General features: G+C 37.8%; 57 protein-coding genes. 51 read left to right on the top strand and 6 right to left on the bottom strand.

Going from position 1 to position 57,671, the window contains the following annotated elements:
- The first annotated feature begins 163 nt into the window (after positions 1–163).
- The 13 genes from BHF68_RS10015 to BHF68_RS09955 all read left to right on the top strand — a co-directional run bounded on the left by BHF68_RS10015 (position 164) and on the right by BHF68_RS09955 (position 12,549).
- Positions 164–658, top strand: a complete 495-nt coding sequence (locus BHF68_RS10015; protein WP_069643517.1) for a GNAT family N-acetyltransferase — start codon at positions 164–166, stop codon at positions 656–658.
- A complete protein-coding gene (cls, locus tag BHF68_RS10010) occupies positions 658–2,124 on the top strand; it encodes a cardiolipin synthase (protein WP_069643516.1) in 1,467 nt (488 codons plus the stop codon). The genes BHF68_RS10015 and cls overlap by 1 nt, the downstream gene beginning before the upstream one ends.
- A 100-nt stretch (positions 2,125–2,224) precedes the next feature.
- A complete protein-coding gene (locus BHF68_RS10005; protein WP_069643515.1) occupies positions 2,225–2,848 on the top strand; it encodes a class I SAM-dependent methyltransferase in 624 nt (207 codons plus the stop codon).
- 91 nt (positions 2,849–2,939) lie between these two features.
- Complete coding sequence (locus BHF68_RS10000; protein WP_069643514.1) at positions 2,940–3,692, top strand: polyphosphate kinase 2 family protein; 753 nt, start codon at positions 2,940–2,942, stop codon at positions 3,690–3,692.
- 4 nt (positions 3,693–3,696) lie between these two features.
- Positions 3,697–4,671: a signal peptide peptidase SppA gene (sppA, locus tag BHF68_RS09995; RefSeq protein ID WP_069643513.1), complete on the top strand. Its 975-nt coding sequence runs from the start codon at positions 3,697–3,699 to the stop codon at positions 4,669–4,671.
- Between the two features lie 6 nt (positions 4,672–4,677).
- Positions 4,678–5,229 (top strand): RDD family protein, encoded by a 552-nt coding sequence (locus tag BHF68_RS09990; RefSeq protein ID WP_245669663.1) that lies wholly within the window; start codon positions 4,678–4,680, stop codon positions 5,227–5,229.
- A gap of 30 nt (positions 5,230–5,259) precedes the next feature.
- Positions 5,260–5,907 (top strand): hypothetical protein, encoded by a 648-nt coding sequence (locus BHF68_RS09985; RefSeq protein WP_069643512.1) that lies wholly within the window; start codon positions 5,260–5,262, stop codon positions 5,905–5,907.
- A 75-nt stretch (positions 5,908–5,982) separates the two neighbouring features.
- Positions 5,983–7,347, top strand: coding sequence for a M14 family metallopeptidase (locus BHF68_RS09980; protein ID WP_084019362.1), 1,365 nt, complete (start codon positions 5,983–5,985; stop codon positions 7,345–7,347).
- 249 nt (positions 7,348–7,596) lie between these two features.
- Positions 7,597–9,177, top strand: a complete 1,581-nt coding sequence (locus BHF68_RS09975; RefSeq protein WP_069643511.1) for an FMN-binding glutamate synthase family protein — start codon at positions 7,597–7,599, stop codon at positions 9,175–9,177.
- Positions 9,178–9,393: 216 nt separating this feature from the next.
- Positions 9,394–9,813 (top strand): CBS domain-containing protein, encoded by a 420-nt coding sequence (locus BHF68_RS09970; protein ID WP_069643510.1) that lies wholly within the window; start codon positions 9,394–9,396, stop codon positions 9,811–9,813.
- A gap of 106 nt (positions 9,814–9,919) precedes the next feature.
- Positions 9,920–10,459: a rubrerythrin gene (gene rbr, locus BHF68_RS09965; RefSeq protein ID WP_069643509.1), complete on the top strand. Its 540-nt coding sequence runs from the start codon at positions 9,920–9,922 to the stop codon at positions 10,457–10,459.
- 161 nt (positions 10,460–10,620) lie between these two features.
- On the top strand, positions 10,621–11,619 hold the full coding sequence (locus tag BHF68_RS09960; RefSeq protein WP_069643508.1) for an aldo/keto reductase: 999 nt from the start codon (positions 10,621–10,623) through the stop codon (positions 11,617–11,619).
- A 141-nt stretch (positions 11,620–11,760) separates the two neighbouring features.
- Complete coding sequence (locus tag BHF68_RS09955) at positions 11,761–12,549, top strand: sulfite exporter TauE/SafE family protein (RefSeq protein ID WP_069643507.1); 789 nt, start codon at positions 11,761–11,763, stop codon at positions 12,547–12,549.
- On the opposite strand, the gene BHF68_RS09950 is transcribed toward BHF68_RS09955, so the two are convergent.
- On the bottom strand, positions 12,542–13,054 hold the full coding sequence (locus tag BHF68_RS09950) for a phosphatase PAP2 family protein (protein WP_084019361.1): 513 nt from the start codon (positions 13,052–13,054) through the stop codon (positions 12,542–12,544). The genes BHF68_RS09955 and BHF68_RS09950 overlap by 8 nt on opposite strands.
- Positions 13,055–13,519: 465 nt before the next feature.
- On the opposite strand from BHF68_RS09950, the gene BHF68_RS09945 reads away from it, so the two are divergent.
- The 5 genes from BHF68_RS09945 (at position 13,520) to BHF68_RS09925 (ending at position 19,116) form a co-directional block, all read left to right on the top strand.
- The gene (locus BHF68_RS09945) at positions 13,520–14,626 is read left to right on the top strand and encodes a hydrogenase small subunit (protein ID WP_069643505.1); all 1,107 of its coding nucleotides are present in this window, start codon (positions 13,520–13,522) and stop codon (positions 14,624–14,626) included.
- Complete coding sequence (locus tag BHF68_RS09940; RefSeq protein ID WP_069643504.1) at positions 14,626–16,359, top strand: nickel-dependent hydrogenase large subunit; 1,734 nt, start codon at positions 14,626–14,628, stop codon at positions 16,357–16,359. Before BHF68_RS09945 ends, BHF68_RS09940 begins: the two co-directional genes overlap by 1 nt.
- A gap of 10 nt (positions 16,360–16,369) precedes the next feature.
- Positions 16,370–17,083, top strand: coding sequence for a Ni/Fe-hydrogenase, b-type cytochrome subunit (gene cybH, locus BHF68_RS09935; RefSeq protein ID WP_069643503.1), 714 nt, complete (start codon positions 16,370–16,372; stop codon positions 17,081–17,083).
- Between the two features lie 47 nt (positions 17,084–17,130).
- Positions 17,131–17,646 carry a HyaD/HybD family hydrogenase maturation endopeptidase gene (locus tag BHF68_RS09930; RefSeq protein ID WP_084019360.1) on the top strand — a complete coding sequence of 172 codons (516 nt, stop codon included), beginning with the start codon at positions 17,131–17,133 and terminating at the stop codon, positions 17,644–17,646.
- A 234-nt stretch (positions 17,647–17,880) separates the two neighbouring features.
- A complete protein-coding gene (locus tag BHF68_RS09925) occupies positions 17,881–19,116 on the top strand; it encodes an LL-diaminopimelate aminotransferase (protein ID WP_069643651.1) in 1,236 nt (411 codons plus the stop codon).
- A gap of 76 nt (positions 19,117–19,192) precedes the next feature.
- Here the strand turns inward: BHF68_RS09925 and BHF68_RS09920 are convergent, their stop codons facing one another.
- Positions 19,193–19,903, bottom strand: a complete 711-nt coding sequence (locus BHF68_RS09920; RefSeq protein ID WP_069643501.1) for a DUF2225 domain-containing protein — start codon at positions 19,901–19,903, stop codon at positions 19,193–19,195.
- A 62-nt stretch (positions 19,904–19,965) separates the two neighbouring features.
- Between BHF68_RS09920 and lpdD the strand changes: the two genes are divergently transcribed.
- From lpdD to nth, 10 genes are all read left to right on the top strand, one after another.
- Positions 19,966–20,409: a prenylated flavin chaperone LpdD gene (lpdD, locus tag BHF68_RS09915; protein WP_069643500.1), complete on the top strand. Its 444-nt coding sequence runs from the start codon at positions 19,966–19,968 to the stop codon at positions 20,407–20,409.
- Between the two features lie 91 nt (positions 20,410–20,500).
- Entirely contained in the window at positions 20,501–20,788 is a 288-nt protein-coding gene (locus BHF68_RS09910; RefSeq protein WP_069643499.1) for an ACT domain-containing protein, read from the top strand.
- A gap of 15 nt (positions 20,789–20,803) precedes the next feature.
- Complete coding sequence (locus BHF68_RS09905; RefSeq protein ID WP_069643498.1) at positions 20,804–22,165, top strand: PFL family protein; 1,362 nt, start codon at positions 20,804–20,806, stop codon at positions 22,163–22,165.
- Between the two features lie 434 nt (positions 22,166–22,599).
- Complete coding sequence (locus BHF68_RS09900) at positions 22,600–25,113, top strand: molybdopterin-dependent oxidoreductase (RefSeq protein WP_069643497.1); 2,514 nt, start codon at positions 22,600–22,602, stop codon at positions 25,111–25,113.
- Positions 25,114–25,147: 34 nt separating this feature from the next.
- Positions 25,148–25,810, top strand: coding sequence for a 4Fe-4S dicluster domain-containing protein (locus BHF68_RS09895; RefSeq protein WP_069643496.1), 663 nt, complete (start codon positions 25,148–25,150; stop codon positions 25,808–25,810).
- A 188-nt stretch (positions 25,811–25,998) separates the two neighbouring features.
- Entirely contained in the window at positions 25,999–26,634 is a 636-nt protein-coding gene (locus BHF68_RS09890; protein ID WP_069643495.1) for a TorD/DmsD family molecular chaperone, read from the top strand.
- Between the two features lie 24 nt (positions 26,635–26,658).
- Positions 26,659–27,885, top strand: a complete 1,227-nt coding sequence (locus BHF68_RS09885; RefSeq protein ID WP_069643494.1) for a 4Fe-4S dicluster domain-containing protein — start codon at positions 26,659–26,661, stop codon at positions 27,883–27,885.
- A 107-nt stretch (positions 27,886–27,992) separates the two neighbouring features.
- Positions 27,993–30,254 carry a YcdB/YcdC domain-containing protein gene (locus BHF68_RS09880; protein ID WP_069643493.1) on the top strand — a complete coding sequence of 754 codons (2,262 nt, stop codon included), beginning with the start codon at positions 27,993–27,995 and terminating at the stop codon, positions 30,252–30,254.
- 367 nt (positions 30,255–30,621) lie between these two features.
- Positions 30,622–31,671: a glycosyltransferase family 4 protein gene (locus BHF68_RS09875; RefSeq protein WP_069643492.1), complete on the top strand. Its 1,050-nt coding sequence runs from the start codon at positions 30,622–30,624 to the stop codon at positions 31,669–31,671.
- Between the two features lie 5 nt (positions 31,672–31,676).
- A complete protein-coding gene (gene nth, locus BHF68_RS09870; protein WP_069643491.1) occupies positions 31,677–32,312 on the top strand; it encodes an endonuclease III in 636 nt (211 codons plus the stop codon).
- Here nth and BHF68_RS15380 read toward each other — a convergent pair.
- Entirely contained in the window at positions 32,304–32,450 is a 147-nt protein-coding gene (locus BHF68_RS15380) for a hypothetical protein (RefSeq protein ID WP_176719922.1), read from the bottom strand. The genes nth and BHF68_RS15380 overlap by 9 nt on opposite strands.
- A 104-nt stretch (positions 32,451–32,554) precedes the next feature.
- On the opposite strand from BHF68_RS15380, the gene BHF68_RS09865 reads away from it, so the two are divergent.
- The 3 genes from BHF68_RS09865 (at position 32,555) to BHF68_RS09855 (ending at position 38,126) form a co-directional block, all read left to right on the top strand.
- On the top strand, positions 32,555–34,084 hold the full coding sequence (locus BHF68_RS09865; protein ID WP_069643490.1) for a Ppx/GppA phosphatase family protein: 1,530 nt from the start codon (positions 32,555–32,557) through the stop codon (positions 34,082–34,084).
- Positions 34,085–34,145: 61 nt separating this feature from the next.
- Positions 34,146–36,266: an RNA degradosome polyphosphate kinase gene (locus tag BHF68_RS09860; protein ID WP_069643489.1), complete on the top strand. Its 2,121-nt coding sequence runs from the start codon at positions 34,146–34,148 to the stop codon at positions 36,264–36,266.
- A 117-nt stretch (positions 36,267–36,383) separates the two neighbouring features.
- Positions 36,384–38,126, top strand: coding sequence for a glycosyl hydrolase family 18 protein (locus tag BHF68_RS09855; protein WP_176719921.1), 1,743 nt, complete (start codon positions 36,384–36,386; stop codon positions 38,124–38,126).
- A 51-nt stretch (positions 38,127–38,177) separates the two neighbouring features.
- Here the strand turns inward: BHF68_RS09855 and BHF68_RS09850 are convergent, their stop codons facing one another.
- Entirely contained in the window at positions 38,178–38,525 is a 348-nt protein-coding gene (locus tag BHF68_RS09850) for a DUF2614 family zinc ribbon-containing protein (RefSeq protein ID WP_069643488.1), read from the bottom strand.
- 148 nt (positions 38,526–38,673) lie between these two features.
- Here BHF68_RS09850 and BHF68_RS09845 point away from each other — a divergent pair, with 148 nt between their 5' ends.
- Positions 38,674–39,288 carry a hypothetical protein gene (locus BHF68_RS09845; protein WP_069643487.1) on the top strand — a complete coding sequence of 205 codons (615 nt, stop codon included), beginning with the start codon at positions 38,674–38,676 and terminating at the stop codon, positions 39,286–39,288.
- Positions 39,289–39,449: 161 nt separating this feature from the next.
- On the opposite strand, the gene BHF68_RS15375 is transcribed toward BHF68_RS09845, so the two are convergent.
- Positions 39,450–39,614, bottom strand: coding sequence for a hypothetical protein (locus tag BHF68_RS15375; protein WP_176719920.1), 165 nt, complete (start codon positions 39,612–39,614; stop codon positions 39,450–39,452).
- A gap of 95 nt (positions 39,615–39,709) precedes the next feature.
- Here BHF68_RS15375 and BHF68_RS09840 point away from each other — a divergent pair, with 95 nt between their 5' ends.
- From BHF68_RS09840 to BHF68_RS09830, 3 genes are all read left to right on the top strand, one after another.
- Positions 39,710–39,970 (top strand): hypothetical protein, encoded by a 261-nt coding sequence (locus BHF68_RS09840; RefSeq protein ID WP_084019355.1) that lies wholly within the window; start codon positions 39,710–39,712, stop codon positions 39,968–39,970.
- A 127-nt stretch (positions 39,971–40,097) separates the two neighbouring features.
- Positions 40,098–41,207 carry a class I SAM-dependent methyltransferase gene (locus BHF68_RS09835; RefSeq protein ID WP_084019354.1) on the top strand — a complete coding sequence of 370 codons (1,110 nt, stop codon included), beginning with the start codon at positions 40,098–40,100 and terminating at the stop codon, positions 41,205–41,207.
- Positions 41,208–41,390: 183 nt separating this feature from the next.
- Complete coding sequence (locus BHF68_RS09830; RefSeq protein WP_069643485.1) at positions 41,391–42,323, top strand: cation diffusion facilitator family transporter; 933 nt, start codon at positions 41,391–41,393, stop codon at positions 42,321–42,323.
- A 2-nt stretch (positions 42,324–42,325) separates the two neighbouring features.
- Here BHF68_RS09830 and BHF68_RS09825 read toward each other — a convergent pair whose 3' ends face one another.
- Entirely contained in the window at positions 42,326–43,048 is a 723-nt protein-coding gene (locus BHF68_RS09825; RefSeq protein ID WP_069643484.1) for a helix-turn-helix transcriptional regulator, read from the bottom strand.
- A gap of 169 nt (positions 43,049–43,217) precedes the next feature.
- Here BHF68_RS09825 and BHF68_RS09820 point away from each other — a divergent pair, with 169 nt between their 5' ends.
- The 16 genes from BHF68_RS09820 (at position 43,218) to BHF68_RS09745 (ending at position 57,386) form a co-directional block, all read left to right on the top strand.
- Positions 43,218–43,595, top strand: a complete 378-nt coding sequence (locus BHF68_RS09820) for a Spx/MgsR family RNA polymerase-binding regulatory protein (RefSeq protein WP_069643483.1) — start codon at positions 43,218–43,220, stop codon at positions 43,593–43,595.
- 324 nt (positions 43,596–43,919) lie between these two features.
- Complete coding sequence (locus BHF68_RS09815; RefSeq protein WP_069643482.1) at positions 43,920–44,798, top strand: substrate-binding domain-containing protein; 879 nt, start codon at positions 43,920–43,922, stop codon at positions 44,796–44,798.
- Positions 44,788–46,257 carry a sensor histidine kinase gene (locus BHF68_RS09810; RefSeq protein ID WP_069643481.1) on the top strand — a complete coding sequence of 490 codons (1,470 nt, stop codon included), beginning with the start codon at positions 44,788–44,790 and terminating at the stop codon, positions 46,255–46,257. Before BHF68_RS09815 ends, BHF68_RS09810 begins: the two co-directional genes overlap by 11 nt.
- Positions 46,258–46,914 (top strand): response regulator transcription factor, encoded by a 657-nt coding sequence (locus BHF68_RS09805; RefSeq protein ID WP_069643480.1) that lies wholly within the window; start codon positions 46,258–46,260, stop codon positions 46,912–46,914.
- A 13-nt stretch (positions 46,915–46,927) separates the two neighbouring features.
- Positions 46,928–48,121 (top strand): 4Fe-4S dicluster domain-containing protein, encoded by a 1,194-nt coding sequence (locus tag BHF68_RS09800; RefSeq protein WP_069643479.1) that lies wholly within the window; start codon positions 46,928–46,930, stop codon positions 48,119–48,121.
- Positions 48,122–48,161: 40 nt separating this feature from the next.
- Complete coding sequence (locus BHF68_RS09795) at positions 48,162–48,353, top strand: twin-arginine translocase TatA/TatE family subunit (protein ID WP_069643478.1); 192 nt, start codon at positions 48,162–48,164, stop codon at positions 48,351–48,353.
- Between the two features lie 78 nt (positions 48,354–48,431).
- Positions 48,432–48,869: a ribonuclease HI gene (gene rnhA, locus BHF68_RS09790; RefSeq protein ID WP_176719918.1), complete on the top strand. Its 438-nt coding sequence runs from the start codon at positions 48,432–48,434 to the stop codon at positions 48,867–48,869.
- A gap of 139 nt (positions 48,870–49,008) precedes the next feature.
- Positions 49,009–49,401 (top strand): ArsR/SmtB family transcription factor, encoded by a 393-nt coding sequence (locus BHF68_RS09785; RefSeq protein WP_069643477.1) that lies wholly within the window; start codon positions 49,009–49,011, stop codon positions 49,399–49,401.
- Positions 49,402–49,427: 26 nt separating this feature from the next.
- Complete coding sequence (gene arsB / locus BHF68_RS09780) at positions 49,428–50,471, top strand: ACR3 family arsenite efflux transporter (RefSeq protein ID WP_069643647.1); 1,044 nt, start codon at positions 49,428–49,430, stop codon at positions 50,469–50,471.
- A 94-nt stretch (positions 50,472–50,565) separates the two neighbouring features.
- A complete protein-coding gene (locus BHF68_RS09775; RefSeq protein WP_084019351.1) occupies positions 50,566–51,411 on the top strand; it encodes a universal stress protein in 846 nt (281 codons plus the stop codon).
- A 37-nt stretch (positions 51,412–51,448) separates the two neighbouring features.
- Positions 51,449–52,486: a tRNA epoxyqueuosine(34) reductase QueG gene (gene queG, locus BHF68_RS09770; RefSeq protein ID WP_069643475.1), complete on the top strand. Its 1,038-nt coding sequence runs from the start codon at positions 51,449–51,451 to the stop codon at positions 52,484–52,486.
- Between the two features lie 39 nt (positions 52,487–52,525).
- A complete protein-coding gene (locus BHF68_RS09765) occupies positions 52,526–53,827 on the top strand; it encodes an arsenic transporter (RefSeq protein WP_069643474.1) in 1,302 nt (433 codons plus the stop codon).
- A 71-nt stretch (positions 53,828–53,898) separates the two neighbouring features.
- Complete coding sequence (locus BHF68_RS09760) at positions 53,899–55,752, top strand: TRC40/GET3/ArsA family transport-energizing ATPase (RefSeq protein WP_069643473.1); 1,854 nt, start codon at positions 53,899–53,901, stop codon at positions 55,750–55,752.
- A 276-nt stretch (positions 55,753–56,028) separates the two neighbouring features.
- The gene (locus tag BHF68_RS09755; RefSeq protein ID WP_069643472.1) at positions 56,029–56,208 is read left to right on the top strand and encodes a hypothetical protein; all 180 of its coding nucleotides are present in this window, start codon (positions 56,029–56,031) and stop codon (positions 56,206–56,208) included.
- A 39-nt stretch (positions 56,209–56,247) separates the two neighbouring features.
- Entirely contained in the window at positions 56,248–56,565 is a 318-nt protein-coding gene (gene arsD, locus BHF68_RS09750) for an arsenite efflux transporter metallochaperone ArsD (protein WP_084019349.1), read from the top strand.
- 245 nt (positions 56,566–56,810) lie between these two features.
- Positions 56,811–57,386, top strand: coding sequence for a hypothetical protein (locus tag BHF68_RS09745; protein ID WP_069643471.1), 576 nt, complete (start codon positions 56,811–56,813; stop codon positions 57,384–57,386).
- Positions 57,387–57,671 lie beyond the last annotated feature (285 nt).

The following is a 57,671-nucleotide window of genomic DNA, read 5'->3' as shown; positions in this document are numbered from 1 at the left end:
TTTTTGAAAAAAGTTAAAAATAATGTCAGGAAAGCTAACATGAGCAAAACTGACACGGAACTTTTACCTTTGTGATATAATGGATTAAATTACATATGAAAGTATGGAAATAGCTAGCTTGCATACCCTATGGTATAGTGTTGTTTTGTGGGGTGATTAGAAAATGAAGGTAGTTAGCTTTAAAAAGTTAACGGTGAATGATATAGCGAAAGTACGGGAGCTTTTTTTTGCTTGTAATGATTATTTCCAATTGATTGATGGAGTTACTGTTTGTGGTTGTCGTGCAGGTGTAGAGTTTGAGCTTACATTGGCTAAACCGCATGGACGTGTATATGGTATATATCACAAAGAAATATTGGTTGGTGTGTTTTTTATAATTGGAAACTATCCTAAGGAAGGTCAACTTAATGTCTCGCTCCTATTGGTGCATCCTGAGTACAGAAGCAGCGGTATAGGAGTAGAGGTTGTCAGATTTATAGAAGATAAAGCAGTTGAATTAGGGTTGTACACCCTTATAATAGGAGTAGATGAAATTAATAAGCGAGCTATTCAATTTTGGAAAAGCCACGGATTTCAGGAAACTGGTGAACAAAAATTGTACCACCATGTGATGCGTGCGGGGAATATCTTATATTTAGAAAAGGTGCTGGCAGACTAATGGATTTAACGTCGACTATAACATGGGTTATATCTGCAGTTTTTTCAATTTCTATAATATTTATTGCAATTGTAATTGTCCTTGAAAATCGTAACCCGTCCAAAACGGTTACTTGGCTTACAGTCTTATATTTGCTCCCTGTAGTTGGATTTGTTTTTTACATATTCTTTGGACGCAATTTTCGGAAGAAACGCAGGGTTAAGCAAAAGGAAATGATTAAGCCCATTGGTGACGTCAATGCGATTATAGATACACAAAAGCAGATACTAAAGGATAAAGAAACATTTTTAGACGAGAAATATTATTCAAAAAAGCGTATTATGAAGCTGTTATTACAGAGTAATCAGTCACCTTTTACGACTAATAACCGTGCTAAAGTTTTAACCAATGGCTTTGAGAAGTTTAGTGCTGTGTTTAAAGCTATTGATAAAGCGACAGATCATATTCATGTAGAGTACTTTATTATTAGAAATGACCGTATTGGTCATGCCTTTAAGCAAAAACTATTGAAAAAAGCTAAAGAAGGTGTAAAGGTACGGGTCATTTATGATGGTGTTGGTAGCTGGAAGGTAGATTTTCAACCAAAGTTCTTTAAAGAATTAAAAGAAGCTGGTGGAGAAGTACATTGCTTTGTGCCAATTCGCGTACCGTTTCTAAATAGTAGAATGAATTATCGGAACCATCGTAAGATTATAGTTGTCGATGGGAAGGTTGGTTTTGTTGGTGGCATTAACATTAGTGATAACTATTTAGGTAAGGGCAAGGTGTTTAGCTTTTGGCGCGATACCCATCTGCAGCTTGAAGGGGATGCTGTCTACTTCTTACAGAAAATATTTATTAATGACTGGCACTTTGTCAGTAATGAGAATTTAAATGCAGATCGCTATTTTCCAACCCATACTTTTGGTGGAAGTGGAGAACAGCTAGTGCAAATAGCTGCCAGTGGCCCTGACTCTGAGTGGGATACGATAATGCAGCTTTATTATCTAACGATGGCAACGGCCCAGGATTCTATACATATTACATCGCCATATTTCATTCCAGACGACAGTATTATTATGGCACTAAAAACTGCTGCTCTAAGTGGTGTAGATGTACGTATTATTATTCCTGATGTACCTGACTACTATATTGTGTACTGGGCAACACAATCCTATTTAGAGGAGCTCTTAGAAGCGGGAGTAAAAATTTATCAGTATCAAAAGGGTTTTATCCATGCAAAGCTATTAATAGTTGACGGTGTTATAGCGTCAATTGGCTCTGCTAATATGGATATTAGGAGCTTTCAATTGAACTATGAGGTAAATGCACTTATATACAACGAAGAGACCGTGAAGCGCTTAGAGGCAGATTTCCAACAGGATTTAAAGGAATGTCGACTAATAACCTATGAGGAGTTTATTAAGCGTCCACTAACTAACAAAATAAAGGAATCAGGTGCAAGGCTGTTATCTCCATTATTGTAAAAGCATATATTAGCTAAAGGCACAAGATGCTAAATGCTAAACGAAGCTAAAAAAGCTAAACATGTATTCTGAATAGATAAGATTTAGGAGGTGCATCCCGATGGGAAAGGCTGAACTAACAAGGCCTATTAGTGCTAAAGATGTAGAAGAGGTTACAGGAATCGAAGTGGACTTAAGGGACTTTTCTGTCGCAGATAGCAGTGATGTTTTAGATGTTGGGGCTGGAGGAGAGGCAGTTATATTCCGTAGCATCAGAAAAGACATCTTTGGACTAGAAGCAGCAGAAGAAGAAATAGATGCTACTAAAGAGAAGGGTATCGAAGATGCAGTTGGTGCGAAGATTCATTGGATTCAAGGCGATGCGAGGGAAATGCCTCTAGATGATGAAAGCTTCGATGTCGTAACGAGTTTTTTCACCTGTATGTATTTACGGGAGCAAGAAAGCAAGCAGCAATTTTTTAATGAATGCTTTAGGGTTTTAAGAAGTGGCGGAGAGGTGCATCTCTGGGATTTTTCAATAAAGACAGATAAGCAAGTGTTTGTTGGAAAGTTAAAGATTTTCTTGCCAGATAATGAAGTAGTTAATGCTTCCTATGGTTTAGGGGGGGAGTCTAAAGAGCAAACCCTTGAAGCGATAATAGATTATGCAACAAAAGCAGGCTTTGTATGTGAAAAACAAGAACTTAAATGTCCGTCCTTTTATATAAAGTTTAAGAAGCCATAAGACGATATAAAACATAAATAAGAGACACAACGAACGAATACAACAAACGAACACAATTAACGAACACAATTTGAGGATAGGGGGGATTTTTATGAAGTCTGCAGGTATAATTGATTTAAGCTCTATTAAAAAATTAGATAAAATATCAGAAGATGAGTACAAAGATAGACTATCTGAATTACAATTTGAAATACTTAAATATCAAATTCGGTTCCTTGAAGACAAGATACCAGTGGTATTGGTGTTTGAAGGCTGGGATGCAGCAGGTAAAGGTGGGGTTATTAAACGCATAACTGAAAAGCTTGATCCAAGGATGTATGATGTACATCCAATAGGCCCTCCAACTCCTACGGAATTAAAACATCACTATATGCGCAGGTTCTGGATACGCCTGCCTATGTATGGGGAGTTAGGGATATTTGATAGAAGCTGGTATGGGCGCGTACTGGTTGAACGTGTTGAACAGTTGTGCGCCAAGCATGAATGGGAGCAGGCGTACGAAGAAATTAACGATTTTGAAAAAAAGCTAGCAAATAATGGTTTCCTAGTGGTTAAATTCTTCTTGCATATAACAAAGGATGAGCAATATAAACGTTTAAAAGATCGTGAGACTCATACCTATAAACGTTGGAAATTGAGTGATGACGATTGGCGCAATCGGGACAAGTGGGATGATTATGAAGTAGCTATTAATGATCTGTTAGAGAAGACAACAACTGATGTAGCGCCTTGGCATGTAATCCACTTTGAGCAGAAAAAAGCAGGTAGAATTAAGGTGATGGAAATCATGCTAGAAAGCTACAAAAAATATTACAAAAAACATCACGGAAAAAGAGGGGAATAGCATAATGAATAGAAAGCGCTGGATTGCCGTAGCGGTATTCGTGGCTTTGCTATTTGTGCAAATGGCAGCAACTCCGCCGGCAGCTACAGATTGGAGAAAAGCAGGTACGGATTGGATGGTAGAAGTTTATCAGGATGGAGGAGCTGATCAAATTGCTCTTCTGGAATTAAAAGGGGAAATCATTGATGGTGCTAATGCTGGTTTATTTTCAATTCCAGTGTATAACCATCAAAACTTTTTAAGTCAGCTTGAGCACGCTTTTGCTAGCCCTGAGGTTAAAGGTATTGTTATGCATGTAAACTCACCAGGTGGTGGGGTGTTTGAAAGTGATGAAATTCATCAAGAGATTGTGCGGTTGAAGGAAGAGTATAATAAGCCGTTTGTTGTCTATATGGGCAGGGTAGCAGCATCTGGGGGCTATTATATATCTGCTCCAGCTGATAAGATATTTGCTAATCGGAATACCCTAACTGGATCAATTGGTGTAATTATTAGTGGTTTGAATATTAAAGAATTAATGGACAACTATGGGGTGAAGGATCAGACATTTACTAGCGGTCCGAACAAAGCTTTAATGTCGCCATATGACGATATGACAGATGAACAGAACGCGATTGTTCAATCTATAGTTGATGAGAGCTATCAGTTTTTCGTAGATGTAATTGTTGCAGGAAGGGGCTTGGAGCGTGAAAGGGTGTTAGAAATTGCCGATGGCAGAATCTATACAGGCTCACAAGCGCAGCAGGTAGGCTTAGTCGATGAACTAGGTATCTTGGAAGATGCTATTGAAGAAGTAGCTACAATGGCTGGCGTAGTGGATCCAACTGTAATTACCTTTACTGTAGATGAGTGGGCTCAGTTTCGAAAAATGTTTTATAGCTCCCCGAGTCTAAGCACATTGTTCAGAGGAATAAATCCTATGGAACAGCTAGCGCCGTTAACTAATCAACCATCATTGCTGTATTTATGGCATTGGTAGAGGAGTGTGGATGAGATTAGCAGCGTATTAACAGAAGTAGAAGCACATGAGAATAAGGAACTTGAAGATAAGCACCTGCGAAAAGTAAAATATAGAACGGCAGGCTTTTGGGTTCGGTTTTTAGCATATATAGTTGACCTGATAAGTATTGGAGCTCTAAGTGCCATATTCCTAAGTATCCTCTTTAGGTTAATTGAATTACCAACGGCTATAACCCAATGGATGACTATTGGATTTGCAACGGTAGGTCTAATTGGATTTGTCTATTTTACAGTTATGACTCGCTATTGGTCGCAAACATTGGGGAAGATGATAATGGGTATACGTGTAGTAAAGCGCGACGGCGAATATTTAGATTGGATAACGGTGCTTATTCGCGAAATCCCAGGGCGAGCAATTTCGCAGCTATTAGGAAGTCATATTGGTTATCTTTGGGTCGCTTTTCATCCCAAGAAGCTGAGCTGGCATGATATGTTTTGTGACACATATGTAGTTCATGTACACGAAATAGAAAAGCAAAGATGGGTTAACATTTTACCTATTTCTTCCGATAACTAAGTAACACATTAAGGAAGGGAGAGGTCAAGGATGAATATACCTCCAGTTCAAGCGTCAGTTCAAAGCTACAAACCTATTGAAAAGGATGTCAGTAATAAAGGTAAGCAAGCTAACACCTCAGAGAAAAAAGCACAAGCAACAGCAGCTCAAGCTAAGCAAACGCCAGCAGCAGTCTATACTCCGTCCAATGCGGACGGTGCTAAGAAGGCAACTTATGATAAGCCAAAATCACAGGCAGATATGGTTGAGCCAGATTATAAGACTATTGATAAGCTCAGAGCTGAAAGTGAGAAAGCATATAGTCAACTACGTAACTTAGTAGAAAAGATGTTATTAAAGCAGGGATATACCCTAGAGCAATTGTTTGGTAAGGAAATCAATTCTGAGTATATTGAAGTAGATGACGAAACCCGTGCAGAAGCGGCCGCATTAATTGCAGATGACGGTCCCTTGGGAGCAGAAGCGGTCAGTGATCGAATAGTAGAATTCGCAATTGCAATTTCTGGTGGCGATACGACCAAGTTTGAAATGCTTCGAGGAGCAATTCAGGCAGGATTTAATGAAGCAGAGAGAATGTTAGGTGGACAATTGCCAGATGTATCTAAGAAAACACATAAGCTAGTTATGGAGAAGCTTGATGCCTGGTACCAAGACTCTAAAACTAGCATAGACGCTTAATTTTCAATTAAATATCACTTATCAGAGCCTCCTTGAATAATATGCCTAGAAAGCATAAGTTCAAGGAGGTCTTTTATGTTATATACAATTCAACAGGGAGACACATTGTATAAAATTGCCAACCAGTATGGTATTACAGTTGATGATATTTTAACGGTAAACCCACAAATCATCAATCCGAATGCTTTGCAAGTAGGGCAACGAATTATTATTCCTGTACAAGGAACGCAGCCTAGGGATACGGTGCGATATGTAGTACGAGCAGGGGATACACTTTATAGAATTGCCAGAAGATACAATGTTAGTCTTGAGTCAATTATTGCCCATAATCCACAAATTGCAGATCCTAGTAGATTGGTGGTAGGCCAAGTAATATATATTCCAAAGCGGGTATTAAGGGAGTATGAAATCCAGCCAGGTGATACTATGTATCTAATTGCCCGCAGATTCAACGTTCCCTTAGATAAAATTATTGCCGCTAATCCGCAAATTGACCCGCAACGGCTTCAGGTAGGTCAGATTATCTATATTCCAGATGCACCACCAACTCGTATTGTTGATCCTTTGCAGGAATACGGCTATGATGAAATGGTGAAGGATTTAGAGCAGATACAAGAGCGCTATGGTTTTATACAGATTTCAACGATTGGTCAGTCAATAGAAGGCAGGAATCTATATGTTGTGCGTATAGGTACTGGTCCGAAGGAAGTACATTTTAATGGTTCGTTCCATGCTAATGAATGGATTACGACACCTTTGCTTATGAACTTCATTGAGGATTATGCTATTGCTTATGACGCTAATCAGCCACTTAGAGGCTATAATGTACAGGAGTTATTTAACGAGACGAGCTTATACGTTGTACCTATGGTTAATCCAGATGGGGTAGAACTAGTGCTTGAAGGTATAGATCCGACAAATCCTCGCTATGACGAGGTTGTAGCTATTAACCGTAGTTCTTTAAATTTTGATAGTTGGAAGGCAAATATTCGCGGTGTCGATTTAAATAATCAGTTCCCAGCTTTCTGGGAGGAAGAATATCGGCGCAAAGGCATTACACAACCAGCACCACTAAACTATCCAGGACCAAGACCATTATCCGAGCCTGAGTCACAAGCTATGGCGGAATTTACTAGAAATCGCAATTTCCGTATGGTATTAGCCTATCATTCACAGGGGGAAGTAATATTCTGGGGTTACCGAGATATGGAGCCGCCGGAGGCTGAAGGTATAGTAAGACGCTTCCAGGAAGTCAGTGGATACCAACCAATTCGTACTGTGGTAAGTGATGCAGGCTACAAGGACTGGTTTATCCAAGAGTGGCGCAGACCTGGGTTTACTGTTGAAGTTGGTCGTGGAATAAATCCTTTACCGATTAGTCAATACCCGAGAATTTATGAAGACAACGTTAGGATATTATTAGAAGCATTAAGACTATAGCTGACAGCCGTGCGGCCCAATTATACTAAAAAATAATTGGGTCGCACAATGTATAAATGAATGCATAATTATCAGTTAAATTGGATTTATTATAGATTTGCTGTTGTGAGTTAAAGGGTTAAATGCTATAATAATACCCACTAATCTAACGAAAAGCAGTTAGATATGGGGTGCGTTTTCTGTTACATAGATAAATATTAGAAAGCGTAACAAAGAGAAAAAGAAAAGAAACAGAGGAGAGGATTTATAGTGACTTTTAGTAAGCCGAATTTTAGTAATGCAACTATGACGAAGCTACGTACTCCGAACGCCTATGTACCAAGCAGTGGCCTTTGTGCAACCTGTTTAGATGGTTGTCCAGGATTCTGTGAAGTTGGTACTTCTGCAGTACGTGGTAAAGAAGTACTTTATCCACAGCCATTTGGAACAACAACTTCCGCATCCGAGAAAGACTATCCAATTGACTACTCTCACTTTAACATTATGGGAACTACTGTTGGTGCACATGGTATTGAAGCTGACAGCGATAAGGCAATATTCCCTAATGTAAGCGTAGAAACAGCTATTGGTAAAGAAGGAGACCTTAAACTGCAAACCCCAGTAATCGTTGCAGGAATGGGTTCTACCTTTGTTGCAAAGGATAACTGGCCTGGATTAGCTTGCGGTACGGCAATCTCTGGTGCTGCTATTGTAATTGGTGAGAACATCTGTGGTATGGACCCTGAGTTAGAGGTTAAGAATGGGCGTGTTCATCATTCACCTGCTATGGTAAAGCGTGTTACATCATTTACAGACTGGTATAATGGTTACGGTACAATCGCTGTACAAGCTAACGTAGAAGACACTCGCTTAGGTGTGCAAGAGTATGCAATTGAGAAGTTAGGTGTTGATACGGTTGAGTTAAAATGGGGACAGGGTGCTAAGGATATCGGTGGAGAAGTAAAAATTAAATCCTTAGAGTTTGCTCAAGAACTACAAAAACGTGGATATATTGTATTGCCTGACCCATCAGATGAGACGGTTATCGAATCCTATAAAAAGGGCGCATTCTCTGAGTTTGAGCGTCATTCTCGTGTTGGTATGGTTGATGAAGAAGGCTTTATGGCTCGTGTAGATGAGCTGCGTAAAGCTGGAGCTAAAAGAATCTTCCTAAAAACTGGTGCTTATCGCCCAGCTGATTTAGCATTAGCTCTTAAGTTTGCATCAAAGGCTAAATTAGATTTATTAACAGTTGACGGCGCTGGTGGCGGAACTGGTATGAGTCCGTGGAGAATGATGAATGAGTGGGGTGTACCTACAGTTTATATCCAGTCGTTACTGACTGAATACTGTGACCGTTTAGCAGCTAAAGGCGAATACATCCCTCCAATATCAATTGCTGGTGGTTTTTCTTTAGAGGACCATATGTTTAAGACAATCGCAATGAGTGCTCCGTATGTTAAAGTAGTAGGTATGGCTCGTGCTCCACTAACTGCAGCGATGGTAGGTAAGAATGTTGAGAAGGCAATTAAAGAAGGTAAAGTCTTTAAAGAGCAGAAAAAATATGGCGAGACAGCTGAGCAAATCTTTATCCTAACTGAACAATTAAAGAAGCAATTGGGTAACGATGACTTTAACCGTCTTCCAGAAGGTGCATTAGGAGTTTACACATACTATAATCGCTTACATCAAGGACTAAAGCAATTTATGTGTGGTGCGCGTAAATTCAGTCTATCTCATATTACTAGAGATGACCTAGTTGCACTAACTGAAGAAGCAGCTAAAATCAGTGGTATTCCATACGTTATGGATGCAGATAAGGAAGCGGCTAAGAACATTCTAGGTTGCTAATAATCCGTATATATAAAATGAACATATAAATAGAATGTAGAGTAGAAGCTTGTCTAAGGCAAAAGAGTCTGGAGTAATTTTCCAGGCTCTTTTTTATATAGTTATCTAATAAGTTATTAGCTTTATACAAACAATAGAATATGGATATTATCTTATGAACTATACATAAGAAGCATGTCAAAAAATAATAGTTTAACAAAAGGAGATGTTATACAAATGTCGCAAACAATAAGAGAAATTATGGCTAACAATGTTGCTACAGTAACTACACAGGATTCTGTTATTAAGGCTGCACAAATTATGAGTCAGTACAATATAGGCTCTGTCCCGGTAGTTGAAAATGGAAATCTCGTAGGTATGTTAACGGATAGGGATATCGTTTTAAGGACAGTAGCCCACGGTGGTGACTTAAGCAACATACAGGTGCAACAGGTTATGACAACTAATGTAGTTACGGCTACACCTGACATGGATATTAATCAAGCAGCGCAATTAATGGCCAGTAAGCAGATTAGACGCTTGCCAGTGTTAGATAATAAACAGTTAGTTGGCATGGTAGCATTAGGAGATATGGCAATCGAGAGTGATCATATAAATGAAGCGGGAGATGCACTTAATAATATTTCAAAGCCCTAGGATTAAATTAATGAATTTAAAAAGATAACTTTAGAATTTTCCTAAATTATGTTATATTTATAATTGGAAAAAATACATATCTATTTAATAACTAGGAGGCAGACATATGACAAAAGAATTAAAGGGCAGTCAAACAGAGAAGAATTTATGGACGGCTTTCGCAGGTGAGTCTCAAGCTCGTAATAAGTATACATTCTTTGCTCAACAAGCTAAAAAAGAAGGATATGAGCAAATGATGGGTATATTTTTAGAGACTGCTGACCACGAAATGGCGCACGCAAAGCGTATATTCCGCTTCTTAAATGGAATTGGTGATACTAAGAAAAACCTTGAAGTTGCTAAAGAGGGCGAGAACTATGAGTGGACTGAAATGTACCGTAGCTTTGAAGTGGTTGCCCGTGAAGAAGGCTTTGAAGAAATAGCTGAATTTTTCCACGAGGTTGCTGAAGTAGAGGAAGAGCATGAGAAGCGCTTCCAGAAGCTATTAGATAACCTTTCAGATGGATCAGTATTTAAGAAGGAAAGCGAAGTCGAGTGGCAATGTAGAAACTGTGGTTACGTACATACTGGCCTTGAAGCGCCTGAGCTGTGCCCGAGCTGTGTTCATCCAAAAGCGCACTTCCAAATTTATTGCAAAAACTACTAAGATAGAGCTACAAGGACCTGCTGATTGTGATATATCAGCAGGTCTTCTATATGTGTTTAACTTTTATGTGGAAACTTTCGTATCCAGTGTACTTGTAGTATAATGAAAAACCGTACAGTCAATAAAATTCTGCATAATCAATATAGGGAGTGAACGGTTGTATGCGTTACAAGAGTTTTGGTAAGACAAATTTACAAGTATCACATATAGGCTTCGGCTCTATGCATTTACCGAAGCTCACCCAAAGTGAATGTGATAAAATCCTAAACTACGCACTGGATTTAGGGATTAATTATATAGACACAGCTCAGAATTATAGTGATAGTGAAGAGAAGATTGGACGAGCGATACATCATCGTCGGAATCAATATGTAATAGGGACAAAAACGAATAAAAGGACCTATAAACAGGCCAAATTTGAGATTCAAGATAGCTTAAAGAAGCTAAGAACGGAATTTATAGACATCTTGCATATCCATTATGTTAATTCTGATAAAGAATTTGAACAGGTGATGGGTATGGATGGTGCGATGAAAGCAGTTGAAGAAGCAAAAGAAGCTGGCTACATTCGTAATGTTGCAATTTCTAGCCACAGGCCAGATAAGCTGGCTGAATGGGTTAAAGAATATCCATTTGACTCTGTGCTTTTTCATTTAAATATTTGCCAATCCTTTGCAGTTAAGGATTTACTGCCGCATGCAAAGAAACTTGGAATTGGCACGATAGGTATGAAAGTATTAGCAGGTGGGTTTTTGAATCCATTACATTCACGATATCTTCTTACACAAGATGTAGATATTATTCTGCCTGGCTTTATGAGTATCACTGAATTGGATGAAAATGTTCAATATCTAGAGCAGCTTCCGGATAAAGTGGAGCAGAAACAGCTAGAACAATTAGCAGATATAGCAAGCTCGCATAATTGCAGGCGCTGTAACCAATGCGAATGTCCTCAAGGGATTAAAATTACTGATGCACTAATACCTAGTACATACTTAACGGAAATAGATAATAGCACAAAACGTACTAAGATGTGGAAAGAAAAGCGAGGCCCAGTTGAGCTTTGTAGAGTATGTACGATCTGCATTGAAACACCTGAATGTGAAAAAATGTGCCCGTATCACGTTTCAATTCGTGAGCGCATATTAAATCTTAGTTAAAGAGGAAGTTAAAGAGTTTGCGAAAGCTTGGCATAAGTTTGCCAAGCTTTCACTATGAATATAATATATTAGATTGTGTTAAATCAATATTATTTAACCAATTTTATTATATTGCGTTAGTTAGTCTTGGGGGTTAGATTTATGGAAGAGTCACTTATTCTAATTGCAATTGGCATAGTTGCAGGTATTGTTGGTAGTATCGCTGGAATTGGCGGCGGTATAATTATTGTACCTGCTTTAATTGAAATATTTAACGCTCCTTCTCAGCATGCAGCAGGAACATCACTAGTAGTTATTGTAGCTATCGCTTTTGCGTCTACAATGGCCTACGCTAAACAACAGCGAATTGATTATCGGAGTGCCCTGTTGTTCATTACTGCGAGTGCTCCGGGGGCATTTTTAGGAGCCTATATTGGCAAGCAGTTTAGTGAAGAAGCATTTACGACTTTTTTTGGAATACTAATGATTCTTCTATTTTTATTTCTTTCCTTAGACCACAAAAAACAAAAAAGCTATGGCTCTCCATCGATAAAAAGAGATTTTATCGATTCCGTTGGAAAGAGTCATAGCTATAGCTTTAATCGTACGATATCTTTGATTGTAGCCTTTTGCGTCGGCTTGATTTCAAGCTTATTTGGTATCGGTGGTGGGGCTTTGATGGTGCCGGCTATGATTATGCTATTTTCATTTCCTATACATATAGCAACTGCAACATCGATGCTGATAATTCTCGTATCTGCTATCGTTGGCTCCTTTACACACATGGCACTAGGTCATGTTATTTGGAGCTATGTGCTGTTATTAGCTCCAGGAGCTTATATAGGAGGCGTGTTAGGAGCTAGGGTTGCCATAAAACTTCGCTCTAATAATCTCATTTATTTTTTGCGGCTAGTAATACTAGTGGTAGCACTGCGCATGATTTTTATATAAAAAACACAATCAAAGCAGACACAAAGCCTAATACAGCGCCTATGAATACATCTGTCGGATAATGAAGCCCTAAATATATCCTCGATATGCCAACTACTGCAGCTAAGATAAAGAATAGTGGCGCGAAAATCGGAAAGTATAGTGAAAAAACTGTAGCAATAGAAACACTGGCAGTTGTATGGCCAGACGGGAATGAATAGTCCTTAAGAATTAATGATTCCTTAACAAAGGCCTCGGGTAGAACTAGGAATGGGCGTGGGCGATTAAAGAAATTTTTAATAAGCTGTACTAGAATATGACTTCCAGCCAGAGCGATTATGGTGTCTCTAGCGATATTTGTAAAGCTTCCGCTCTGTAACCATAATAGTAAAATGCAAATCAATATAGAAAATCTAGCTCCGCCGAAGTGGGTGAAGTAGGGCATTGTTCTATCAAGTGAACTACATTTAAGCTGCTGATTTATATATCGAAAAATTGTTTGATCCCAAGATAGGATATGATTCAAGAATATCACCTCGTGCTTGAGTATTGAACGTTATGTAAAGTATATACCAAATTACATATTTTAAGCAATATATAAATCAGTAGAGTTACAAAAAACATGACAATATAGTACTACTTATAGCTAGCAACAGGTGGTAATTTATGACCATTTAATAATCTTCATAAGTCGTTCACAGGCTAGCTTAGAACTTGTCTAATGTGCTAAACAAACTACTATAGATTTTGTTTATGGATTATAACAATATGCTTATATTTAAATGTATTATTTAGAAATCAAACGTAATATAGAGATAATTAGTTCAGAATAAGAAATTTGCACATGTTAACACAGAATATAACAGAATTTAGGTGATTGTTATAACATAGGTTGATGTTGTACAATAAGGTGTAGTAAGGTGGCTTTATAATATCTACTTCATGAGAAATGCTTTTTAAAAAGTACTAGTATTAAAAAGGAGGGGTCAATTTGAAGGAAACGTTTTATGAGTATGCGCAGAGAAGGGGATATTCAAGGAAAGATTTCTTGAAATTCTGCACAGCGATTACAGCAATTATGGGTTTAGAAGCTTCATTTACTCCGAAGGTAGTTAAAGCCTTGGAGACGAAAGAAAGGGTACCAGTTATTTACAAGCACTTCCAGGAGTGCACAGGCTGTTCTATGTCGTTTATCAAAATGCATAATCCTATCGTTGCAGATTTGTTATTCGACATGATATCGCTAGATTACCATGATACTATTATGGCAGCATCTGGTAGACAAGCGATAGAGGCAGCAGAGAAAACGAAGGAAGAATACAAAGGGAAGTACATCCTAGCATGTGAAGGAAGTATCCCTATGGCAGATGGTGGAATCCATAGTGTGGTTGATGGTAAGACGCACATTGATATTTTCCGTGAATATGAGAAAGATTGCGCAGCAATTATCTCTTATGGATCATGTGCAGCTTGGGGTGGAGTTCAAGCAGCAGCGCCAAACCCAACAAAGGCTACACCTATTTACAAGTTAACTAATAAACCTGTCATTAATGTGCCAGGTTGTCCGCCGATTCCAGATGTAATGGCAGGTGTAATTACACACATTCTAACGTTTGACTCTTTACCTGAACTAGACATTCGCAGAAGGCCTAAAGTATTCTATCGTCATAGAATTCATGATAATTGCCAGAGAAGGGCATACTTTGATTCAGGGCTATTTGTTGAAGAGTTTGACGATATCGGTTCTAAGCTTGGCTGGTGCTTGTATAAAGTAGGTTGTAAAGGTCCTGTGACTTACAACTCTTGTTCTGTAATGAAGTGGAATGATAGCACATGCTGGCCGGTTGAAGCAGGTAATCCTTGCATGGGATGTTCGGAAGATAATTTCTGGGATTTCGGTCCAATCTTTACAACATTAGCACAAATTCCAGGTACAAATATTATATACAACCCTGATAAAGTTGGTGCAGCTGTTGTAGGTGCTGCAACTGCGGGTGTTGCTGTTCATGCGGCTGCTACAGTAGCAGTAGAGAAGATGAAGAAAAAAGATAAAGAAGCGCCTGTTGCAGTAGATCAGAATAAGGGGGTCAGTAAGTAATGGCAGAAAGAATCGTAATCGATCCAATTACTAGAATCGAAGGCCACCTTCGTATAGAAATAGATGTAAATGACCAAGGGATAATATCTGAAGCGTTAAGCTCAGGTACTATGATTCGTGGTCTTGAAAAAATTATGGTAGGACGTGACCCAAGAGATGCTTGGGCATACTTACAGAGGGTTTGCGGTGTATGTACGACCGTTCACTCCATTGCGTCATTAAGAGCAGTAGAAGATGCATTAGACATTAGAATTCCAAAGAATGCAAACTTAATTCGCGATATTATTACTTACTCTCAGCATGTTGCCGACCATGTAGTTCACTTCTATCATTTACATGCATTAGACTGGGTAGACGTTGTTAGTGCATTAAGTGCAGATCCTCAGGAAGCTGCTAGAATCGCTCAAAGCCTATCTAATTATCCGAAGAACTCGCCTGGGTACTTCTCTGATGTACAAAAGCGCTTAAAAACTTTTGTTGAGAGTGGACAATTAGGTATATTTGCTAATGCATATTGGGGTCACCCAGCTTACAAGCTGCCACCAGAAGTTAACTTATTGGCTGTAGCTCACTATCTTGATGCACTAGAGTGGCAAAAAGAAATCGTTAAGATTCACGCAATCCTTGGCGGTAAGAATCCACATCCACACTTTGTAGTAGGTGGAGTTGCTTGTGCAATCGACTTAAACAGTGATACAGCATTAAATACTCAAAGATTTAATCAAATTCAAAAATTAATTAGCCAAGCTAAAGACATTGTAGAGCAGATGTACATCCCAGACTTAATGGCAATTGCTAGCTTCTACAAAGATTGGACGTACGGTGGAGGACTTAAGAACTATTTATCATTTGGTGATTTCGCTACTCCGGGTAATGACGTGCGTGATATGGATACTTATCTATTCCCAAGTGGAGCAATCTTAAATGGTGATTTATCTACAGTACATGATGTAGATGTGCGTGACTATGATCAAATCCAAGAGTTTGTAGACTATACTTGGTTAAAATATTCTGATGGAGCTAAGGGTAAACATCCATGGTTCGGAGAGACTACGTTTGACTATACAGGTCCAGCACCTGGATACAAAGAGTTAGATGAAACGAAGCCTTATACTTGGAATAAAGCTCCAAGGTGGAGAGGTCATTCTATGGAGGTTGGACCATTAGCACGTGTACTAGTTGCTTATGCTAAAGGTGTACCTGACGTTAAGAATATAGTAGATTGGGCTGCTGGTGAATTAGATATTCCATTATCAGCATTAATGTCTACTTTAGGTAGAACTGCTGCACGTGGACTTGAAACAAAATTATTTGTAGATCGTTTACAAGAGACTTTCGATGCTTTAATTGCTAACATCAAGTCTGGTGATACAGTTACTTTTGACAACTCTAAATGGGATCCTAAGACATGGCACAGAACAGATTCAGTAGTTAGAGGTGTTGGTTGGAATGAAGCACCTCGTGGTGGATTACTTCACTACATCGTAATTGAAAAAGGCAAAATTAAAAGTTATCAAGCGGTTGTTCCATCTACATGGAATGCGTCACCAAGAGACACTGATGGTGTACGTGGAGCGTATGAAGAAGCATTAGTAGGAACGCCAATGGCAGATCCACATCAACCACTAGAGGTAATTCGTACAATCCATTCATTCGACCCATGTATGGCATGTGCGGTACACTTAGTAGATAAGAACAAAAAAGAAATCACTCAGATTAACGTGATACGATAGGAGTGATCTAATGAGTTCACACGGAGGTCAAAAAAAGGACGTATATGTTTGGGAGCTACCAGTACGTATATTTCACTGGGTCAATGCATTATGTATAGTGGTTTTGCTAATCACAGGGTATTACATTTATAATCCATTTGTTCATGCTCCTGGACTTGTTGCTAATGACTATTTCCTAATGGGTACTGCTAGATTTATACATCTAGTTACTGCTTATGTGTTCATTGCGAATTTAATCTTTAGGCTATACTGGTTCTATGCTGGTAATGAATATGCAAAGATTAAGTTTTGGAAAAAAGAGTTCTGGGTAGGTCTTAAGGATGTTATCTTGTTTTACTGCTTTATAAAGAAAGAAGAGCCACATTATGTTGGTCACAATCCGTTAGCGATGATTAGTTACCTACTATTCATTTGGTTAGGTTCGTTCTTTATAATCCTAACAGGATTGGCTATGCAATCTGAAATTTACACAACAGGCTTCTTACATTCAATTACTGCATGGTGGCAAGCTTTAATGGGTAACTCTGTTAACACAAGGGTTATACACCATATGTTAGCTTGGGTGTTTGTACTGTTTATTGTAGCTCACTTATACACATCATTTAGATACGACTTCTTAAGTAAGAGTGGAGCAACGTCTTCAATTATTACTGGATACAAATCTAAGGAAATGCCTGAAGAAGACGAAGCACAAGAAGGACAGAACAAGAATCACTCAGCATAATAGTAGTATAAAATCCAATAATTGATGGTTATACTGGATATAGCATTATGCTATATCCAGTAGTAATTTTTAATCTTAAAACACAACAGAGGTGGAATATGCAGGTAATAGCAATGGGAATCGGCAATATTCTATGTAGTGATGAAGGTATTGGCGTTAAAGCAATATATAAGCTTATGGAAAAAGAGTGGAAAGAAGAAATCGAACTTGTTGATGGAGCTTGTGATGGCTTAAAGCTTTTAGACCAGGTTGAACGTGCCGATCGCCTATTAGTTATAGATGCTATCAATGCTGATGAAGAGCCTGGTACAATAGTGCAGCTTGAGGACGAAGAAGTACCTGCATTTTCAGGTATGCGACTTTCAGTTCACCAAGGAAGCTTCCATGAGCTTTTAGGGCTTGCAAAATTTCGTGACCGCTTTCCGAAAAAGCTTATTCTATTAGGAGTACAGCCAGGATCACTAGAATGGGGCACTGAACTGTCAGATGCAGTACAGGAAAAGCTACCAGAAATTGTCGAAAGAGCAGAAGCGATCCTACGTGAATGGGAGAAAGAACTATAGATTATATTGCCTGCAGCTACAGTAGTGGCTGCAGGTTTTTATGTTAATTAAAGACAATTCATAAGTCCGATGTTTGAAATAATAATTATAGGGAATATATAATTTAGCCACAATTAGCTCAAAATAAATGTAAATACTTTACGAAGAGCAGATTTTTATGTATGATGTTAATAATCCTTACTCGGGTTGTAATCATTCTAAAAAGCAATGAATATTAGGAGGTAAAAGGTAATGATAGAAAGCTACATACAACAATTATTCGCTAATAGAATTGGTGGTAACCAATTCGGAAAGGACACAGTTCTTTATAAGTTTGAAAAAATCAAACGTGCAAAAGCAGCAGCTAAAAAAGCACATCCTGATGTTGAACTGATTGATATGGGTGTTGGTGAGCCAGATGAAATGGCTGATGATGGCGTAGTTAAAACTTTAGCAGAAGAAGCAGCAAAGCCTGAAAATCGTGGCTATGCCGATAATGGTATTGCAGAGTTTAAGGAAGCTGCCGCTAAGTACTTAGAAGAAGTATTTGGAGTTGCAGGGATTGATTCAGAGAAGGAAGTGAACCATGCGATTGGTTCTAAGCCAGCACTTGCTATGCTTCCAAGCGCCTTTATTAATCCTGGGGACATCACGATTATGACAGTTCCGGGGTATCCTGTTATGGGTACACATACGAAATGGTTAGGTGGAGAAGTAGTTAACCTACCGTTGACTGCAGAGAACAACTTCCTGCCAGATATATATTCATTAACAGAGGATCAGAGAAAGCGTGCGAAGCTGTTATACATTAACTACCCTAACAACCCTACTGGGGCAAGTGCTACAAAAGAGTTTTACGAAAAGGTTGTCAAGTTTGCTAAGGATAACGATATTATTGTTATTTCCGATGCGGCTTATGCAGCATTAACATTCGACGGGGAGAAGCCATTAAGCTTCTTATCAGTAGATGGCGCTAAGGAAGTAGGGATTGAGATTCACTCCCTATCAAAGGCCTATAACATGACAGGCTGGCGTATGGCGTTTGTTGCTGGTAATGAACTAGTTGTTAAAGCGTTCGCTACTGTTAAAGACAATAACGACTCAGGTCAGTTTATCCCAATACAGAAAGCTGCTATGTATGGACTGCAAAATCCACAAATCACAGAAAAAATATCTGAGAAGTACTCAAGAAGACATAACCTACTTGTAGATGTATTGAATGAAGTAGGCTTTAAAGTGCAGAAGCCGAAAGGGTCCTTCTATCTTTATGTGGCAATACCAAAAGGCATTAAGGGAGGACGCCGCTTTGAGTCTGCGGAGGACTTCTGCCAATATTTAATTACAGAAAAACTAATTTCGACTGTGCCATGGGATGATGCTGGTAACTTCCTTAGATTCTCTGTTACCTTCCAAGCAAAGGGTGAGGAAGCTGAGAAAAAGGTAATCGAAGAAATAAAGCGTAGATTGACAGACGTAGAGTTTGAATTTTAGGATTATAGCTGTAAAATAGCCTAGATATTATAAAAATAGCTTGCTAGTGTATATTGATATACTAGCAAGCTATTTTTTACTCTTTCTCTGCTTTAAGTCTAGCTTCTTGTTCTCTGAGCTGATCCCTAGCTACCTGCCATTGCTCTCTAGATTTGCGAATAATTCCAACATCAGTGATGGATTTGTCCTTAATAACTTTGTCAAACCATTTGACAGCGCCACGATAATCGCCAAGCCGTCTTTGGATTTCAGCCATCAGATAAATCATCTTAGCCTCATTAACATTAACGTTTGATTCGTTTTGGAAAAAATTCATATATGAATCTAAAGCGTACTGTAAAAACCGCTGCTCCTGTTCAACATTATCTTTAAAGCGATAAAAACAAGCAAGTTTGAAGCATAGACCTCCAATGATAACATCACTTTGCTCTGTTAATTGAGCACATAAAAGTGCTAGTTTATATACAGTAATAGCATCTTTTAAAGTGCGTCTACCACCGTAATCATGGTTGTTCCATTTTTGGGTTATGATACTATTAAGGCGCTCCTGAAGCTGTTTTCCTAGTGTCGTAAACTTGAAATTATCTGTATATGCATAGCCGCATGCTATACACACGCGTACTAGATAAAAGTCAGGGTTTTCACCCTCATAATGAATACAAAAATCTGTATCAGTTTTTTTTGTTTTTACAAAGCTGCTACGAACTTTACTTGTTTTGGATTCAAAGGTACAATTAGGACAGGTAACGGAAACTTGATATATTGGCTCAATCTGCTGTTTATCCATCAAAGTCATCTCCTATAATTTTTTATATCTATAAATAGCTATCTGAAAAGAAGGGTAAGCAAATGAAACTAGTTGATAACAACGAAATTTATAATAAAGATTTTAATACTAAAGATGTTGGTAAAAATATCGTTAGATTTGGTGAATACCCTTTTTCTATCGAAATAACATACCAGCGTATAGGCTTTGATCTATTAGTTACAATTGCTGGGGGCACAAAGCATCATATCGGAGCAGTCGCCATAGCTGAGTATCACCCTAGTATGAGTGACTCTACAAAGCCAAGTGCATCTACCTCTGTTGTTGTCATCACACCTCATAAAGAAGGTGAGATTGTCTATGAGGTAGCCAACCAGTTAGCTAGAGAATTTCGAACCAATGTAATTATTACTGGCGGAATCCATGTAGATAACGCTAGTAGTGAAGATATTCAATTGTTAGTAGATAATATGTATAAGGCAATCGAAATAGTAAAGTCTCGTCTCCATTGTACGAAAAATACATAGAGCTTACAATATAGCTTGACAAAAAAGTCTTATTTTTTTAATATATTATAATGCTTTGATAAATCATATCATTTTTAAGGAGCGGAAAACTGTGGAACAAACTAAAGGAAATCGCGTAGTAATAAGTGTAGTTGGACAAGATCAAAAGGGTATTATTGCTAAGGTGACTGCTATATTAGCAGATAAAAATGTAAATATTCTAGACATAAGCCAAACTATTATGCAGGGGTTTTTTACAATGGTAATGGTCGTTGACGTTAAGGATTACAATGGCGACATAGATTCTCTAGCGACATACTTCAAGCCACTAGAAGAAGAAATGGGTCTAAAAATTCGTCTGCAGCATGAAGATATCTTTAACTTTATGCACCGCATATAGAGAGGGGTCATTAAATTGGGTTTAGCATTACAAGAAATTATGGAAACCATCCGCATGGTCGAGATGGAGAACCTAGATATACGTACAGTAACCATGGGTATAAGCTTAAAAGACTGTGCTCATCCAGATGTGAATATTTTCAAAAAAAACATCTATAATAAAATCACTACAAAGGCTGCGGATCTTAAGGACGTTGCTGATAAGATTCAACGTGAAATTGGCATACCGATTATAAATCGTCGCATATCGATTACACCAATTGCTAATGTTGGTGTAAAGTATTCGTCAGCAGATTATGTAGAAATAGCTAAGACCTTGGATGAAGCTGCAAAGAAGTTGGGTATTGACTTCATAGGAGGTTTTTCGGCATTAGTACATAAAGGTATGACACCTGATGAGCAGAACTTGATTTTGTCAATACCAGAAGCATTAACAGTGACTGAAAGGGTATGTGGTTCAATATCTGTAGCCACAACTAAAGCAGGGATTAACATGGACGCCATCTCCTTAGTCGGAGAGACGATTGTTAAGGCTGCAGATAATTCAAAACATATTAACAGCTTAGCCTGTGCGAAGCTTGTAGTCTTTTGTAATCCGCCAGAGGACAACCCATTTATGGCAGGTGCCTTCCATGGAGAAGGAGAACCAGATGTAGTAATCAATGTCGGTGTAAGTGGACCTGGTGTGGTACTTCATGCACTTAAGCGTTACCCTGATGCTGATCTTGGTGAAATAGCTAACGTTATTAAGAAAACTGCATTTAAAATCACCCGTGCTGGTGAACTAGTTGGTAGACTAGCAGCCGAGAGATTAGGTGCCCAGTTTGGAATTATTGATTTATCACTAGCCCCAACTAATGCAACAGGCGATAGTGTAGCTGAAATATTAGAAGAGATAGGTGTGGAAGTCTGTGGTGCTCCAGGCACGACTGCAGCCCTAGCTCTAATGAATGACGCTGTCAAGAAGGGTGGAGCAATGGCGACATCATATGCTGGTGGTTTAAGTGGTGCCTTCATTCCTGTAAGTGAAGACAATGGAATGATAGCCGCTGTAGAAAAGGGTGCGTTAAGCCTAAGTAAGCTTGAAGCAATGACCTGTGTCTGCTCTGTTGGACTAGATATGATAGCAGTACCTGGTGACACCCATCCAGCTACTATAGCTGGTGTTATAGCTGATGAAGCAGCAATCGGTATGATTAATAAGAAAACTACCGCAGTCCGTATAATCCCAGTAGCGGGTATGAAAGCTGGAGATATGGTCGAGTTTGGTGGGCTACTAGGTAGAGCGCCAATCATGGAGGTCAGTCAATACTCTAGCGAGAAGCTGGTGCGCCGTGGTGGACGAATTCCTGCTCCGATTCAAGCCCTAACTAATTAAAACAGTCTATTTACTAACTAAATATCACTAGTGAATGTGAAGTTAATCACTATAAAGTAGTGATTATAACTATAAAAGTGAAAATACTACCATTAAATGTGAAATTAATCATATGAATATATTAACAAAACCTATAAGTCTACTGTGAAATAATGAAAAATTACATTATTTTAACAGAGGCTTATTTTGTTTTACTATAGCTTATTCTTATTTCGAGTATTTAAAGATACTTATATTACATAGGATTTTCTAAATATAAAAGTTTCAATAGGGAAAAACCCTGATTTTAACTCTGGCGCAACTAAGGGTTTTTGCGCTAGCATTTTAGGGATTTAACCTCTTCATAATATATTCAAATGTAAGTTACAATTGTACTAGGTTTTGAACATCATTGTTTAAATCTTTTTGAACCATTTATGAAGGGGGTAACGTTGATGAATTTAACAAGAAGAGGTTTTCTTAAGACCTCAGCGCTTACTGGTGTTACAGCAATCGCTTTACTAGGTTGTGATGACGCAGTAACGGACACAATTGTGGAGGACACAACTCCAATTGGTAATCTAGCAGAAGGTAAGTGGGTAGGTGCTGGTTGTACTGGTTGTACTTCATGGTGTACATCTCAAGCTTACGTTGTTAATGGACGTGTATTAAAGGTTCGTGGTAACGTAAATTCTAAGAGTAACAAGAAGAACAACTGTCCAAGAATGCACTTAGGTATTCAGCAAATGTACGATCCAGATCGTATTAGCTCACCTATGAAGCGTACTAATCCGAACAAAGGTCGCAATGAAGACCCAGGTTTTGTGCCAATTTCTTGGAATGAAGCAATGACTACAATTGCGCAAAAGCACAAAGAGTTAATTGATGCTGGTGAAACCCATAAGTTCGTATTATTTAGAGGTCGTTACACGAATAACAATGACTTAAACTACGGTCGTATGGTTCGCTTACTAGGATCTCCTAACAATATTTCTCATTCATCGATTTGTGCTGAAGCAGAGAAGTTTGGTCCTATGTACACAGAAGGATTTGGCGGATACCGCGACTACGATTTAGATTATGCTAAATATGTTTTATGCTGGGGAATGGACCCATTATGTACTAACCGTCAGGTTTCTAACTGGTTAAACAAATGGGGCAATGTGTTAGACCGTGCTACTGTAGCTGTAGTAGAGCCACGCTTAACTTCAACTGCAAGTAAAGCACATGAATGGCTACCTGTTAATTCTGGTTACGATGCTCCAGTTGCATTAGCAATTGCACACGTAGCTTTAGTTGAAGGATTATGGTACAAAGGATTTGTTGGAGATTTCACAGATGGTGTTAACAAGTTCGTAGCAGGTCAAGAAGTTGACGAAGCTAGCTTTGATGAAAAACATACACACGGTATAGTTAAGTGGTGGAACCATGAGCTTAAAGATAGAACTCCAGAATGGGCAGCTCAATTATCTGGCGTTCCAGTTGAGCAAATTATTCGTGTAGCACGTGGTATGGGTGCAGCAGCTCCTGCAGTTTGCGTAATGATGGGTGGAGGAGCCGTAATGCAACAGCGCGGTGGATACACATCGATGGCAATCCATGCATTAGCAGGTATCTTTGGTGGATCTGATAACCAAGGTGGAACACAACAAAATCCTCCTGGAGCGCTTCAAGGATTACCAGGCGCGGACGATTTCAATCTTTCTGTTCCAGATTCACAAAAAATTGACCAACGTGGATATTTAGAGTGGCCAAACTTAGCTACAGGTTCTACAGGCGTTAACTTGAACAGAGTAGCGGATGCTATCTTAGCAGAAAATCCGTACGATATTAAATTAGCTTATGGATATTGGGTTAACACACCATATTCTTGTCCTGAACCTGACCGTTGGGAGAGAGCATTAGCTAAAGTTCCATTCTTTGTTCACCATGTAGTGCATATGGCAGAGATGAGTTGGTACGCTGATATTCTATTACCATCAACTCATTCTAACTTTGAGCAATGGGGATCGTTACATCAGAAGCAAGATTTACACATGCACGTATGGTTAGCTAGACCAATAGACAAGCCATTCCCAGAGGCGAAGAACCCTGAGACTGAGTATGTATGGTTATTAGGAGAAAAGTTAGCTGAACTTGGAGTGTCTAACCTTATTGATTACTGCAAAACATTAGTTGATCCTGAAACTGGCAACCCTGCAACTTCAGCTGAAGAGTTTGATAAAATAGTAACAAAGATTAGAACACAACCAGCATGGGATCCAGCACTTGAAAGACCTGGAAACTTAGGAAGCTGGGAGCAGTTCGTAGAAGTAGGTGTATGGAACTCTACAAAATATGTATACAGATCTAAGTGGGATAACTATGCTACAGTAACTAAGAAATTTGAGTTCTATAGTGAAACCTTAAAAGATCGTTTACAGAAGTTTGCTGATAATGTAACAAACTACAAAGCTGCTGCTACAATTGATGAAGTAATAGCAGCAACAAACTATACTGCAACAGGAGATCTTCGTTTCTTGCCTCACTATGAGGAGCCAATTATCGAAGGTAATTCATCTGAATACCCATTAGTATTCGTTGACCACAAAGCTCGCTTAAATCGTGAAGGTCGTGCCGCTAACACCTCATGGTATCAAGAGTTTTCTGACGTAGACTTTGGTAGAGAAAAGTGGGGCGATACAGTTATCTTGCACCCATCAGATGTTACAAGATTAGGACTTGCTGATGGAGACAGCGTTGTAATTACTTCACCAACAGGTCAAGTTAGAAATGTTAAAGTACGTGCTTGGGAAGGCACCGTTCCTGGCCATGCAGTTAAAGCATACGGTCAAGGACACTGGAACTTCGGTAGAAATGCAGATGGTATCGGTGGTAATAACAACGATGTTATACCTGCTGTATATGAGCACTTAAGTGGTTCGACAGTATTCTACGCTTCTACAAGAGTAAAAGTAGAAAAGGCGTAATAGTCTAGGATAAATATTAATGGAGGTGTTTTGAGTGACTAAATATGCAATGGTAATCGATCAGCAAAAATGCACAGGTTGTGCGGGATGCTCAATCGCTTGTAAAGGCGAAAACAATATTGCTGACGGAATCTTCTGGTCTCACTATAAACAACAAACAACGGGTACTTTCCCTAATGTTAAATTAGAGTATATTTCAACTTTATGTAATCATTGCACGGATGCTCCGTGTGTAGAGGTTTGCCCTACTACTCCAAAGTCAATGTATAAGGCTGATAATGGAATGACTAAGTACAATTCTGATACTTGCATTAGCTGTCGCATGTGTGAAAGAAGCTGCCCATATGAGCAAATTTCTTTCAATGCTGAGGCTCCAACATTTGATGGAAAATATGAGACAGCAAAACCTCTTTATACTAACCCAGACCGTGACTTAACGGCTGAAGGTGGTACTAAAGGTATTCGTAAGCAAGGTCATGTTGAGAAGTGTACTTTCTGTGATCATCGTGTAGCTAATGGCCAAGTACCTCGTTGTGTAGAAACTTGCCCAGCTGACGCTCGAGTTTTTGGAGATTTAGATGATCCAAATAGTCAAGTAAGTCGACTAATCAATAACAACGAATATTTCGTATTGCAACCAGAGACTGGCGCAAAACCAAATGTTTATTACATTAAATCATACTCTCCGAAAGCATAGTAATCTAGATACAAAACCTATTATATAGTATTACATCTAACTCTCCCGCCTTAAATAGATGTTAAGTGTAGTTAGGAAGAAAATAGGTTTTGTAGTATAATGCTATAGGTATTTGGTAGAAGAGCGGTTTTGCCGCTCTTTTATCAAATATAAGAATATATAGTTAAACGTAAATAAGGAGGATACTAATGACACAAGACGTTTTAGCACCAGAAAGAGCAAGGGAAGCAGCTTTTAAGCTATTATCAGTTTGTTACGAGTTACCTTCATCAGAAATGAATAAGGTTCAGTTGTTTCAAGGCCTGATTCAGACACTCGAATTGCTAGAAAGTGACGCTGTTGAGGAAGCAAAAGCAATGAAAAAAATAGCAGACGAAACAGATAACTGGCTACCACTACAAATTGCATTCTCTAAACTGTTTGTAGGGCCATTGAAGCTGCTAGCAGCACCTTATGGTTCAGTATACCTGGATAAAGGACGCCAGATTATGGCACAATCGACAATGGATGTGCAAGTGTTTTATAACAAAGCTGGAATTGGCATTGATAAAGACAAAAAAGAAATACCAGACCATATTAAAGTTGAATTAGAAGCTATGTACGTATTATGTTTTAAAGCACGTGTTGCTGAACAAGAAGGAGATATAGATGAGGCAGCTCGATTTACAAAGCTACAAAATGAAATGCTAGTAGAGCATTTATCTACTTGGGTTGGAGAATTTACTAATGATGTAGAGAAAGAAACACCACATGATTTTTATAAGCATTTAGCACGTGTAACTAGAACTTTTATAAATGAAGAAAAAGCTCGCGTAACAGCATAGAATAATGTAGTTAGGGGTGAAGATATGGGCTTGTTTTCAAGGTTTATAAACAAATATATGGAGAAGAAACTTGTTGATTGCCCTATCGAAATTGATAAAGAGCGCTGCACTGCCATCGGTCAGCTTTGCCAGCAAATTTGTGTTCATAGCTGTCCTAATCAGGCAATTGCAGAAGGTGCTAAATCAATTGATGAAGCCCTGTGTCAAGGGTGTGGAAATTGTGTAACCAGTTGCCCCAATGGTGCCATTTCCTTTGTCAGCTTACATGATGATACCATTTTAAGAAATATTATTCATCATTGTAAGGATAAAACAACGGTAAGACTGAGCTGTAATAACTCGAAACACCATAAAACTTTGAAGAACCATAAAAATAGCAAATCAAATCAGGATGATTTTGACATAGAGCGATTGACGAGCATCAATGTTGACTGCTTATCTAGAATCCATCCAGGCTTAATGCTTGCCCCATTAGCAGTCGATGCTAAATATGTTTGGGTAGATGTATCAGGCTGCAAGGATTGTCCGAAAAATCGCGAAAATAAAGTATTAGAAAATATCAATTATAATTTCACAGAAGCAACAGAGTGGCTAACACAGCTAGAGGTTGATGAAGCGCGTTTAATGCTAGCTTCACACCTGCCTGAGCCAATACTTATTGCAACAAAAAAAGAAATTGAGCAGTCAAGTAATTATAATCGTAGAGATTTCTTTAAAAACATTGGAAAAGGTGTTAGATCAAATAGCGTTGGTGTATTTGGGGATGTAGCAGATCAGCTTGTTTCTGATGAAATCAAGAAGGAGCGTAGAAAAATCGCCCAAAATCAACGCACGAAAAGTGCTCCAGTGCAACGGGAAATTCTATTAGAAGTAATTAAAAAGCTAGCTGGGAAAAAGACTATTTCAGGGGATCTTTATTATTTTGATAAATTATCAATAGCAGATGGCTGTAATCTATGTAGTATATGCAGCCGTTTATGTCCAACAGGGGCAATTGAATTAGTAAAAGATAAAGAGAATCAAACAGGAAAAATCATATACAAACCATATAATTGTCTAGGGTGTCACAAGTGTGAGTCAATCTGCCCTAGTAAAAAAATTAAGTACACTGATAAAATAAAGATACATTCATTTGTTAATAAAGAGCAGATGCTGGTACTTAAGACTGAACTAGTAAAGTGTGTAAAATGTAAAGATTATTTCCATAAACAATTAGAAAAAGATGGAAAATGCACAATTTGTCAGAGATAAAAAATATTTTCATAATGATGAAAACGAATGAAACATATATATCCTCTTTGTCGTATATATAGTAGTTGGAAACAACAACTAATAACCGATAAGGAGGATTGTTTTGTATGCACACTAAAGGCAATAAACAATTATCACTAAAAATTATTTTAAGCACGCTTGCACTATCTCTAGTTATCGTTTCACCAATACATAATCTATTTGCAATGGAAATAATGCCGATTAATGTGAAAGAACAGATTGCAATTAAAGAACAATTAACTGAAAAGAAAAGCAATAATGAAGTAATCAGCAACGAAGAAATAACTAATAGGGGTCTCTTAACGGCGGAACAAGCCCTCGTACGTGCTAAGGAATTATTTGATATACCAAAGGAATTTGATTCTGTACATTCGAATTTTCAAGAGGATGTTAATGTAAGCTCTTGGAGCTTTCGCTGGTTTTCAACAATAGATCAGCATGGTGAGCTAACAATTAGAATTGATGCTAAAACGGGAACAGTTATTAATTATCACCATTACAATCCGTCTGAGTATTATGACAGACAATATCAAAGCTATATACCTAAGCACACCTGGGAGCAAGGTAGGCAGATAGCTGAGGATGTAGTGGAAAGATTCTCGGGTAAGTCTGCTGGCGAGTATCAATTAATAAGTGAGCCTCAGTATCCCCTGTATAAAGGCTTAAAGCATTACGAATATCGTTTTGAGCAATTAGTCGATGGGATTCCTTTTAAAGGGCAGAATATACAGGTAACTATCAACGCTGATACAGGGATAGTTAGAAGTTATTACATGCAATGGATTGAAGGCTTAGATACCAATATTACTAATACAATTAATAAAACAATTGCAGAGGATTTATTTATAGATAAAAATGGTATGGAGCTTGCTTACATTGTTCCATTTACCGCAAAACGTGATGAGCGTAATAGCGTAAAACTTGTGTACCGACCTATTAAAGCGTCTCAATTTGCTGTTGACGCTACTTCAGGTGAGGTTTTTGAACCAGCGCACTATTTAGACCGTTTTGGTTATGGTGGTATGATGGAAACCAGAGAAGATGCAGCGAAAGGACTGGACGGGTTTGAGCAGGCTGAGCTTGAATCTTTATCTGGCTTATTAAGTCAAGAGCAAGCGTTGTTGAGAGCGGAATCTTATGTAGATATACCAAGTAATTACAGACATGTGTATAGTAATATGGAAAGAAGCTGGGACTTTCCACAGAATCGTAGCTGGAATTTCCGCTGGGAGTACTATGAAGAATCAGAAGAAAAGCTAAAGCATGGCACAATAGAGATCGGTATTGATGCGATGAGTGGAAAATTAGTGCGCTTAATTAAATATCAATATCCAGAAGAGAATCAAAGACTAGAAGAGCATCAGTTACTCATCAAAGATGAAGAAACAGCCGTTAAAAAGGCTCAGGAGTACATTTCTAAACATTATCCAGAGCATATAAATAGTTTAAAGCACGTCAAATCTGAGGGATGGAAAATGCTTGAAGGTCAGGAGCTTCCGTTAACCTATCATTTACGATTTCAAAGAACAGTGAACGGGATAGTGTTTGACCAGAATGTAGTAGTTATTAACATAGATGCGCAAACTGGCGATGTGCAGTATTTTCAAATCGTATGGGCAGACTATGATTTTCCAAATCCTACGAATTTGATTAATGAGGAACGAATTCAACAGCAGTTTTTATCAGACAACCCATTAGAGCTGCATTTTATACGTGACTTTAATCAGCAAGAGCAATCAATGGACACTAAGCTTGTGTACACATTTACAAACCTAGAGAACACACTCTATGATGCGAAGACTGGTAAGGTATTAGACTATTTCGGTGAAGAGAAAAAAATGCAAGATGTTGTATTTAAGGATTTAGATAATCATTGGGCTAAGGAAGACATACGGTTTTTGCAAAAGTACGGTGTGCTACCGTTTACTGATGAATTTTTGCAGCCTAACAAAGCAATCACACAGAGAGAATTCGTGGAAATATTAATGAAAATTGAACGTCCATATACAAGGGATTTCTCTACGAAGGAAGTAAATTCATTTGTAACAGAACGCAGGTTATATATTAATGACAACGAGAGCAATTGGGCTGCTAATTCTAGTTTAAATAGGGAAGAAATGGCGCACTTACTGATTAAATTCTTGAACTATGATGAAGTAGCAATGCTTGACATCTTTAAAGAATCATTTGCAGACCATGATCAAATATCGGCCAATCGCAAGGGTGCAGTAGCTATTATGAACGGACTAGGCATTATGACAGGTGGTAGCAATAATCTGTTCATGCCACATAAAGAAGCAACACGGGCTGAAGCAGTTGTAACCGTAGCAAAGCTATTGCAAAAATAGTGATACTTAGTCAGGTGGAGTAAATAGCAGTTATTTCCACTCATGTTTTCCTTTCAAATGTGGAAGTCTACATTATGAAAGGGGGGTGACATTTCATGCCTAAAAAGAACAAACAACAACAGCAACAAAACCCTATGAACCAACAGCAACAGAAACAACAAAACCAACAAAACCAAGGTCAACAAGAGCAAACTGGCCCTAACCGCCAGCCTTAGGATTTGAACCTGAAATATAGTACCGAAAGGGCAAGTATCTACTGGGATACTTGTCTTTTTGTGGTGATAAAGGTACTGATATGTTACAATAGTTCTAATTTCGTACAATAATGCAAGTGAACTTTACAAGTAAAGCTGAGAGGATAGTTGTTTTGAAAATTGTAATTGCTAGCCCATATTTAAACTCAATGCGTGGAAACACAATGACTGCAAAAAGAATAATTAACACCTTAGAAGATACTGGTGTTGATGTAACTGGCATTAACTATAATGATCAAGATAGTATCTCAGATAATATAAAGCACATAGTTAAGAGTGACTGTATACATATACTTAACCCAATTCGCTACTTGCAGTCAGAAATGTACAAAAAACAGATGCATGTTACTAATAAGTACGGCATTACCTTTACAGGAACTGACTTGAATGTATATTTAGCCACATACCATAATCAAGTTCTAGAGTTGTTAAGTGGAGCCGCATTCATTACCGTATTTCATGAGCAAGCCTATAATTGTCTTATAGCTAAGTTTCCTAGCATTAGTTCTAAAACCCATATTGTAGGTCAAGGTTATTATGAATTAGGCTCAGATATTCAGAAGAGTGGGAATGCAGATGAGATTTTAGAATTCATTAAATTATCGCAGCAGCAGGGTAAGTGTGTGCTTGTACTACCTGCGGGTGTGCGCAAGATAAAGCGTATACAATGGGCAATTGAGTTAGTAGCTAATTACAATAAACTCAACAATAATAAACTTAATAGCACTCAACTGGTGCTGTGTGTAATTGGCCCAGTAATTGAGGCAGAGGAGTATGAGCGGGTAACTATACTTACACGGGAAAATCCCCACATAAGATATTTTAAAAGCATTCATCAAAAAGAGCTGATAGAAATCATAAGAATATCCGATATATTAATAAATTCTTCAGAGTCGGAAGGTCAATCGATAGCAATCATAGAAGCTTTTTATCAGCGCACACCAGTCATAGCTAGTAGGTGTCCAGGGAACGAACAAATGATTGAGCACGGCAAAAACGGCTATTTATTCAATGCTGAAGAAGAATTTAATACAGCAGTCGATGCTTTTATAAATAAACCTGATCAGACACTAATAATAGTTGACACAGCCCATGAGTTGGCAAAAGCTAATTATTCTACTGAGAACGAAATCGCTCAATATATTCAATTGTATAGGGGGTAGCTCTAATGACAAAAAAGCAGGCACAAGTACTAAAAATCTTAGACAAATTGGAGCAAATGTATCCTGATGCTAAATGTGAGTTAGAGCATACTAATGCCTTTGAATTACTAATAGCTACGATTTTATCTGCACAATGCACAGATCAACGGGTGAACGAAGTCACGAAATCATTATTTGTAAAATATAAATCGCCAGCAGATTATACAAGAGTAGAAGCAGAAGAAATCGCAGAGGATATATATGGACTAGGTTTATATAAAAACAAGAGTAAAGCAATCAAAAAGACGGCCCACATATTAGTGGAAGAGCATAATGGGGAAGTGCCAAGTGAGCGCATAGCCCTAGAAAAGCTACCAGGGGTCGGTAGGAAGACAGCCAATGTAGTGCTTAGTAATGCCTTTGGTGTACCAGCCATAGCTGTAGATACACATGTGTTTCGTGTTAGTAATCGACTTGGGCTAGCAGCAAGTGACAACGTATTAGAAACAGAACAACAATTAATGACCATCATCCCAAAGGGACGATGGTCACAGGCACATCATCAATTAATATTTCATGGTAGACGTATATGTTATGCACGCAAGCCAAACTGCAGTCAATGTCAATTAGCTGATTTATGTCAAAGCGCACTACTATTTTAGTAGCATTTCCCGTTCTTTAGCTGTTACGAACGTACGAGGCTGCTTTTTGCGGGAAGTTGTCATGAATCGTCGCCAGCCCTTAGAGCCGATAAAGTGTCCTACTATAAATGCCATTATTATATACACTATTTCAATCATAAACAGAACCTCCTGTCAGTGAACAACTTTAACATATTTCGACAAAAAATCCTATGAGACAAATTGTCTAAATTATAATTATTCGAAGGAAGATGGTCATAATTATGGAAAAACATATTGCAATTATAGATATGGGTTCGAACTCAGTAAGATTAGTAATATATTATATTAATACTCAAGGGGCTATATACAAGGTGGATGATTTAAAGCGATCTATTCGTCTTAGTGGGCATCTTGATGAACATGGAAGAATTACAGATGTTGGAGTTGAATTAGCAATACAATGTTTGAAGCAGTATAAGCAACTATGTGATGCTAGAGACGTACAATATATTAAGGGTGTAACTACGGCAGCATTGCGACAGGCACAAAACCGTGATGAAGTGATTTTTGAGATTTTCAGACAAACTGACATTCAGTTTGAGGTTCTTTCAGGTGAAGAAGAGGCTCGCTATGGCTACTTAGCAGTTCGATCTAGTATGGACATTGAAGAAGCATTTATCGTTGACATAGGTGGAGGTAGCACGGAGATTACATATATGAAGGAGCGAAACTTAGTTCACTCCATCAGTCTCCCATACGGGGCTGTCAATATCATGGAAACATTTTTTAAACAACAAGAAGTTCTCAATAAGGATGATTTGAAATGCTTTTATAATGAGATAAAAGCTACTTTGAAACAAATTCCGTGGTTAAAAAACAAGAGATGTCCAGTTGTCGGGCTAGGGGGGACAGCTCGAACCATTGCAAGCATCCATCAGTATAAAACCCGCTATTCATTTAACAGCATCCATAATTACAAAATGGATACATATGACGTTGAACACATTTTTCACCTATTGAGGCGAACACCATTAAGTAGTAGGTCACAGATTCAAGGGCTCTCATCAGGCCGAGAAGATATCATCCTTGGTGGAGTAGCTATGTATACCGCTGTTATGAATTATATTGATGTAGATGAGTTTTATATAAGCACACAGGGTATCAGAGATGGAATTTGTTTAGAAATCCTCAAGCAAGAGGTAGAACAAGATCTTGATGAAGATATCGTCAGTATGCACATTAAGAGATTTGCCCATTATTACAAAATCAATACTAAGCATGCTGAGCATGTTATGCACCTATCTGTAGAGCTATTCAGACAGCTTATGCAGGCAAAAATTCTACCATATACGGAAAAAGAGGCAAGGCTATTAGCGGTAGCTGCGTTCTTACATGACATAGGTCGGACAATCAATGTCTATAATACGGCTAATCATACATTCTATCTGCTAAGTAACGTCAATTTACCTGGTCTTTCACATCGGGAGCGACTGATTGTAGCACTTATAGCATCCTACAAAAAAGCCAAAATTTTACGCAGCAGAGTACATCGGTTTGACGATATACTCAATGAACAGGACGAGCAGCTAATTAAACAGCTTGGTGTATTGTTGCAATTCACACGCAGTTTAGATCGAACAGCTAGTAAACAGGTAGAGGGTGTTACTGTTAAATATGACGGCAAGAAAGTGACCGTTGAATGTCTTGTTAAGAAGAAGCGCTCTATTGAAATCGACTTAGCGAATGAGTACATAAAGCATTTTAGAAAACATTTTGGGCACTTATTTGAAGTAAAAGCCTTAAAAAAATAAGCATACACGGGCAAATCAAATAAATTATCAACTGAAATTAAATAGAATGGGGTGAGAGATTATGGAAAACACAGAATATTATATAAACAGAGAAATAAGCTGGATTGCATTTAATCGAAGGGTATTAAGTGAAGCTGAGGACGAGACAAACCCAATCTTAGAAAGGGTCAAATTCTTAGCAATTAGTGCATCAAACTTTGATGAATTTTTCATGGTGCGCGTTGCCCATCTTAAAGATCAGTTAAAGGCAGGGCTTTCCGTCCCTGAGAATAAGACAATGATGTCACCAAGACAGCAGATTAAGGTGATTAACAATGAAGCCCATAATTTTGTAACCTCTCAGTATCAAATTTGGAACGAGCAAATTTTACCTACGTTAGATGCTGAAGGGATTTCTATACTGTCAGCGCAGGAGTTAAACGATAAGCAAAAATGCTTTATAAATGAGTATTTCTATAATAACATTTACCCTACATTGACACCTTTAGCAGTAGATGCTTGTCGTCCATTTCCATTACTACTGAATAAATCTCTTAACCTTGCAGTCCTACTCGAAGCTGAAGCAAGTAAGAACAATCACAAAACACTATTTGCCGTTGTTCAGGTTCCATCTGTTCTTCCGCGCTTTGTTGAATTACCTTGGGATAACGAGGATGAATCGAAATTTATCCTTTTAGAGGATGTAATCAAACAATTTGTAGACGTGCTGTTTTCAGGTAATCGCATTATCTCTGTTTCGCCATTTCGAATAACAAGGAATGCTGACATTATCCTTGATGAAGAAGCTGCCAGTGATTTACTAGAAGAGATAGAGAAGGAAGTAAAGAAGCGCAGTCGTGGTGCCACTGTTCGTCTAGAGGTCCAACATGATTGTGACCCAACGATAGAAGAGTTTTTGCGACAATCATTAAATATACACCATAAAGATATCTATAAAGCTGAAGGACCATTGGATTTATCATTTTTGATGAAGTTTTCTAATATAGAAGGCTATGATGAGTTGCTTCATGAAGCGATGCCACCACAGCCACCCCAGGATTTCATGGGAGAGACGAATATCTTTGAAGCGATTGCCAAAAAAGATATTCTCGTCCACCATCCATATGAATCCTTTGAACCAGTGATTCTTATGCTAAAACAAGCAGCAGAAGACCCGAATGTCTTAGCAGTTAAACAAACGCTCTATCGAGTTAGCGGCAACTCGCCGATTATTAAGTACCTAATGCGGGCGGCAGAAAACGGTAAACAGGTTACTGTTGTAGTAGAGCTTAAGGCGCGCTTTGATGAAGAGAACAATATCGTCTGGGCTAGAAAGCTTGAAGAAGCAGGCTGCCATGTTATCTATGGGCTCGTAGGCTACAAAATCCACTGTAAGCTCCTACTTGTCGTTAGGCAAGAGAAAAATATGATCAAACGCTATGTGCATATGGGTACAGGGAATTACAATGAATCAACAGCGAAGCTATATACAGACATTGGGATGTTTACAGCAAATGATGACTTAGGTATTGATGCTTCGGCAATCTTCAATCACTTATCTGGATACATGAAAACACCAGTCTGGAGAAAAATATACGCAGCTCCCTTAGGTATGCGTGATAAATTCATCGAATTAATAGAACAGGAAATTGAGCATGTTAAAGCAGGTAAAACTGGCCGTATTATTGCTAAGATGAACTCACTAACAGATAAGGATATTATACAGGCGTTGTTTAAAGCATCAATGGCAGGTGTGAAAATAGACTTAATAATCCGTGGCATCTGTTGTCTACGCCCTGGCATAGAAGGCCTAAGTGATAATATCACAGTGCGAAGCATAGTAGGAAGATTCCTTGAACATAGTAGAATATATTATTTTGCTAATGCTGGAGACGAAATTATCTATTTATCAAGCGCTGATTGGATGACAAGGAACCTAAGTCGTAGAGTTGAGACAATGTTTCCTATCCTACAAGAAAATCTTAAGGAGCGTATTAAAGATATATTAGATGCGAACCTAAAAGACAATGTAAAGGCTAGAATTCTTAATAAAGATGGTAGTTATGCTAAGTTAAGCTCAGTTGAGCCATTTAGCTGTCAGTTGTACCTTTACCAACAAGCAAAAGAAATTGCCCAACGCCAGGGATCATTTTATTATAAAGTCCGGACGAAAGTCGCAGATGATATGTATGATGAAGAATAGATAACAATAGAATGCTAATTGTCATTTTATACTAGTTTTACAAGCACCTTATTGGTGCTTTTTTTGTGATTCTGTGTGATAATGAAATAGATGCCATTCAAAGAAAGGGAGACGGGAATGGAAACAACACCTTTGCAACGTAAGACACATAAGCAATCTTTACCTTGGCACATAATCATAACTATGCTGCTAATTACTAGCTTCATAACGTTTGGAGTGTTTGCTTGGGTTTACTTAGTACCCAATTACGAAGAAATTAGAGTATACTCCCTAGACGAAGTTACAACAATATTTGACCATGAGAAGCTTGAAGAGATTGACGTACAGATTATAGATGGTACGCCGTACTTGTCTTATACAATAATGAAGGAGTTATTTGACCCATACTTGCATTGGGATGAAGGTAATCAGCTATTAATTATGACAACAGAGACACAGGTAATCGAGCTAAAGACAGAGCAGCTAACGGCTTTTTTCAATAGTGAGCCTGTTGACTTAGAAGTTCCAGTAAGATTGATAGAAGAAACTCCTTATCTGCCACTAGAGTTTTTTGCAAGCTATTACAGCATTAAGCCAAGATATGTGGAGTCAACGAATACCCTTATTATAGAATCAATTGGAATTCCTGTGCAAAAGGGTAGAGTTAACGTAGAAGAAGCACTTGTACGACTAGATGCACATATTAAAGAGCCAATCGTAGCTAGACTTAATACCAACGCAGAAGTAGATATCATTGGACAAAAGGGAAATTGGTATCAAGTGCAGACCAGAGAAGGAATATTTGGCTTTGTTAATAAATCAGACATACAACTGGCAGGAATTCAGATGCATAAAGCGGCTGAAGAAGCTCGACACGTTCCTTGGAAGCCCCTTGGCGGAAAGATTAATCTTACCTGGGAGCATGTTCACAGGGCTACACCAAATCCAGCTGACATACCATTGATGCCAGGGGTAAATGTAATTTCTCCAACCTGGTTTTATCTTAAAGACGCAGATGGAAACGTAAGTGGTTCAAAGGCGTCAATTGACTATGTTGATTGGGCACATGATCAAGGTATACATGTTTGGGCTTTATATGATAATCAATTTGACCCTGACTTAACAGGGGAGTTTTTGCGAAATCCAGAGGCGAGGAAACGCTCGATTCGCCAATTATTAGGCTACGCAGAATTATATAAATTAGATGGAATAAATATCGACTTCGAAAATGTTTACTATGAAGATAAGGACTATCTGACACAATATGTACGGGAGCTAACCCCATACCTTCGTGAACAGGGACTGGTTGTGTCAATAGATGTAACAATTCTATCCTCAAGTCCTAATTGGTCAATGGTTTATGATCGAGTGGCCTATGCAGATACTGTTGACTATGTAATGGTTATGACCTATGACGAACACTGGGGCTCAAGTCCAGTTGCTGGCTCTGTAGCATCTCTGCCGTGGGTGGAACGAGGATTACAGGGAGTCTTACAGCAGGTTCCGAAGGATAAATTAATCCTTGGAGTGCCTTTCTATACAAGGGTATGGAAGGAAGAAGCGCAGGCAGTTGGTTCTATTAAAGTCAGTTCAAGGGCTGTATCTATGCAGCTTGCATGGAATATTATTGAAGAGAATAATGCCACAGTTACCTTTGATGATAAGGCCATGCAGTATTACGCAGAGTATTTTGATGGCAATGACCGTTATCGGATTTGGCTGGAGACAGTTGAATCGATGGAGGAGCGGGTAAAGCTCGTGCGTAAATATGATTTAGCAGGAATAGCTTCTTGGAGACGTGGGTTTGAGCTACCTGAGATTTGGGAGACAATACAAACATTCTTAGAGAAACAGCCTAAGGAACTAGTATTAGAAGATTAACAACAAAAAGCAAAAAACAAATACAATATAACAAAACAAGCTAAGTCAGTTTTAAGTTGACATAGCTTGTTTTTTCTTCTTCTTATTTTTATCGTTATTTACAGCTTTGTAAACGCCTCTACCTTCATCGATTAAAGCGACCTTACAGTATGAGCAAGCATCTGCCCGTGATACAACTTTAGTGAGTTTTCCGCATGCTGGACACTCAATCTCTCTAGCCTTAGTTGCAAAGTGGCCAGCCCTAGAATACATAAACATACTAAAAAACATAGCAACTACACCAATAAGTGCAAACACTTTAGCAATTTTGAAGATAAAATATAAATATAAGAAGCCGATACCAACTATAAGCCACATAAAACTCTTATAGCGGATTTGAGTAATTTTAGAACGAGCCAAGTTGCACACCTCCACCCTCGTAGTATATCATGAATATATATATAATGAAACTGCTTGGACTAAGGAAAGTACATAGAATAAGCCTTAACATATAGACATAGTATATAGTAATAAGTATAGGACTAATACTGATTTGGAGGGATGTATTATGAAAAAACATGTATTACTCATTGTCGTCATCCTACTACTAATGTCCAATTTTGCTGTTGCAGAGCTGCAGGCTACTGATCGTGCAGAGAGAATACCAGAAGTGAATAATGCTGAAGTTGAGTATGATACTCCTAAGACTTTAGCAGAGTTCATCGAAAATCTTACACTAGCTGAAACACAGCCTTTTGCCTTTGATGTTTCAAATCATCAAATCATGAATATAGAACAAGTAATCTATAATCATGCTGATATTCCTTATAAGAATCGAGCTTGGATTGGTGCGATAAAGGTCGAAGCACCAAGTGATTTACAGCTGATAATTGACCAATGGTCAAATCGTTACTACTTATATTCTAAGGAGTTACAACAGCCAGCCTACCACGCAGCAGGATTCTTTATCCATGAAGGTGTGGCATTGAACAAGATTTGGTTAAGGCCTTATTTCAGTCAAGGACAGATGAAGCACGTTCTAAGTGTTGGAACTATAGCTGAAAGTAAAATATTTGAAGCGGATTATCTATCTATTACCACACAGGCATTTGTCTATAATCCAGAAATAGATGGTGGAGTGCTGTTGATATTTGAAAATCCTTTTAAAAACGCAGACCAATAATTGAAGGGAGTATCGCAAAACTACTTAATTAAGTAGTTAGCGATACTCCCTTTCCTTATTAAGCAAATAGACTACCTATGAATACTACAGCTGGTATGGCAATGATGTGTAATATAATCCATGTTCCCCAGCCGATAGCTGGCTTTATCTCAGTTGCTTCACTATGATTCGTTTCCACTGTTATGGTTCACCTCTAGAATTTTTTTTGGCCGTTTAGATTTCCCAGCTGCATTTGCAGTTGAGTCATTCACATGAAGGTTAACAAGGTCGGCAGAGCCTAACCCCTCAGGTACTAAGCTGTTCTTTTTTTGTTTGTTATTAAGCACAATTATCACCTCCTACAGATATGTTTCCCTTAATTATTCTTAGAATGTATCGGCAATGTTTTGTGAAAAATACTAAGAGAAAGGAGGCGACAAATATGACAGATAACAAACATGCACAGGAGCACTTGACTTCTACAAAATATGGTACTAGAGGTGCACCTTGGGGTTGGCAGGAAAGCTTACAGTCAAAAACTCAAGAAGTAGGCGTTGACTTTGATCATTTCATTGAATGTCTACGACTACAAATGGATGATGAGAAGATGGCAGAGGTTTTTCATGTCCCTGAGAAAACAATTTTTCACCTGCGTAACCACTTCGAAAAGTATGGTATCGATAGCATGGTGGGATGGGATTAATTACTAGTTATAATTGCAGAAACTACCACCAGACTGTATAATGGTTTGACGAGGTTCTACCTTAGATGGAGGTAATCTCCATCTAAGGTTAGAGCCTAGTTAAAGATTTTATATTCGAGGTGTTAGAGTGGAAGATATAATCAAAGCTCATATACAGAAGCAAGGTGGCGCTATTTCCTTTAGAAATTTTATGGAGCTATGTCTATACCATCCAGAGGCGGGTTACTATCAGAGAGCTTCAGAAAAAACTGGTAAGGGCGGCGACTTTTATACGTCACCAAACGTTTCCTCAGTATTTGGAGAAGTCATAGCAAATTACATATACAAAATGTGGATAGAACTAGGAAGCCCTAATCCGTTCCAAATCGTTGAATTCGGGGCTGGTAAAGGGCAGTTGGCTGAAGCAATTATAACTAAGCTAGCGAAGGGTAGCTTCGACTTAAATAATCTAAATTACATTATTATTGATGCAAGCAAAAGCTTTCAACAGGAGCAGAAACAACGATTAGACTCTTTTCCTGTTACCTGGCTTGATTCTATTGAGGAATTAACTAAGCCGATTGAAGGCTGCATTCTATCTAATGAGTTGATTGATGCTTTTCCTGTCCATTGGGTTCGATATGAAGATAATGTGTTGCTTGAGAAATTTGTAGGGTACGACGCTCTAAAGCAGGAATTTACAATATTACATAAACCTGCAGCAAAGGAATTATGCGATTATTTTCAGGAACAGCAGGTACAATTTACGAGCGGTCAGGAAGCAGAGGTTAATCTTGAAGCTAAGAAATGGCTTGAACAATGTGCCAATGAGCTTCGGAGGGGCTATTTACTTACAATCGATTATGGTTATTTGCGAGATGAGCTCTATGCTCCTCATAGAAAATGCGGAACGCTTTTATGTTATCGCAAGCATCGGGTTAACGAGAATCCGTTACAGTTTGTAGGAGAGCAAGACATTACTAGTCATGTGAATTTTTCGCAGCTAATTGATTGGGGAGAACACCTAGGACTAGACACAATACAGTTTTTTAATCAGCAGGAATTCTTAATGCAGGGTGGTATAATGGCATACCTGCAGGCAATTACAACATCTAACCCCTTTGACCCGCTTTTCAAGAAAAACGCAGCTATTAAGCAATTACTAATGCCTGGGGGAATGGGAGACACCTTTAAGGTGTTGATACAAGGAAAAGGCGCTCCCAGTAATCTAAAAATAGATATACCCTATGTAAAATAGAGTAGGTATTAGAATGACATGCCAGATGCCCCAGGCTGTCCAGCCGATTCGTGGCTTTGGTAACATAATTGACCTCCTTTAATATTAAAAAGCTATAATTAGGTGTTAAGAAGCTACTCTTATTTTTTCTCTTTAATATGACATTATGCAATTATGTAAATTTATCGGATCGTGGTGAAACAATTGGAAACAGAAGAAAGGTATAGTTTAGGTAAGAAAGCAACTTATATAGGAATTATAGGTAATGTATTATTGACAATATTTAAAGGTATTGTGGGAGTGGTTTCTGGTAGTTTGGCAATGGTTGCTGACGCTTTCCATTCACTATCAGATGTACTTGGATCACTTATTGTTCTCGGTGGATTAAAGTACTCGCAATTACCACCTGATGAGAACCATCATTACGGACATGCAAAAGCTGAGTCTGTAGTTGCTAAGATTGTAGCTGTTATTCTATTAATAACCGCAGTGGGGATTGGATACTCTGCATATCAGGCAATCATCCAACCAGTTATAGAGATTCCGGCCAGTATTGCATTATGGGCAGCATTAATTTCTGTTATTGTTAAGGAAGCTATGTATCAATATACCGTCAGAATAGCGAACAAAATAAACAGCGCCGCCGTAAAGGCTGACGCATGGCATCACCGAACTGATGCCCTCTCTTCAATTGCAGCTTTCATTGGTATTGGTGGTGCGTTACTAGGTTTTCCTATCTTAGATCCAATAGCTGGAGTAGTTGTAGCGTTGATGATTGGTCGAGCAGCGTTAGAAATTTATTGGTCGGCAATCAAGGATTTAATGGATGAAGCTCCAAATCCAGAGTTGATCGAAGACATAGCGAATATTACCCTAGGAATCAAAGGAATCCATAGTGTTCATGAAATAAAAGGAAGACACCATGGACCCAAAATATATATCGATATGAAAATCTGTGTGAATAAGGACGAGACTGTGGAACAAGGTCACAGCTTAGCTGGTAAAGCAAAACGTTTGATTCTTGAACAGCATAAAGAGATTGAAGACGTTTTGATTCATGTTAACCCATGTATATACAAGGAAGATCGTGCTTCCTGTAAGGTTTGTGAGAAGGAATTAAATGTTCAAAAAGATTAATGTTAAATGTAATATTCTGTGGCAATGATTTGCACACTATAATTACAGCATTTATGTCCGTCATTGTTGTGTCTGTTATTTAATACTTTAAAATAAGATTGAGCAAAATATGCATCAATAATACCCTTTAAGAGACTCTGGTGAGCATGACACAGCGCGCCAGGGTTTTTCTTCATGCTCTCAATAAAGGTGCAATTTCTGACTTCAAATACTAATTTCTCATCATCAACTAATTCAACGTGTGGATTTAGACCAAGGGTGACGAGGGTGTTCCTGATTGCTGCTGCTATATCCTTGCTAGAAGAGCTATTAGATATCTGGTGCTGTGTACGACTAGCTAACCCAAAATCCTTACCGTATTTATAAGCTTGGTTACTAAATTCATCTAAGCCTATCTTACCTAAAGCATCGATAGCATTTAAAGCTAATGTTGTTAAAAGCGAGTAATCTCGATGTGGTAGGTGAAAGGACACTGCTTCTGAGCTAACTTTATAGCGCTTACTCGGTCTACCACTTTTGTTATTTTGTTTATCAAATTCTGAATAAATAAGTTCTACATTTTCAAGCTTAGTTAAATGCAAGCGTGCCACGTTTGGGTGAATCGAGAATTCGTTAGCGACGTCTGCTACGGATACGCCATTATATTCAGTAGCTACATAATTATATATAGAATAGCGCGTTAAGTCTGATAAGACCCCAGCTATTTTGAACATTTTTTCGTTCATATCTTGACCTCCATGTTTGAACTCATCAAAGATATTACCCAAAATCATTAAAAAAATCAAATTTTTTAACGTTTTTACCATAAACACTATTGACATAGTGTTATTGTTATAATATTATATAACTAACTTAAAGGTAAAGCAATTAAATGCAAATATGGAGGGATATCAAATGAGCAAGGTAGTATTCTATACTTATCCAAGTTGCACGTCATGTCGCAGAGTGAAAGCATGGTTTTTAGAGAATGGGGTTTCCTTTGAAGAACGACATATTTTTAAGAATCCCCCAACACCTGAGGAGTTAATGAAGCTAAGCGTTATATCTGAGGAAGGTATAGATAGCTTAGTGTCTGTACGCAGCAATCGCTACCGTCAGCTAGGTATTAATCATTTAGACATGAAGTTTAGTGAATTATTAAAGCTTTTATCTAGTGAACCTAAGCTACTAAGACGACCTATAGTAACTGATGGCACATATGTAACTGTTGGATACAATGTGGACATGCTTCAGTTAATTGCGAAGCATCAAAAAGGGCGGAAAACTGGTTAAAATTACATAAGTATGATTCGCAAAGGTTATGTTGAACTTAAATTAAGATTATATGTAAGGCTTCCGATTTTATAGAGGGAGTCTTTTTTGTGTTATTCACATTAATTCAAAATATATTCATGTTCTAATCTTTAATTATAGATCTAAATACTGTACAATATTGTTATTGGAAAAGTTATTATTCTATTAGTAATTATCCCATATTGAATAACTGTGATTTTATATAGAAAAAACACAGAAAGGGCAGAGGCTATGAAAAAAAATATTAATTTAGTTGTCGTTATGTGGGTTCTAGCTGTCTGTTTACTGTTTGGAGTACTTTTTATGAACAGTGTAAGCTTTGATACGACAGAGGCAATACCAATTAGTTTAGATGACAGAGAAGTTATAGATAACTCTACTAATAATCCTGACATCTTCCGTGTTGCAGTTTCTTCGGTAATTTCGCCTGTTGAGACGGTAAAAGGCTATCGCCCTTTGTTAATGTATCTAGAGAATAAGTTAGGAAAAAGAGTGGAATTAATTCAAAGGCGCACCTATCAGGAGGTAAATGATTTACTTGAATCTGGAGTTATAGATTTAGGGTTTATCTGCACTCTATCATACGTTGAAGCTGAGAGAAAATTCGGTGCTCAGTTATTGGCTATACCACAGGTTAATGGATATACACATTATCGCTCGATAACTATAGTACGTGAAGAATCTGACATGTATGGATTGGAAGATATAGAGGGTAAACGCTTTGCATTTACTGACCCTATGTCTTTCTCTGGCCGTGCAGCTATGATTGGTGAGCTAGCAAGGATTGATAGAACTCCTGAAGATATGTTTTCGAGCATTATCTATACTTATAGTCATGACAATTCATTACGTGCAGTGTATGACGGTTTAGTAGATGCTGCATGTATTGATAGTATTGTTTTCGATTATACAGCGTTTTTATACCCGAATATAACTGACGACCTAAGAATAATTCACGAATCGCCTTCTGTTGGAAATCCCCCAGCAGTCATTGGTCCTGACGCTACGGAGGAAGAGTTTAACTTAATACTAGAAATTCTTCTGGAAATGCATAATAGTGTAGATGGACGTAATGCACTAGACGCATTGATGTTCGATAAATTTGTACAGGCAGATAATTCTGCCTACAATTATATACGCAATTTAATAGATACCGTCCAGGTTGATTACGATGTGGAATAAATACCTGATTAGAGTTTCAGGTTTTCTGACTAATCTTAGCTTGCATATGAAAATTTTAGGAATTACAGTTGGATTCATTGTATTATTTGGCCTAGGCGTTACGTTTGAAATGAGAAATATTGTCTATAACACAATGCTTGAAGAACTAGACAAGCAAGGTAACACTATATCGATGAATCTTGCGGCACGTAGTGCTGACTTAGTATTAACTAACAATGTTTTCGAATTACACCAGTTATTACGACATACAATTGAAAATACCGAAAGTGTAAGATATGCGTTTATTGTTAACAGTAACAATGAAGTAGTTGTCCATACATTTTTACGGGGGTTTCCTACTGATTTAAAAGACGTACACTATCCATATGTTTCGACTCAAGTACAAAAGGCTTTACTTGATGTAGAGTCTAATATTATTCATGATTTTGCTGCTCCAATCATTGATGGTAAGGCTGGATTTGTACGCATAGGATTTGATGAATCTGCAGTTTATGAGTCAATTAATATAGTTACCAGAACAATAATGCAAACAACTCTAGCCATGATATTAGTAGGTATATTGGCCGCTTATATATTAGCATATGTAATTTCTAGACCAATTACGAACCTAGTAGATGCTACAAAGCGCTTCTCAAGTGGTGATTATGACCATCGAGTAGATGTTACCACTAATGATGACGTAGGAAAGCTAGGAAATGCTTTTAACGAAATGGGTGAAATCCTTGAAGTAAAAGAGGTTGAAAATATGTCCCTGTTATTAGAGTTAGAGAAAAAAGAACAGGTACGTAAAACTCTTTTGAAAAAAGTAATTACTGCACAGGAGCTTGAACGTAAACGGATTAGTAGGGAGCTTCATGACGAAACTGGACAGCTCCTAAGCTCATTGATGCTACATTTGCGACATATTAAAGATAGTGGAACATCAGAAGAATTTGATACTAATATTGAGAACATGCGACAGGTAATTTCAAAGACAATCAATGAGGTTAAGCGTTTATCTCAGCAACTACGTCCTAGCGTCTTAGATGATATGGGTCTTATCTCGGCAATAGAACGAGTCATAATTGATTATCGTGAAGTACTTGGAATAGATATAGACTTAGTGGTACACGGGGAAACAAGCGAACAAAGGATTACATCAGAAATTGAGATAGCTGTTTATCGGATCTTACAGGAAGCATTAACTAATATATATAAATATGCAAAAGCGGAAAACGTTAGTGTAATATTAAACTTCCGTCAGAAGTCATTACAGATGATAATTGAAGATGACGGTGTGGGATTCGATTCGCAGACCGTGTTAAATAGCAAGGCTAGCGAAAAGCAATTGGGTATATACGGAATGAAAGAGCGGGCCGAATTATTAGATGGTACCTATGAAATAGAGTCTAATGTGGGAGTAGGTACAACTATTTATGTTACAATTCCGATTATATACGAAGGTAAGGAGATGAGTTAATTGGCTATTAAAATTCTTGTGGTTGACGACCATACAGTATTACGTAGTGGGCTTGTAATGCTATTAAATGCTCAAACTGATATGGAAGTAGTCGGAGAGGCTGGCTGTAGTTCAGAGGCTAGAAAGAAGATTGAGAATTTAGAGCCAGAAATTGTTCTCCTAGATATCAACCTACCAGACATGAATGGTATGAAGCTTGCAGAGGAATTAATAGCTGAAAATGGTCATTTAAAGATCCTATTTCTAACGATGCATGACGAGCCTGAATATGTTGGAAGAGTATTACAAATAGGTGCTGCTGGCTATATTTTAAAAAGTGCTGCTGATCAGGAGCTATTAAATGCAATACGAGCTGTATATAATGGAGAGTTTGTACTATATAAAGGGTTAAAGGAAAATATAGCCCAGCAAGTTCGTAAACGTACTAAGGGTACAGAAAAGCTTGTAGAAGCTCAATTAACTACTAGAGAGCAGGAGGTTTTACGCTACGTAGCATTAGGCTATACCCATCAGGAAATAGCTAACAAGCTATTTCTTAGTGTTAAAACTGTTGAAACCCACAAAGCTCATATTATGGAAAAGATGAAAACAAAAAAGCGTTCTGATTTAGTGAAATATGCTCTAAATAACGAGATAATTAAATCAGGTGACCAATAGAAAGGATGCCAATATGAAACATATACGGGAATGGCTAGATTTACCTGTAATAGAAATCGATCATTCTCAATGCCTTAATAACAAAAGCACAAGAAAAACATGTGAAAAGTGTGTGCTTGTTTGTCCTGTGACTGCGCTTAAGATGAACGATAAGGAATTAAGTCTTAAGGAGTCACTATGTATTGACTGCACGGCCTGTGTGTCAGCATGTCCTAATCTAACAATAGACTATGCACCTAAACCATATACTAAAACAATAAACGAGATAACAGCATACCCTGGTGCAGATATAACATGTAACCAATTTGCGAAATACCAGAAGGGTATTAAAATCCCCTGTTATCTTAGTCTTGATTTGCCAATGCTCTTGCACTATTACCGCACATTAGCTAGATATAACAAGAAAAAAGGTATTGAAAGTGACGATAAGCTTGTCCTAGAACTATATATTGGTAGCTGTGAGCAATGTAAATATAAGGAGCACTTGGATATATATAAGCATATCGATACTATTGAAAATTGGTGCGAAGAATTAAAGATTCCTATTACGATTAAATTGACGAAAGAGGCAGATAAATTTACTGATAAACAAAGTCCAGCTGTATCGGGGATTAGTAGAAGATCGTTGTTTAAGAGTCTTGGCTTTAGCAGAGACACTGATTCTAGTAAGGATAATGCTAATGAGCAAGCGGATAAGAAAAAAGATAAAAAAGACAAGAAAATCGAGGCAGATTTTTTATCATATAAGCAAAAAAACGACTACAAGAGACGTCTCGTTGAAAAAGGATTAAAGCTAATTAGGCGAAAAGGCATACACTCTGATAACAAACTAATGCCAGCAAGTCATTTCGCATTGATTAATAAAACAGAGGCTTGTAAGAAGTGTGATGTTTGTATGCGTATTTGCCCGACTGAAGCATTAGAATGGATAGATGGAGAGGATTTAGCAACACTGTATTTTTACCCGCAAAAATGTATCGCCTGTGGTCGTTGTCAAATCTGTCCAGAGGGGTCTATCTCTTTGAAGACCTTAGATACAAACACATACCACAATCAAGATTCAATTACGCTAATAGAATTAGCAATTAAAAAATGTGATGATTGTGGGGAGGCTTTTAAGGCTGAGTCAGACAACTTGGATCAAAGGGTATGTAAGCTATGTGAATTAAAGGATGAGAAAAAACGAGCATTATTTGACTCGCTGTGATATAATTATATACAAGCATATAGATGGGGGTGTTGACACAATGATTTCAAACATTGGTATACCTGGTATAATTCTAATCGTAGTTATTGCGCTTATCGTATTTGGTCCAAATAAATTACCTGAGCTTGGGAGAGCTGCTGGTAGAACATTAAAAGAGTTCAAGAGTGCTACTAAAGATTTAACGAACTTTGATGATGACACAGAAGAGAAAAAAGCTAATAAAAAGGCATAATAAATAATAACATAGACACATTAAGACTTAATCGCAATAAGATTGAGTCTTTTTATTCGTTTAGAGGGAGGGCATATTTTGAAGAAGGTAATTATGTATACAGATGGAGCATGCTCGGGTAATCCTGGCCCAGGAGGCTGGGGAACAGTTTTAATGTACGGGGAGCATGTTAAAGAGTTTTCAGGTGGAGAAGCGAACACCACGAATAATCGGATGGAAATGTTGGCAGTCATTCAGGGACTAACAAAGCTAAAAGAGCCATGTGAGGTACATATTTATACAGATAGTGCATACATATATAATTGTTTTCAACAAAAATGGTATATAAATTGGCAAAAAAATGGTTGGAAGAATAGCAAGAAACAGCCTGTGGAAAATAAAGATTTATGGCTAGAAATGCTTGAACAAGTAGAACAACATAAAGTAGTTTGGCATAAGGTAAAGGGTCATAGTGGTGATAAATGGAATGACCGAGCAGATGCTTTAGCAGTAGCAGCGGCCCAAAAGTATAAATAGAACACAGAATATTTATCGTTATAATATCTGTCTATGAATATCTATTCCAAGAAATACATTGACATAAGAGGCCAGACAAACTATGATGTGTATATGAGTGAAATCGAATATAATCATATAAAACCATTGGGGGCTAGAGATGGAACAGCTATTTAAAGCACTAGGCGATGAGAATAGATTACGAATCATAAACCTGCTACGAAAAAGTGAATTATGTGTATGTGAGCTCGAACTTATCCTAGATGCTACACAGTCGAATATCTCTCGACATCTAAGTAAGCTAAAAGCAGAAGGCATAATAAATTCTCGTAAAGATGCGCAATGGATTCACTATCGAATTAATGAGCAGTTTATTAAAGAGCAAGAATTTCTTTATAAGCATCTTAATCAGAAAATGGAATCTAACAAGCTATTTTCTCAAGATACAGAAAGGCTACATATCTATAAGAACAGTAGCTTAACCTGTGAAGATATTAGAAAAAATCAAAACATAAATATAGAAAGCATAGTGGAGGGGAAGGAAAAACAGTGAGTTCTGAAAATAAAGGAAACGACGAAATGCAGGGAATTAGTTTTTTTGAAAGGTATTTAACAGTCTGGGTAGCAATTTGTATCGTAATTGGTGTTGCGGTTGGTCAGTTTCTACCAGTAATTCCCGAGACGTTAAGTCAGTGGGAATATGCGAATGTATCAATTCCTGTGGCGATACTAATATGGTTAATGATTTATCCAATGATGCTTAAGATTGATTTCTCCAGTGTTGTTGCGGCCTTGAAGATGCCGAAGGGCTTGATAGTCACAACGAGTACAAACTGGTTAATCAAACCGTTTACAATGTTCTTCTTTGCTTGGTTGTTTTTTAGTGTGATTTTTTCGAATTATATTCCTGAAGGATTAGCTGCAGAATATATTGCAGGCGCAGTTTTGTTAGGTGCAGCACCTTGTACAGCGATGGTGTTCGTTTGGAGTCATCTAACTAAAGGAAACCCTGCCTACACACTTGTACAAGTAGCGGTTAATGATTTAATAATGCTATTTGCCTTTGCTCCGATTGTTATGATTTTATTAGGAGTAAGTAATATTCCTGTACCGTATGACACATTATTTTTATCTGTTGTATTATTTATCGTAATTCCATTAACAGCAGGTTATTTTTCCAGAAATTATGTAATCAAGCATAAAGGTATGGAGTACTTTGAAAATGTCTTCTTGAAAAAATTTAGCAATGTCACGATTTTAGGACTGCTATTAACTCTTATCATTATTTTTTCATTCCAGGGAGATGTAATTCTTAATAACCCATTCCATATCCTATTAATCGCAATACCGCTAATTATCCAAACAGTTTTTATCTTTTTCATAGCTTATGGCTGGGCAAAGGCATGGAAGCTACCACATAATATCGCTTCTCCAGCGGGCATGATTGGCGCAAGTAATTTCTTCGAGCTTGCTGTAGCAGTAGCCATAGCACTCTTCGGATTATCTTCAGGGGCTGCCCTCGTAACCGTAGTGGGTGTGTTAGTAGAAGTACCTTTGATGCTTGCTTTAGTTAGATTTGCTAACAGAACACGACATTGGTTCCCTGAACCCTCGAGTAGTTAAAGTAGCTAAAAATAGTAGCTAAGAAATATAATGGAACGTAGTTAGTGAACTAAATAGGACGCAGTTAAGGATTTAATAATATACGGGGGTGTATATGATGTTAATTGAAAAAGTCTTAATAGGAACAGACTACTCTGCACCGGCAGAACAGTTATATGATTGCTTATCAGAACTTAAAAAGCAAGGCTTAAAGCGGGTAATTCTCATACATGTTATTGACATTCAATCTGCAGGCGGAAATGCGGCAGAGCTACAAGTGTTCAATGAAAAAAAACTAACTGAGAAGAAGCATGAGCTAGAGAAATACGGCTTAGAGGTTATCACGAAAGCACCAATAGGGTTTCCGCCCTATGAGATTACAATGGTAGCCAAGGAAGAGAATGCATCCTTAATACTAGTAGGCTCACATGGCAAAGGTATTATAAAAAATATTTTCATAGGTAGTACAACATTCGATTTACTTCGCACTGCGAAGACTCCAGTATTGATAGAAAAGTATCAAGATGTTGGCGCTGGAAATTGTAAACCATACTGTACAATCAAGTTTAATAAAGTTTTAATTCCGACGGACTTTTCTGATGCATCACTAGCAATGATTACACAGCTTAAAGGCACAAAGGGTATGGAGGAAGTAATCTTTGCTACAGTGATAGAAAAAAGCAAAAACACAGATGAACTTGAAAGTAAAAAGGCAGAGTTCGCAGAAAAACTTGCAATATTAAAGCAGGAATTTGCCGATGCTGGGTATAAAACTAATAGCTTACTTAAAGAAGGAAACGCTGCTAATGCTATTTTGCAGATAGCAGAAGAAGAGCAGGTGACTTTGATAGCCTTAGCAAAGCGTGGTCAAGGTAGAATTGCTGAACTTTTACTGGGAAGTGTGGCAGAGGCTGTAGCAAAGCAGTCCAAGGCACCAGTGTTACTTTTCCCTTCTAGATAATCATATTAAGCTACCAACTAGAAATGAGTTGAACACTGTGAAAACTAATGAACGAATTACCGAGTTTTCCCGGGAAATAGGAATAGATGCTATAGGCTTTACTAAGGCAGAACGACAATCAGACCTGCTCAACACCTTAGTTGAGCATAGCAGTCAGGGTTTTCAAAGTGGCTGGGAAGAGACAGATATAGAGAAGCGGGTAAACCCAAAACTATCACTAAAGGATGCTAAAACGATTATAGTAATCGCGTTGAACTACCATAATATCGAGTCCAAAATGTATGAGACAAAAAGGTCAGATAATAGAGGTCGCATATCTAAAGCAGCTTGGGGTATTGATTATCATCAAGTGCTCAATAAGAAATTAGAACAACTTAGCCAATATATCATTAAGAATATTGATGCTGACGCAAAAAGTCTAGCCTTTGTAGATACAGGGCCAATGGTGGATCGTGAATTAGCAGTGCGGGCAGGCATTGGCTTCTATGGTATGAATTGCAATATTATACACCCTGAGTTAGGTTCGTTTATTTTTATTGGTAGTTTATTGACGACGGTCGATATCGAGCCAAGTAATCCTACGGATACGAAGTGCTTTGCATGTAACAAGTGCATCGAACATTGTCCCACAGGTGCAATAATAAAACCATACAAAATTAACAGTAAGAAGTGCTTAGCGTATTTAACTTTAACTAAGGGAGAGCATGGACACGGATATCAGACGGCCTTAAACGACCATATATATGGTTGCGATATCTGCCAAGATGTCTGCCCGCATAATAAGGATATACCTCTAACAAAGCACCAAGAATTTGTCGAACAAGACGAAGTTAAGTATCCAAATTTGATTGAATTACTAACAATTTCAAATAAAGACTTTAAAGCTAAATACGGACATTCTTCTGGTGCATGGCGCGGAAAAAAACCATGGCAGCGCAATGCTATGCTTTTAATCGGTAAGCGTAAGCTACATGAGGCAATCCCAGCTTTAAAGCACGTAATTACAAGAGACCCTAGAGAGGATATGAGATTATTAGCAGAGGATACTTTAAAGAATATTAAAAATATTAAATAGTAATAAATAGTTACAAGAAATAGCAGAGGAGAATGTTAATTGACGCAAACTATCTTGGCGTTAATTGAATTCATAGCTACCTTAATAATTGTTATATGGCAGCCGCGAGGCATATCTATTGGCTGGCCTGCTGTCGGAGGAACGCTCCTGGTGCTTCTTTTAGGCATCGTTAGTCTAAGTGATGTTGTAACGGTTACAGGAATAGTCTGGAATGCTACATTAGCATTTGTAGCTATCATAATAATATCAATGATACTTGATCAGATAGGTTTTTTTGAATGGTCAGCTATTCATATGGCGAGACTTGCTGGTGGTAATGGGAAGCTTTTATTATTATATATAATCTTACTAGGGGCCGCAGTAACAGCATTTTTTAATAATGATGGTGCAGCTTTAATATTAACACCTATAGTTTATGAACAGATAAAAGCATTGAAGTTTCCGAAGAAAATAATGCTGCCATATATAATGGCAAGTGGCTTTGTAGCAGACACTACTTCTTTACCATTAGTAGTAAGTAACTTAGTTAATATTGTTTCTGCTGATTATTTCGGAATTGGATTCGTAGAATATGCAAAATATATGGTTGTAACTAACTTATTTGCCTTGTTGGGGACAATAATTGTTTTGTTTCTATTGTTCCGTAAAGATATACCAAAAGATTATGACGTTAATGAGCTTAAACAACCGATAGATGGTATTAGACATATGGGGATGTTCAAAGCCTCTTGGGCAATTCTGGCTTTACTACTAGTCGGCTACATAGCCAGTGAAGAGCTTAATATCCCAGTATCTATTGTTGCGGGTGTTATAGCCATTGCATTTCTAATTGCTGCACACTTCACAAATGTTGTTGATAGTAGAATTATTGTTAAAGAAGCGCCTTGGACAATCGTAATTTTTTCGATTGGAATGTATGTCGTTGTATACGGCCTAAGGAATGTCGGTCTAACGGATGCATTAGGTAGTATGATAGAGTTTTTCGCTAACAAGGGATTGTTTTCGGCTACAATGTTTATGGGTATTCTAGCAGCATTGCTATCATCCGTCATGAACAATTTACCAACTGTTTTAATTAATGTCTTAGCTATAGACGGGATAGCAGGACTCGACCCAACAGTACAAAAAGCCTTAATATACGCCAATATTGTCGGCTGTGATTTAGGACCGAAGATTACGCCAATTGGTTCCTTAGCAACATTGCTTTGGTTACATGTGTTAAATAGTAAAGGAATTAAGATTAGTTGGGGATACTATTTTAAGATTGGTATCATATTGACTTTACCTACACTGCTTATAACCTTATTCGGGTTATATCTATGGATATCTTTAATTGGCTAAAATGAGCATTTACTAAACTACACTAAAATAAATAATATTAGGTTCACGAGGATACGAAGGGGGATAAAAGAATGGAAGCGCAACAGAAACATAACACTTCATTTTACTTTTTTTCAGGAAAAGGTGGCGTAGGTAAGACATCTACGGCATCCGCTACTGCAGTGCACTTTGCAAATCAAGGAAAAAAAACATTATTAGTTACGACTGATCCTGCATCTAATGTTGCAGACGTGTTTATGCAGCCAATTGGGCATAAAATTACGAAAATCGAAATGTTAGATAATCTTTATGGAATGGAAATTGATCCTGTTCAAGCAACTGAAGAGTATCGTAATCGTACGTTAGAGCCGATGCGTAAGATTTTGCCGGCACAAATTTTGGATGTAGTAGAAGAGGAACTAAATTCACCATGCACTGAGGAAATAGCGTCCTTTGATCGATTTATCGATTTTATGGACTCAGATGACTTTGATGTAGTCATCTTTGACACTGCTCCAACCGGTCATACTTTACGTATGCTAGAACTACCTATTGACTGGGCGAAACATATTGAATCAGCGGAACAGGGAAGTGGACAAACCTGTATGGGTCCTGTTCAATTATTGAAAGGCGCTAGGGAGAAATACGAAAAGGCAATAGTTCTAATGCGTAATCAAGAGATTACCACATTTGTATTTGTTGCTCACCCTGAGGCGACACCAATAAATGAAATGAAGCGCTCAACAGAGGAATTAAAACACATTGGTATTATTCCTAAACAGTTAATTATTAACGGTATTTTACCTGAAGAAGTTGAAGTTAGTCAGTTCTTTAGCAAACGAAGACAAATGCAACAGAAATACCTGCATAACATCGAAGCTGAGTTAGCCATAGAAATCAAGAAGGTACCGTTATTAAATATCGAAATTCGTGGTAAAGAGGCATTGATACGCCTAGGAAAAATACTTTATGAAACAGAATATGTCGATCAAATGTTTGTAGAAACAAAAACCCAAACAGAATCTAAAGAAAAATTTGTAAAACGAGAAAACCCAGATGCTTCTAGTATTGTTCTACCAGCTTCTGGTGAGAAACAGCGAGTTGTCTTATTCGCAGGTAAAGGTGGAGTAGGGAAAACATCTGTGGCATGTGCTACAGCGGTATGGTCTGCTATGAAAGGCAAGAAAACTCTGCTTGTGACAACTGATCCAGCTTCCCATCTAAGTAATGTGTTTGAACAAGAAATTGAAGAACAAATTACTGATGTGCGTAATATGGACAATCTACATGCTACTCGAATTAACCCTAAGAAAGCTTTAGCAGCTTACCGTGAAGAAATTCTAAGTGATGCTAAAGGTAAATATTCTGAAGATATGGTTGCCATGTTACAGGAACAATTGGATTCGCCATGTACTGAAGAGATGGCGTCGTTCCATAAATTTATTCAATACATGGTTGAGTATGAAGATAAGTATGAAGTTATAGTATTTGATACAGCTCCGACAGGTCATACATTACGACTTTTAGAGTTACCAATTAACTGGAATAAGAAAATAGATACAAAAGGTGAACAAAGACTAGCTCCTACTGACGCTATCATTCGTGATAAGTTTGAAGTTGCTCTAACAAAAATGCGTGACGATAATAAAACATCGATGTCATTCGTTGTATACCCTGAGAGCACTCCAATCTTAGAAGCTAAACGTGCAAGTGAGGAATTAGCAACAGTAGAAATTCAAACAGCGATGGTTGTTGCGAACTTAGTACTTCCGATTGAACATTGCACAACTCCTTACTTATTATCTAGATGGGAGATGCAGCAGAGTAATTTACAGGAAATGGAGACTGCATTTAAACAAGCGAAAGTGTTGCAATTAGAGGTGTTTGATCAGGAGATTGTTGGTTTAGATATTTTAAAACAAAGCGCATTTAAACTTTATGGTTAGGTAAAATAATTCATAGATTTACCATGATTTCATGTTATAATTATGAGTCTAAATTAGAATAGTATGAACGAATACTATTCCGAAACAGAATGACAATTTAAGGAGGACATACGATTTATGGACAAAAAATTTGATGTTATAATTGTTGGCTTTCCAGGGTCAGCAGCTTGTGGTTGAGGACCTAATTCAGGGTGTGCGCCGGAGGCGCTTGCAGCAGAAGAAATAGCAGATCATGCTAGCAAACAAGCTAGAGAACAACTTGGTATAGAGATAGATGTGAAATTTATTAACGTTTTCTCTAAAGATGCGACACCATATTATGAGAGTGTCAAAAGCATACAGAACGAAGGGAAGTCACTTCCAGCCCTGTTTATAAATGGAGAACTTAAAATAGCTTCGGCAGATTTAGATGTTAATCAAGTGCTTCTTGAGGTTAAAAACTCTATAGCTCATTAGAGAACAGGAATATTAGGAACTGAGTAAGGAGAGAGTATTGTGGCAAAAACAAAAATTCAAATTTATGATCCAGCCATGTGTTGTAGTAATGGTATATGTGGCCCAAGCGTAGATGAAAAGTTAATAAGAATCCAAGAGCTAATACTTGATTTGCAGAAGAACTATGCAGATGAAGTAGAGGTTAAGAGATACATGATAAGTGCCCAACCGATGGAATTCATGAGTAATCCTGTTGTTGCGGAAATACTACAAAATGAAGGGCCTGATAAGTTACCGGTAGTAACTGTTGATGGAGAATTACTTACTAAACAAATTTATCCGACAAAAGAACAAATTATGGATGTATTAAAAAAATAACAAAGTGTAATTAAATTTACATAGTAGTGACAATATAAGCTGATACGAGCATAGATAGATTAACTTTAGACTCTATCTTTAAATGTGAGTACCAGCTTTTTTGCTCATACTGGCTAGTTAATTTTTGTTTGAAATTTTGTCACATATTATTCATGATTTTTAGATAGTTTTCACGTAGGGTATAAATAGTTAAATAGAACTGTAGTTTTGAATTTTTAAATCAAATGAAATAGGGGTGTAAGTTCTTGAACAAATGGTATATTACTCTTGGTTTTGTATTAGTGGCAGTACTAGTCGTTTTTAGTTTAGGACAAAATGGTACAAGTAATATTACTCAAAATTCGTATGAAGCAACTGACGCTAATGAACAACCCGCTTCTAATGAACAGCCTAATGTTAATGGTAGTGCTTTAGGGGATGTTGTTCCTGAAACTCTAGGAGATTTTACTTTAGTTGGACTATTAGTTGGAGAGGAAGCACTTGCAGATATTGACAGACTTCATGGTACAGCAATTGATATCATTGATGGTATCATTGCGGAGTATGCTAATGACCGTGGAGATTTCTTCGTATTATGGATTTCAGAGTCGAGGGATGAAGAAGAAGCTTATTGGTTATTTGAAATAATGGATGAAATGATGCCTAGAAGTCCTACTTATATAGGACGCACAGAAGTTACAATTGCCAATCAAGATATGATATACGTTACAAGTGCAAGAATGGAGAACTATTACTGGGCAACTGGAATATATAACTATTGGATTGGCATTTACGATGGCGATGATGAGGAAATAGTTGAGTTAGTTATTGATAACTTTTAGAATAACACTATAATAATAAAAACACACGAATAAAAAGGAAGTGTAAATAATTTTGTGTAAATGGATTTTATATTAGAAAAATTCATTACTAAGTTCTACTAGATTATGGTTTTTAGTTTTCCATTAAGTGGGCATACTATACATGGCTCTTGCCCTGTTAGAGGATAAGGCACTGCTGGAGAGCAACCTGAGCGCTAACAAGGGATTCTGCCAGAAGGCGAGGGGACTTAGGATCCCCTCTTTTCTTGTCTTCTGGGAGAACAAAAGCGATAAACTCTGGGGCGA

The sequence above is a fragment of the Desulfuribacillus alkaliarsenatis genome, assembly GCF_001730225.1.
Lineage (GTDB): Bacteria > Bacillota > Bacilli > Desulfuribacillales > Desulfuribacillaceae > Desulfuribacillus > Desulfuribacillus alkaliarsenatis.
Note: the sequence above shows the minus strand (reverse complement) of the source record. Positions and strands in the feature narration are given on the sequence as shown.

Excerpts from the sequence above, each read along its gene's own strand:
- BHF68_RS10015 (WP_069643517.1), top strand. The coding sequence starts at position 164 with ATGAAGGTAGTTAGCTTTAAAAAGTTAACGGTGAATGATATAGCGAAA.
- cls (WP_069643516.1), top strand. The coding sequence starts at position 658 with ATGGATTTAACGTCGACTATAACATGGGTTATATCTGCAGTTTTTTCA.
- BHF68_RS10005 (WP_069643515.1), top strand. The coding sequence starts at position 2,225 with ATGGGAAAGGCTGAACTAACAAGGCCTATTAGTGCTAAAGATGTAGAA.
- BHF68_RS10000 (WP_069643514.1), top strand. The coding sequence starts at position 2,940 with ATGAAGTCTGCAGGTATAATTGATTTAAGCTCTATTAAAAAATTAGAT.
- sppA (WP_069643513.1), top strand. The coding sequence starts at position 3,697 with ATGAATAGAAAGCGCTGGATTGCCGTAGCGGTATTCGTGGCTTTGCTA.
- BHF68_RS09985 (WP_069643512.1), top strand. The coding sequence starts at position 5,260 with ATGAATATACCTCCAGTTCAAGCGTCAGTTCAAAGCTACAAACCTATT.
- BHF68_RS09980 (WP_084019362.1), top strand. The coding sequence starts at position 5,983 with ATGTTATATACAATTCAACAGGGAGACACATTGTATAAAATTGCCAAC.
- BHF68_RS09970 (WP_069643510.1), top strand. The coding sequence starts at position 9,394 with ATGTCGCAAACAATAAGAGAAATTATGGCTAACAATGTTGCTACAGTA.
- rbr (WP_069643509.1), top strand. The coding sequence starts at position 9,920 with ATGACAAAAGAATTAAAGGGCAGTCAAACAGAGAAGAATTTATGGACG.
- BHF68_RS09960 (WP_069643508.1), top strand. The coding sequence starts at position 10,621 with ATGCGTTACAAGAGTTTTGGTAAGACAAATTTACAAGTATCACATATA.
- BHF68_RS09955 (WP_069643507.1), top strand. The coding sequence starts at position 11,761 with ATGGAAGAGTCACTTATTCTAATTGCAATTGGCATAGTTGCAGGTATT.
- BHF68_RS09940 (WP_069643504.1), top strand. The coding sequence starts at position 14,626 with ATGGCAGAAAGAATCGTAATCGATCCAATTACTAGAATCGAAGGCCAC.
- cybH (WP_069643503.1), top strand. The coding sequence starts at position 16,370 with ATGAGTTCACACGGAGGTCAAAAAAAGGACGTATATGTTTGGGAGCTA.
- BHF68_RS09930 (WP_084019360.1), top strand. The coding sequence starts at position 17,131 with ATGCTATATCCAGTAGTAATTTTTAATCTTAAAACACAACAGAGGTGG.
- BHF68_RS09920 (WP_069643501.1), bottom strand. The coding sequence starts at position 19,903 with ATGGATAAACAGCAGATTGAGCCAATATATCAAGTTTCCGTTACCTGT.
- lpdD (WP_069643500.1), top strand. The coding sequence starts at position 19,966 with ATGAAACTAGTTGATAACAACGAAATTTATAATAAAGATTTTAATACT.
- BHF68_RS09900 (WP_069643497.1), top strand. The coding sequence starts at position 22,600 with ATGAATTTAACAAGAAGAGGTTTTCTTAAGACCTCAGCGCTTACTGGT.
- BHF68_RS09890 (WP_069643495.1), top strand. The coding sequence starts at position 25,999 with ATGACACAAGACGTTTTAGCACCAGAAAGAGCAAGGGAAGCAGCTTTT.
- BHF68_RS09885 (WP_069643494.1), top strand. The coding sequence starts at position 26,659 with ATGGGCTTGTTTTCAAGGTTTATAAACAAATATATGGAGAAGAAACTT.
- BHF68_RS09880 (WP_069643493.1), top strand. The coding sequence starts at position 27,993 with ATGCACACTAAAGGCAATAAACAATTATCACTAAAAATTATTTTAAGC.
- nth (WP_069643491.1), top strand. The coding sequence starts at position 31,677 with ATGACAAAAAAGCAGGCACAAGTACTAAAAATCTTAGACAAATTGGAG.
- BHF68_RS15380 (WP_176719922.1), bottom strand. The coding sequence starts at position 32,450 with ATGATTGAAATAGTGTATATAATAATGGCATTTATAGTAGGACACTTT.
- BHF68_RS09865 (WP_069643490.1), top strand. The coding sequence starts at position 32,555 with ATGGAAAAACATATTGCAATTATAGATATGGGTTCGAACTCAGTAAGA.
- BHF68_RS09860 (WP_069643489.1), top strand. The coding sequence starts at position 34,146 with ATGGAAAACACAGAATATTATATAAACAGAGAAATAAGCTGGATTGCA.
- BHF68_RS09855 (WP_176719921.1), top strand. The coding sequence starts at position 36,384 with ATGGAAACAACACCTTTGCAACGTAAGACACATAAGCAATCTTTACCT.
- BHF68_RS09845 (WP_069643487.1), top strand. The coding sequence starts at position 38,674 with ATGAAAAAACATGTATTACTCATTGTCGTCATCCTACTACTAATGTCC.
- BHF68_RS09840 (WP_084019355.1), top strand. The coding sequence starts at position 39,710 with ATGACAGATAACAAACATGCACAGGAGCACTTGACTTCTACAAAATAT.
- BHF68_RS09825 (WP_069643484.1), bottom strand. The coding sequence starts at position 43,048 with ATGAACGAAAAAATGTTCAAAATAGCTGGGGTCTTATCAGACTTAACG.
- BHF68_RS09820 (WP_069643483.1), top strand. The coding sequence starts at position 43,218 with ATGAGCAAGGTAGTATTCTATACTTATCCAAGTTGCACGTCATGTCGC.
- BHF68_RS09815 (WP_069643482.1), top strand. The coding sequence starts at position 43,920 with ATGAACAGTGTAAGCTTTGATACGACAGAGGCAATACCAATTAGTTTA.
- BHF68_RS09810 (WP_069643481.1), top strand. The coding sequence starts at position 44,788 with ATGTGGAATAAATACCTGATTAGAGTTTCAGGTTTTCTGACTAATCTT.
- BHF68_RS09800 (WP_069643479.1), top strand. The coding sequence starts at position 46,928 with ATGAAACATATACGGGAATGGCTAGATTTACCTGTAATAGAAATCGAT.
- BHF68_RS09795 (WP_069643478.1), top strand. The coding sequence starts at position 48,162 with ATGATTTCAAACATTGGTATACCTGGTATAATTCTAATCGTAGTTATT.
- BHF68_RS09785 (WP_069643477.1), top strand. The coding sequence starts at position 49,009 with ATGGAACAGCTATTTAAAGCACTAGGCGATGAGAATAGATTACGAATC.
- arsB (WP_069643647.1), top strand. The coding sequence starts at position 49,428 with ATGCAGGGAATTAGTTTTTTTGAAAGGTATTTAACAGTCTGGGTAGCA.
- BHF68_RS09775 (WP_084019351.1), top strand. The coding sequence starts at position 50,566 with ATGATGTTAATTGAAAAAGTCTTAATAGGAACAGACTACTCTGCACCG.
- BHF68_RS09760 (WP_069643473.1), top strand. The coding sequence starts at position 53,899 with ATGGAAGCGCAACAGAAACATAACACTTCATTTTACTTTTTTTCAGGA.